This window comes from Streptomyces sp. CB01635 (assembly GCF_002803065.1).
GTDB lineage: Bacteria > Actinomycetota > Actinomycetes > Streptomycetales > Streptomycetaceae > Streptomyces.
The window spans coordinates 279654-335260 of the sequence record NZ_NNBL01000005.1; the positions used below are offsets into that span (position 1 = coordinate 279654).

Here is a 55607-nt window from a genome sequence, read left to right on the forward strand (position 1 = left end):
GATGGGCACTCCTTTAAATCAAGAAGTGAAGGAAGTGCCTCAAGTGGCCGTCGTCGGCGTTCACTTCCGGATGCTTCGCTTGCTTCTTTGTCATGCACGCGACCTCCCACACGACCCCCCACGTGAAGCGATGTGATGACCGTGCGCTCATCCTGGCGCCGCCGCGCCTCCCTGTACGCCGCCTCCCTGGCCTGCTGCGCCGCGAGCCTGGCGGCGATGCCCAGCGGCGCGTCCGCCGCCCCGGCGCCCATCGACAGTCCCGCGAAAGCCGCCGCCGCGGCCACGTTCACCGATGATTTCAACGGCGCAGCGGGCTCTGCCGTCGACGGCGGCAAGTGGCAGATCGAGACCGGCGACAACGTCAACAACCATGAGCGGCAGTACTACACCGCGGGCAACAGCAACGCCGCGCTGGACGGCCAGGGCAACCTGGTCATCACGGCCCGCAAGGAGAACCCGAACAACTACCAGTGCTGGTACGGGCGTTGCGAGTACACCTCGGCCCGGCTCAACACCTCGGGCAAGTTCACCCAGGCCTACGGTCATGTCGAGGCCCGGATGAAGGTGCCGCGCGGGCAGGGCATGTGGCCCGCGTTCTGGATGCTCGGGGACGACATCGGCAGCGTCGGCTGGCCGGCCAGCGGCGAGATCGACGTCATGGAGAACGTCGGCTTCGAACCCAGCACGGTCCACGGCACGCTGCACGGCCCCGGATACTCGGGCTCGGGCGGCATCGGCGCGGCCTACACGCTGCCCGGCGGGCAGGCCTTCGCGGACGGATTCCACACGTTCGCCGTCGACTGGGCGCCGAACTCCGTCAAGTGGTCGGTCGACGGCAACGTCTACCAGACCCGAACGCCCGCCGACGTCGGCGGCAACCAGTGGGCGTTCAACAAGCCGTTCTTCCTGATCCTCAACCTCGCGGTCGGCGGCTACTGGCCGGGCGACCCCGACGGCAGCACGAGCTTCCCCCAGCAGCTCGTCGTCGACTACGTCCACGTAACCACCCAGTAGGAGGGGACGATGTCCCGGGACGGCCGGTGTCCGACGGGCCCGCTGTCCCGGGACATCGGCGTCCGGTTCACGATGCCGCCGGACCGTACCCGGTCAGCTCGTCCGTCAGGGCCATCAGGCGCCGACGGGCCTCCTTGTCGTAGGCCTGTTCGTGGGCGCGGGTGTCCGTGAAGCGGTCGAAGTACCGGCCCGTGGTGGACCCGAGCTCCGGGTCCGTGATCAGCCGCACCGTCGGGCGTACCCCCTCGTCGATTCCCGTCACCGGGGTGAGGCCGTACGCGCGCACTCCTTCCGTGTCCATGAGATGCGCCGGATGCAGGGCGTTGACCGTGACACCCGTGCCTTCGAGTTCCGCGCCCAGCTCGAACGTCGCCATGATCAGGGCGAGTTTGCTGCGGCAGTACGCCCGCAGCCCTTCGTAGTCCCGCTCCAGCATGACGTCGTCGAAGTCGATGCGCTCCTGCCCGAGGGAGGCGACGTTGACGACGCGGGCGGGCGCGGAGGCCTCGAGCAAGGGAAGCAGGCCGCGGATCAGGGCGTACGGGGCCAAGTGGTTCACGGCGAACCGCAGTTCATGTCCCTGCGCGCTCAGCTCCCGCCGCAGCGGCTCCGCGCCGCCACCGGCGACCGCGTTGTTGACCAGCACGTCGAGACGGGGTTCGGCGTCGCGGATCCGGTCCGCCATGGCGCGTACCTGGTCGAGGTCCGAGAGGTCGGCGAGGTACGTACGGACGGTGGTGTCCGGTGCGGCCGCCCGCGCCTCCGCGGCGACCGCTTCGAGCCGGCCTGCGTCACGGCCGTGCAGGAGGAGGGTCTCGCCGCGCGCGGCGAGGTCGAGGGCGATGCCACGGCCCAGCCCCTGGGTCGCTCCGGTGATCAAGGTGATGCGTGCGTTCATGACGCCCATCCTGACGGGCGCGACGCCGCGAAAGGGAGAGCGTGCCACGCCTGGTGTTCCCACCACCACTCATCGAGGAGTACGCCTCTCCTCCCGCCGTTCGACGACGGCCGCCGCCAGCTCGCGTACGTCGGCGTCCGGGTCGGCCGCGAGACGTTCGAGGAGTGCGTCGACCCCCGGTGTCGACCAGCCGGCGACCGCGTCGGCGAGAGCCTCGCGCACCGCCGGCTCAGGGTGGTCGACAAGCCGCGACAGGCGTGCGACCGGACCCCGCCGGCGCAGCCCGAACCAGCGCAGCGCCTCGCACAGAGCGGTGGCGTCGCCCGGCTCTCCGGCCGCCTCGACCCGTCGCAGCAGGACCGGCGCCGGGGGCGGCGGGCCGTCGTCGGGGTGCGGCCTGCGCTCACGCAGCCGCCGGGACCCGTACTCGCCGCGCACCCGGCAGCCCGCGCAGGTGCATGGCACGACGCCGTGCGCGTTGGGGAAGTAGCGCCATCCGGTCACCTGACGGACGGCTCGGACGCGCTGCACCTCCCGCTTGGTGACCGCCCGGGGGAGGAAAACCTCCCACCCGCGCGGGTCGTCCATCGCGGCCAGCCGGCGCACCGCGTCGCCGGCCGTCGTCGCCAGCGGGTCTCGGTTGTACCGGCCCACCGTGACCGGCTCGTCGTCCGGCAGCCGCACCTGGACGGCGACAAGCCCGCGCGGCCCACCGTGCCGTGCCAGCTCCCGCAGCCACTGGTGCGTGAGCGTGTACGACGCGAGCACGGGGAAGCAGTACACGCCACGCCCGCCGTCGCGGTGCCGGCTGACGGCCCGGATACCCGCCCGCCTGATGCGCGCCGCGTTGGCCTGGGGGGTCAGGTGTACGAACATCGCCATGGCCGCGATCCTAGGGTCTTTCGCCTGGATCAGGCCGGGCTCACTTGCCCAGCTCGGCCGCGCGGGCCGCGCGCCGGGCGAACACGTCACCCTTCATAGCCTCCATCTCATCCAGCGCCGCCTTCCGTTCGCGCCGGGCGAGCCGGTCCAGATACGTACGGCCGTAGAGGTGGTCCGTCTCGTGTTGCAGGCAGCGCGCGAAGTATCCGCGGCCTTCGATCACCAGCAGATTGCCGTCCTTGTCACGCCCTCGGACGACTGCGTGGTCCGGCCGGGGTACGAGCTTGTAGGGGCCGGGGACGGACAGGCATCCCTCCGATTCCTCGGCCAGGACGCGTTGTGCGGCGGGCAGTTCGTCGAGGACGGGGTTGGCGATGTGTCCGACGTGGCGTACGCCCCAGTCGTCCGTGATGTCCCACACGAACAGCTGGAGGTCCACATCGATCTGGTTGGCGGCGATGGCCGCGCCGTCCGCGACCGCGTTCGTCGCGAACATGTCGTCGATGAGGTGGGCCAGTTCGGGGGTTCCGAACTCTGTCACCTCGCGGCAGCGGCGGTGCAGAACATCCTCCCCCACGACCGTGATGCGGCGCACCGTTCCGCGCGCGACCTCCGGCGGGAGCACAGGGAACGAGTCCACGGGGACACCCTGCACTCTCATCCGGAAATCGCGTGATGTTGCGTCACTGAACGGGACAGCCATGGGTGTTGACGCCTCCAGAGCAGGCCGAAGGAGGACCGGACCGGAGCGCGTCCCGGTCCGGCTCGGCGGACTTGACCGACTTGACCAACTGCTTTGCAAAGTAGCACTCTTTGCAAAATGAGTGACAAGGAACGGCCCGCACCGTCCACCGGCCACGGCCCCCGCCCCGGCTCCAGCCCCAGCCCCAGCCCCGGCCCCGGCCCCGGCCCCGGCCCCGGCCCCGGCCCGTGGATCCCGCCGCACGGAGCGACGCGCCGACCCCTGCCCGACCACCCGGTCCGGATCGCGCTCCTCGACCTGCTCGCCGAGGTCGGCACCGTGACGTCCACCGAGGCCGCCGCCCGGCTCGGCCACAGCTCCGGCCTCTGCTCGTTCCACCTGCGCCAGCTCGCGCGCTACGGCCTCATCGAGGAGGCGCCGCCCATGGACGGACGGGCGCGTCCGTGGCAGTTGCGCTGGGAGTCCGACCACCTGCCGGACCAGGCCGGCGCAGTGGAGTTCACCGCGCCGGCCCACAGCCTGGAGGACGAGAGCTACCGGCGCCGCCTCGCTCACCTGGAACAGGCACCGGCGGCGTGGCGTCACGACGAGTCGTTCAGCGCGGTGCTGCGCCTCAGCCCCGACGAGGTGACCCAACTCGCCGCGTCCGTCCGCCAGTTGATGACAGAGTTCCAGACGCGTCACGACGTGGCCGCGACGCGCCCGGCGGACACCGTGGCGGTCGCGGCCGTCGCGCGGCTGTTCCCTCTGCTCGACGAGGACGTGGCTCCCGCCTGAGGCCCTGGCCGCAGGGCGGACTCCGACGGGCCTAGCGGACCTTGAAGCTGTCCACGATCAGATAACTGCCCGTCTTCATCACACCCTTGATGGTGTGCTCGCCCGGCGTCAGGCCCGACTTGGTGAACACGGTCTGCTGATGCTGCCGCGTGGGGCTCGAGTTGTCGATCGTGCCCGCCGGCTGCCCGTCCACGTAGAGGTCGACCTGCCCCTCGTCGCTGTTGATCTGGGTGATGACGTCGATCGCCGTGCCGTTGAACGTGAGCTCGAAGGAGTCGCCCTTGTTCTGCGTGGCATGCACGTCGTCGGCCCAGCCGCCCGCACCGCCGCGAGACGCGTTCTTCCAGTCCCAGCCCGAACCGGCGTACACGACCCCGGACGTGTTGTTGATCTGCTCGCCCGACTCGGGCTTATGGACGGTCAGTTGAATGGCCGCCTGGTTGCGCCAGATCGTCAGCGGGACGTCGGTGCCCGGTGCTGAGCGGTTGTAGACGCTCCAGAAGCTGTCGCGGCCGGTGACCTTCTTGCCGCCGATCTCCCGGATGACGTCGTTCGTGCGCAGGCCCTGCCGGTACGCCTCCGACTCGGTGGGGACGGTGGGCAGATGCAGTCCGTCGTAGTCGGTCAGTCCTGTCGCCGACTTGACCGCGTCCGAATAGATGCGCGTCGCCGACGCGCCGAGCAGCGGCTCCGGGAAGGCGTCGAGCGTGTCGGTCGGGGTTTCGTCGACCCACTCGAGCGGGGGCGGCGTGGGGCTGCCGGCCTTTCCGAAGCCGTCCATCGCGAAGGGGCGGAAGCCGAGTGTGCGGGCCGGGGAGTCCGCCTGGAGCGTGTAGTCGAGCTTCTTCGGGTCGGTGAAGGGCGAGGCCCCGGTGAACTTGGGGTCGGCCGTCACCGAGTGCGTGTCGAGGCCGAGGGCGCGCCACGCGTCGGTCACGCCGGTGACCGGCCTGCCGTTGTTCCAGAACAGGTTGTTGTCGACGGTCGGCCTGCTCTTTGCCATGTCGGCCTGGATCAGGCTGTACGGGGTGCCGGTGACGAAGATGTTCCTCTCCACCGTGTCGCCGCTGTCCGCGTACCAGACGTGGAAGTGGGCGCCGCCGTTGACGAAGATGTTGTTGCGCACGGTCCGGTGGAAGCCCTCGCGGAGCTTCACCCCGCCGTTGAGGAGGAGGTTGTCCTCGATGAGGTAGTTCGAGCTGCCGTCGTCGAGGTCGATGTCCCAGTGCGAGGAGTGGCGGATCCGGTTGTGCCGGATGACGGTGGTGTCCATCGCGTCGAGCTTCGCGTACGACTTCTTCGTCGCGTCGTCGGCGGTCAGCGGCCAGAACCGGTCGCGGCCCCAGGAGTTGATCGGCCCGTGGTCGGAGGTCTCCTTGACGCAGTTGAAGATGTCGTTGTTCTCGATGACGTGCCCGCCCCAGGTGCCGTCGTTGATGTCGACGCAGGCGCGCGGCCCGTCGTGGATCGTGTTGCCGTCGACGGTGACGCGCCGGCTCATCGAGATCTGCACGCCGGAGGTCTGCTTCTCGAACTGCCCGTTGTCGTGCATGTAGTTGTCGCTGACGCGGATGTCGCGCGGGTAGTTCTCGGACTTCGGGCCGGGGGTGGTGTCCGTGATGGTCTTGCGCATGCTGTCCCAGGTGGACGGCTCGCGCACGGCGTCGCGGTTGCCCACCACGGCGACGTCGGAGGCGCCCGAGTGGCTGAACTCGTTGCCGGAGACGGTGTCTTCGCGGTTGTAGCCGTCGACGAAGAGGGCGTTGCCGCCGACCTGGTCGAAGAGCGAGTCGCGCACGGCGACGTTCTCGGTGTTCTTCAGGTGAACCGCCGCGGCGCGCGCGATCGCCCAGTCACCGAGCTGGAGCTTCTCGTACGGCTGGTCGAAGAGGGTGCGGTGGGTGCGGGCGAACGTGAAGCCCGAGAAGCTCAGATCGTGCACGACGTCGTCCGGTCCGCCGCCCTGCACCCTGATGAGTTCGTCGAGTTCGGCGGTCTCGATGTGCGCCGAGGCGGGATCGGCGCCCTTCGGAGGGTAGAAGTAGAGCTTGCCGGCCGGTTTGTCGTAGAACCACTCGCCGGGGGCGTCGAGTTCCTCGAAGACGTTCTCCACCATGCGGTACGTGGTGTGCAGGCCGCTGCCGCGGTTGTTGTCGCCCACCCAGTCGAGCTGCGGAGTGCCGTCGGCCTTCAGGCCGGTGACCCGGTAGGAGTTGCCGCCCCACTCGCCCTGGTGCAGGCCTCGTACGAGTGCGGTGGTGGGGTTCTTCCAGCGGGCGGCACGCTGGGCCGAGATGGCGTCGGCCGCGTAGCCGCCCAGGATCGCCGTCTTCGGGTCGTAGTTGGGGTAGCGGGCGAGAACCTGGCGTTCCCCGTCGAGGAAGAGGCCGTCGAAGTCGAGCCCGGCGCCTATGTCGGCCACCTTGATGGTGTCGTTGTACGAGTTCCAGTCCGGCCGCAGCGAGCGGCCGCCGCTGATGACGACGCGTTCACCGGGTGCCGCGAGGTAGCGGACCGGGGCGCGGTCCGTGCCGGAGTCTTCGGGGCCGAACGTCAGGGTGCGGTCCAGGCGGTAGGTACCGGCGTGCACCACGACGTCGACGGGTCTCGCCCGGTGCTTGCGCGCCTCCTTGCGGGCGGCTTGCTGAGCTCGCTCGACCGTGCGGAACGGCCTGGCCGCCGAGCCGTTGGCGCGATCGCTGCCGGTGGGCGCCACGTGGAGGGTGACGGCCTTGACGCCACCCGCGGCCGCCGACGCGGTGGGCGCGGTCGCGGCGCCGAAGCCCAGCGTCACACCCACCGCCGCGGCGAGCAGACCGGGAAGCGGGGATCTTCGGCTCTTGCGGAAACCAGGAACAGAACGCACGGGGACTCCTGAGGCCGGGCAGATCGGGCAGGGTGAGCAGGTTGGGCAGGTCGGGATTGACCATCGATCTACGGACCGAACATCCAACGTTTGCGAGGTAGTTGGCTCAATTGAGGAGCTTCTGGCCACGGAAGCTATAAATTCATCGGATGACTGTCAAGGGATCCCGCACGTATCGGCGCGATATCGGCGCGACTCCTCGTCGAAGGCATCCGGGCGGGCAGGCGATCAACTACCCTGCCTGCGACCGCAGTCGCAGACCGGTCACTGCGGTACCCCCGGCTCTCCCATCACTCCCCCGGCCACCAGCGGCATACCTCAAGAGATGCGGTCCGTCATGCGCGAAGACACCCTCGTCCACGCCGCCAACAGCGTTCATCTGGTCCACGGCAGTAACACGAACTGGGTGATCCTGAGCGAGGGCGACGCCGTCACTCTCATCGACTGCGGCTATCCCGGCGACCGGCAGCAGGTCCTGGACTCACTGGACGCGGCGGGCCACTCCCCCGAGGCGGTCACGGCGATCCTGCTCACCCACGCGCACAACGATCACCTCGGGTCCGCCGATTACCTCAGCCGCACCTTCGACGCACCGGTGTACGCGCACGAGGCCGAAGTCCCGCACGCCCGGCGCGAGTTCTTGCACCAGGTCTCGCTCGGCCGGATCCTGCGCAACGGCTGGCGCCCGGGTGTCCTGCCCTGGGCCGTTCACGCCCTGCGCTCCGGCGGGACGACGGACGCCCGCGTCGACCGGGCCCAGCCGTTCCCCACTGAGGGTGCCCTCGACCTGCCGGGCCGCCCCGTCCCCGTCCACACCCCCGGGCACACCGCGGGCCACTGCGCCTACCACCTCCCCGGCGCGGGCATCGTCATCTCCGGCGACGGCCTGGTCACCGGCCACCCGACCTCTCGCATGCGGGGACCTCAGCTCCTGCCCTCCATGTTCGACAGGGACCGCGATCGCACCCGCGACTCCCTGGACGTGTTCGAGAACCTTGCGGGCGACATGCTGCTGCCCGGGCACGGCCGGGTGCACCACGGGTCGGTGGGCGAGGCAGCCAGGACGGCACGCGAACGTGCGACTCCGGCGCGGCGGAGGTCGTAACCAGACTGTCTCAGTCCTGCGAACCGGAGCGGCGCCTGGCTGCGCACACGCCAGCGCCCACGGCACCGGCCACCAGGGCGGCGCCCGCCAGGAGCTGTGCGGCATCGGGCTTGGAAAGGCTTCCGCCGTCTCCGGCCTCTACGCCCCTCGGCACTGTGGGCGTCGTGGGACGAGTGCCACCGTCGGACTCGCGGGCGGGGGTGGTGGCGCCGCCATCGGACTCGCGAGCGGGGGTGGTGGCGCCACCATCGGACTCGCGAGCGGGGGTGGTGCCGCCACCATCGGACTCACCAGCGGCAGTGGTGCCGCCACCATCGGACTCACCAGCGGCAGTGGTGCCGCCACCATCGGACTCACCAGCCGCGGTCGTACCCCCACCATCAGACTCACCAGCGGCAGTCGTACCGCCACCAACAGACTCACCAGCCGCAGTCGTACCGCCACCAACAGACTCACCAGCCGCAGTCGTACCGCCACCAACAGACTCACCAGCCGCAGTCGTACCGCCACCATCAGACTCACCAGCCGCAGTCGTACCGCCACCATTAGACTCACCAGCGGCAGTGGTGCCGCCACCAGCGGAATCGTAAGTGGGGGTGGTGCCGCCACCAACAGACTCACCAGCGGCAGTCGTACCGCCACCAGCGGAATCGTAAGTGGGGGTGGTGCCGCCACCGTCGTCCGCCACGGACGCCGGTGCAGTCACGGACAGAAGCGCGGCGGCGCCGAACAGCGCTGCGGAAGCGAGACCTATGGAACGCACAGTGGACCCTCCAGACGGAAATACCCCCTGCCTGTGGGAACGCTAGGTTCGGCGCCGCAGGGCAGCGACCCGGGCGCCGCCGAACGGACCAGCCCTGCGGTGCTCCGCAGGGGATCACGTTCAGTGACCGGCGACGAGTTCCGTCACGAAGGCGTTGCTGAACTTCCCTGCCGGGTCCAGCTCTTGTCGTAGCCGCCGGAAGTCGGGGGCTCGTTCGTAGAGCGCGGCGACGGTACGGGGAGCAGCCGTCGTCAGTTTGCCCCAGTGGGGGCGCGCGCCGAGCGGCAGCAGCCGCTCCTCGATGGCGCCGATGACGGGGAGCACGTCGTCGGGTCGTCGCACCCAGGTGAAGTGCAGGGCGAGGGATGCGCGGCCGTGGCTCGGGCTGAGCCACAGGTCGTCCGCGGCGACCGTGCGGATCTCCGAGACGAGGAGTACCGGGGCGATCCGGTCTCCGAGCGCGCGCAGGGCCGCCATCGCGTCGGCCGCGGCCTCGCGTGGCAGGAGCAGTTCGGACTGGAGCTCCTCGCCGTTGCTCGGGGTGAATTCGGGGCGGAAGTGGGGCAGGCGCTCATGCCACGGTCCGGGGACGCCCAGCTGCTCGGTGCAGGACGACGGTGGCATGCCGGGGACCGGGTGGCGTGGGCCGTCCGCGAGCAGGCCGCCCATCCACCGGTCGCCCGGGGTGCCGGTCGGCAGGCGGTCGGTGCGGCGCTTCAGCCACACGGTGGCGGTCTCCGCGCGCCAGTCGGTGAACGCGCTGACGCTGTACGCGGCGCCGAACACGGTGTCGAAGTCCTCGGCGATGCGGTCCAGCCGCACGTCGTCGTACACCCACTGGGCGACGTCGAAGGCGGGTTCCACGGCGAGTGTCATACCGACGACGACACCGAGAGCGCCCAGATTGACCACGGCGCCGGGGAAGCGGTCCGGGTCGGAGGCACGGTCCAGCGTCGTCCGCGTGCCGTCGGGGCCGATCAGCTCGATCCCGGTCACTGCGGTGGCCAGACCGCGCAACGAGTCCCCTGAACCGTGCGTGCCGGTGGCGCAGGATCCCGCGACCGAGATGTGCGGCAGCGACGCCAGGTTGGCGAGAGCGAGACTCCGCTCCTGGAGCGCCGAGGCGACCTCCGCGTACCGCATGCCGGCCGAGACGCTCACGGTGGCGCGGTCCTCGGACACCCGCACCCGGCGCGCGAGCCCGTCCAGGAGTACGAGGTCGCCGTCCGTGTCCGCGATGCGGTTGAAGGAGTGTCCACTGCCGAGGACCCGTACCTTCTCGGCGGAGGCGACGGTGCGGCTCAGCTCGGCCTCCGACGTCGGACGGTGGACCCGCGCCGCGCCGAAGGTGACGTTTCCCGCCCAGTTCCGCAGGGGTGTATCGGTCGCGGGCATCCGCATGTCCGTCCTCAAGGGGTGTTCGCGTTCAACTATTTCGACGCTGAAGACGCATGTTGCGAAAATCTAGAAGGATCTTGCCGGTGCGTCAAGGCTGCTGGGGTGCGTTGATCCCCTTGCCTCGTCTCACCCCCATGAAGTTACGATCCGTACCGTGAACTCCTCAACGGTGCAGAAGAAGCAGACGTCGGCGTCCCAGGAGCCTTCCGGGGGCGGCACGGCGACGCTTGCTGAGATCGCCCGCGAGGCGGGGGTCTCCGCTCCGACTGTTTCGAAGGTCCTCAACGGCCGGGCCGATGTCGCTCCGGCCACCCGCGAGCGGGTCGAGGAACTGCTCCGCCGCCACGGCTACCAGCGCCGCAGGGCCAACTCCACGGCCATCCCCCTCCTTGAACTGGTCTTCCACGAGCTGGACAGCTCCTGGTCGATGGAGGTGATCCGCGGGGTCGAGAACGTGGCCCGCGAGGAGGGGCTCAGCCTGGTCCTGTCCGAGCACGCCGGACAGCTCAGCATCGGCCAGTCCTGGGTCGACGGCGTTCTCGCCCGCCGTCCCACCGGCGTGATCCTCGTCCTGTCCGGGCTCGACGCCGCGCAGCGGGCGCAGCTCACCAGCCGTGACATCCCGTTCGTGGTGATGGACCCGGCGGGCGACCCGGGTGACGACGTGCCCGCGATCGGCGCCACGAACTGGCAGGGCGGGCTCGCCGCCACGCGGCACCTGCTGGAGCTGGGGCATCGCCGGATCGGTGTGATCGCCGGCCCGGCGGGGATGATGTGCAGCCGTGCCCGGATCGACGGCTATCGGGCGGCCCTGGAGACGGCCGGGGTCGCCTTCGACCCGGCGCTGATCCGCGAGGGGACCTTCCACCACGAATCCGGCCACGCGGCCGGACTCGAACTGCTCGGCCTGCCGGACCGGCCGACCGCCGTGTTCGCCGGCAACGACCTCCAGGCGCTCGGCCTCTACGAGGCGGCCCGTGAAATGGGCCTGCGGATCCCCGACGACGTCAGCGTCGTGGGCTTCGACGATCTGCCCCTGGCCCGCTGGGTCGGTCCGCCGCTGACCACCGTCCGCCAGCCCCTGGTCGAGATGGCCGAGGCGGCGGCACGGCTGACCCTCGACCTGGCACGGGGCAAGAAGCCCGCCACGCTGCGCATGGACCTGGCGACCAGCCTCGTCGTGCGGAGCAGCACGGCGGCGCCCGCCGAGCGATAGCCCTCGCGCCACCTCGCCACCTCGCCACCTCGCCTATTGGCCATCACGCCCAGCGGCGATCTTCGAAACTGTCGGCGCGCATGGTCCGCGCCCTCTTCCGCGGCCCGAACCGGACCGCCGCCCCGTCGTGCCCTTTCGCCGCAAGGCCCGCCCTGCGCCAGGCGCCCGAACCGATAACGCTTCGGAAACCCGTCCGCCGAGGGTTGACCGCCCGTTCGGCGCGCCTTACCGTCACACCGCCCAGCATATTTCGCTCTCTTGACCGACACTTTCGAGAGGCTTCAAAGATGAAGACACCCGCACGGATCTCCCGCGCCGTCGCCGGAGGTGTGGCGCTCGCCCTCGGTCTGACCCTGTCGGCCTGTGGCGGCGGCTCCTCCGACTCGGCCGGAGGCGGGGACTCCGACAAGATCCACGTGCTGGTGTACGGGGACGCGGCCAACAAGGTCGAGAAGCAGCTCGTAGCCACCTTCAACAAGACGTCGAAGGTCAAGGCGGTCCTCGACACCATCCCGGGCGCCGACTACCAGCAGAAGCTGCAGACCATCATCAGCACCCCGCAGGCCCCCGACATCTTCTTCAACTGGGGCGGAGGCAGCATCAAGCCCTTCGTCGACGCCGACCTGCTGCTGCCGCTCGACGACTTCATCAAGAAGGACCCGGCCCTCAAGTCCAGCTTCCTGCCGTCGGTCTTCGACAGCGCGAAGGTCAACGGGAAGCCGTACGGCGTCCCGATGCGCGGCACGCAGCCGGTGCTGCTCTTCAACAACAAGAAGGTGCTGGCCGACGCCGGTGTCACGCCGCCGAAGACCTGGGACGACCTGCTCGGCGCGGTGAAGGCGCTGAAGGCCAAGGGCGTCACCCCGATCGCGCTCGGCGGCGGCGACCAGTGGCCGACGCTGATGTGGTTCGAGTACCTCTACGACCGTGTCGCCGGCCCTGACGTCTTCCAGAAGGCGCTCGGCGGCGACAAGAGCGCCTGGGAGAGCGCGGGCAGCAAGAAGGCCCTCGGCATGATCAGGCAGCTCGTCGACGCGGGTGCCTTCGGCACCAACTACGACTCCGTCAAGTTCACCGACCAGGGCTCGCCCACGCTGCTCGCCACCGGCAAGGCCGGCTTCGAGCTCATGGGTTCCTGGGAGTACTCGACCCAGCAGGACTCCCACCCCGCGTTCGCCAAGAAGGACCTCGGCTACACCTCGTTCCCGACGGTCGCAGGCGGCTCGGGCGACGACGCCAACCTCGTCGGCAACACCAACAACTTCTACTCCGTGATGAAGAAGACGAAGCATCCCGAGGCCGTCGCCGAGTTCCTCAAGCTCCAGTACTCCGACGAGTTCGTGAAGGCGCAGCTGGGCATCGGCAACCTGCCGACCACGACCAACACGGAGAAGTTCCTCGGCGCCTCCGCGAGCCCGGACTACTCGAAGTACCAGCTCGACCTCGTGAAGAAGGCCCCGTCGTTCCAGCTCTCGTGGGACCAGGCCTACCCCCAGTCCGCCTCGACGCCCATGCACCAGGCGGTCCAGCAGTTCGTCAACGGCGGGCTCGACACCGACGGCTTCATCAAGGCCATGCAGGCCTTGCCCACCGCGTGAGACCTGGTACCGAGATGACCACCACCGTCACCAAGGCCGCTGTCGTCGCCGAACGGCGGCCCGCGCAGCGGCGCACGGCCGGCCTGGGGCGCCCGGGTTTCACCTGGGCGCTGCCCGCCACCTTGTTCTTCGTCCTGTTCGCCGTCGTCCCGCTCGTCCTGGTCGCCGTGCTGTCCTTCACGAACTGGAACGGTCTGGGCGCGCCGCGGTTCGCCGGGCTCGACAACTGGACCAAGCTCCTCAACGACCCGGTGATGCTCAACAGCCTCTGGCTGAGCGTGCTGATCACCGTCCTGGGCGTGCTCGTCCAGACGCCGCTGAGCATCCTGCTCGGCGTCTGGGCGGCGGGCCGCCAGCGCAACCGCGCCATCCTGTCGGCGATCTACTTCGTCCCGCTGCTGCTGTCCGCCACCGCGGTCTCCGTCCTGTGGCGCACCCTGCTCGACCCCAACTTCGGTGTGCCGTCGCAGGCCAAGTGGCTGTTCGGCGACGGCAATCTGCTCGGCATGCAGAGCGGGGCCATCGGGGTGCTGGTCTTCGTGGGGGCCTGGCAGTTCACCCCGTTCCACACCCTGATCTACCAGGGCGCGGCGCGGGCCATCCCTCAAGTCCTGTACCAGGCAGCCCAGATCGACGGCGCGGGCACGGTGCGCCAGTTCTTCCACATCACGCTGCCGCAACTGCGCAACACCATGATCACGTCGATGATCCTGATGGTCGTCGGCGGCCTCACCACGTTCGACACCGTCCTGATCCTGACCCAGGGCGGCCCCGGCACGGACACCACCATCAGCGCCTACTACATGTACCAAAAGGCCTTCAAGAGCTTCGACTTCGGCGCGGGATCGGCCATCGCGCTGCTCCTCGTGGTGGTCGCGACGGTCATCTCGCTCGTCGTCGTACGGGTCTCGGGCTACGACAAGATGCGCAGCTCGGTGGAGGGCCTGTGAGCAAGCAACGCCCCAACTACCTGGCCGGCCTGGGCTCCGTGGTCTGGCTGCTCGTCGTCGGCGCACCGCTCTACGTCCTGGTCTCGGCGTCCGTGCAGTCCCGCGCGGACTACGGCGCGAGCGGTCCGCTGAGCCTGCCGCGGCACTTCACGCTGCGGAACTACATCGACGACTTCTCCACCGGCTTCGGCCGGTACTTCCTCAACACGGTGATCGTGACCGTGTGTGTGGTCGCCATCGTCCTCGTGGTGGTGCCGCCGCTGTCGTACTCCATCGTCCGCAGCCGCGGCCGCGTCACGACCGCCGTCTTCCGCCTCTTCCTGCTCGGTCTCGCCATCCCCGCGCAGGCGGTGATCGTGCCGATGTTCTACGTCATCAGCAAGGCGGGGCTCTACGACAACCTCATCGGCGTCATCCTGCCGACCGCGGCCTTCTCGCTCCCCATGTGCGCCCTGGTCCTGACCGGCGTGATGCGCGACATCACCCCGGATCTGTACGAGGCGATGGCCATCGACGGCGCCTCCTCGTGGCGGGTGTTCGGTCAGCTCGTACTCCCCCTGTCGCGGGGCGGGCTCGCCACGATCGCGGTCTTCTCCGCCCTCCAGGCGTGGAACGGCTTCCTGTTCCCCCTGGTGCTCACCCAGTCCGACTCCACCAAGGTGATCACCTTGGGGCTCTACAACTTCCGCACCCAGTACGGCATCAACGTCCCGGGGCTGCTGGCCGCCGTGGTCCTGTCCATGGTGCCCGTCCTGCTCGTCTACCTGTTCGCCCGGCGCACCCTGGTCCAGGGGCTCATGGGCGTGGGAGGAAAGTGACCCACATCGTGGCCGTAACGACAGACTCCACCACGCCCCTGTGGCGCGACACGACACTCGACCACGAGACGCGCGCCGACGCCCTCATTGCCGAGATGACCCTCCAGGAGAAGGTCGCCCAGCTGTTCGGCGTCTGGGTCGGGGCGTCCGACGAGGGCGGCGAAGTCGCCCCGTACCAGCATGAGATGGAGGAGCCGGTCGACCTCGAGGCGCTGCTGCCGCGAGGGCTCGGGCAGCTCACCAGGCCCTTCGGCACCGCCCCCGTCGACCCCGCTCTCGGCGCGCTGTCCCTGTTGCGCACCCAGCGCCGCATCGCCGCGGGCAACCGCTTCGGCATTCCGGCCGTCGCCCACGAGGAGTGCCTCGCGGGCTTCGCCGCCTGGGGTGCGACCGCCTATCCCGTCCCGCTCTCGTGGGGCGCGACGTTCGATCCGGCGCTGGTACGGCGCATGGCCCGGGCCATCGGGCAGGACATGCGTTCGGTGGGTGTGCACCAGGGCCTCGCCCCCGTGCTCGACGTCGTGCGCGACGCACGGTGGGGCCGCGTCGAGGAGACCATCGGCGAGGATCCGTACCTCGTCGGGACGCTCGGCACCGCCTATGTCCAGGGCCTTGAATCCGCGGGGATCGTCGCCACCTTGAAGCACTTCGTGGGCTACTCCGCCTCCCGCGCGGGACGCAACCTCGCGCCCGTCGGCATGGGGCCCAGGGAGCGTGCCGATGTGATGCTGCCGCCGTTCGAGATGGCGCTGCGCGAGGGCGGCGCCCGCTCGGTGATGCACGCCTACACCGACACGGACGGCGTCCCGTCGGCAGCCGACGAGCAGCTGCTCACCGGGCTGTTGCGGGACATCTGGGGCTTCACGGGGACGGTCGTGGCGGACTACTTCGGTGTCGGGTTCCTCAAGACCCTGCACGGTGTCGCCGCGACTTGGGGTGAGGCCGCCGGCGCCGCGCTGACGGCGGGCGTGGACGTGGAACTGCCCACCGTCAAGGCGTTCGGGCAGCCGCTTCTCGACGCGGTCGCGGACGGTCGGGTGTCCGAGGCCGTCGTGGACCGCGCGCTGCACCGTGTACTCGTGCAGAAGGCGCAGCTGGGCCTCCTCGACACCGGATGGGACGCGGTGCCGCAGGCGCTGGCCGGTGCGGACCTCGGGGACCCGCAGGCGCTGCGCGGAACCGTGGTCCTGGACACCACGGACCGCCGCGCCCTCGCCCGGGAGGTCGCCGAGCAGGCCGTCGTCCTGCTCCGCAACGACGGCACACTCCCCCTGACCCGGCCAGCCAGGATCGCGGTCGTCGGCCCGACCGCCGACACCGCGACGGCCGTTCTCGGCTGCTACGCGTTCCCGGTGCACGTGGGCGCCCGGCACCCCGAGATACCGGCCGGGATCGAACTGCCCACCCTGGTCGAGGCGTTGAGGGCCGAGTTCCCCGACAGCGAGGTCGTCACCGCGCCCGGGTGCGGCGTCGACGACACCGGCACCGGCGGCTTCGCCGAGGCCGTGGAGCTGGCCCGTGGCGCCGACGTCGTCGTCCTCGCGCTGGGCGACCGCGCCGGGCTCTTCGGCCGCGGCACCAGCGGCGAGGGCTGCGACGCGGACTCGCTCGCGCTGCCGGGCGTGCAGGAGCAGCTCCTGAACACGCTCCTGGGCACCGGCACACCGGTCGTGCTGACGCTCCTGGCGGGACGCCCGTACGCGCTCGGCCGTGCGGTACGGGAGTCGGCCGCCGTCGTCCAGTCGTTCTTCCCCGGCGAGGAGGGCACGCCCGCCATCGCCGGTGTGCTCAGCGGTCGGGTCGCCCCGTCCGGACGGCTGCCCGTCAGCATCCCGAACGGCCCGGGGGCCCAGCCGTCCACGTATCTGGCGGCGCGGCTCGGGCAGGTCAACGAAGTGTCGAACATCGATCCGACACCGGCGTTCGGCTTCGGGCACGGCCTGACGTACACGTCGTTCGACTGGTCCGATCTCACCGTGGAGCGCGCGACGGTCAGGACGGACGGCGAGGCCGAACTCGCCTTCACCGTAAGGAACTCGGGCGACCGTGACGGCACCGAGGTCGCGCAGCTCTATCTGCACGACCCGGTCGCCTCGGTGGTGCAGCCCGTCCAGCGGCTGGTCGGGTTCGTGCGCCTGGCACTCGCGCCCGGGCAGGCCGCGCGGATCCGGGTGACGGTGCCCGCGGACCTCGCGTCGTTCACCGGGCGGGACGGGCGGCGGATCGTCGAACCGGGCGAGCTGGAGCTGCGGCTCGGCGCGTCCAGCACCGACCTCCGGCTGACCGCGAAGGTGACGCTCACCGGACCTGTGCGGGCGGTGGACCACACCCGCAGGCTGCACGCCGATTTCGGCGTCACCACGCGATGAGACAGCCGTGGCCCGTACCTTCCAGAAAGGTACGGGCCACGCGTCATCGGCGCGCTACCAGATGCGCACACGGTCCGCCGGGTCGAGCCACAGGCCGTCGCTGTCCGACGTGTTGAACGCGTCGTGGAACTCGTCGAGGTTGCGCACGATGTTCGCGCGGAACTCCGGCGGCGAGTGCGGGTCGATGGTCAGGTACTGCTGCTCCTGCTCCTTGCGCCGCTTGGTACGCCAGCAGTAGGCCCAGTTGAGGAACAGGCGCTGGGAACCGGTGGTGGCCTCGTGCTCCGGCGACGGGGTGTCGCCGAGCGAGATGACGTACGCCTTGTGGCCGATGGTCAGGCCGCCGAGGTCGCCGATGTTCTCGCCGACGGTGAGCGCGCCGTTGACGGACTCGCCGGGCAGGTTGCGCGGCGAGAAGCCGTCGTACTGCTCGATGAGGGCCTTCGACTTGGCCTCGAAGGACGTCTTGTCGGACGCGGTCCACCAGTCGTTGAGGTTGCCCGCGCCGTCGTACTGGGCGCCCTGGTCGTCGAAGCCGTGGCCGATCTCGTGGCCGATCACGGAGCCGATACCGCCGTAGTTCTCGGCCGGGTCGGCATCGGGCGCGAAGAACGGCTTCTGCAGGATGCCCGCGGGGAAGCAGATCTCGTTGGTGCCCGGGTTGTAGTACGCGTTCACCGTCTGCGGCAGCATGAACCACTCGTCGCGGTCGACCGGCGAGCCGATCTTGGCGAGCTCGCGGTCCGTCTCGAACGCCGCGGCCGCCTGCGCGTTGGCGAGCAGGTCGTCCGCGGTGACCTGGAGCTTGGAGTAGTCGCGGAACTTGTCCGGGTAGCCGATCTTGGGGCGGAACGTGGCGAGCTTCTCGTACGCCCGCTCCTTCGTCTCGTCGGTCATCCAGTCGAGCCGGGCGATCGACTGGCGGTAGGCCTCGAGGAGGTTGGCGACGAGCTCGTCCATCATCGCCTTGGACGCCGGCGGGAAGTGCCGGGCCACGTACTCCTTGCCGACGGCCTCGCCCATCGCGCCCTCGACGAGCGCGACGGCGCGCTTCCAGCGGGCGCGCAGCTCCGGGGTGCCGTTGAGCGTGCGCCCGTAGAAGTCGAAGTTGTTCTGGACGAACGCGTCCGAGAGGTACGGCGCCGAGGCGCGCAGCACGCGCACCAGCACCCAGTCGCGCCACTGCTCGATCGGGAACTCGGTCAGGACCTGGGAGAGGTGGGCGAAGTACGACGGCTGCCGGACGCAGGTCTCGGCGACGGTCGCGTCGGTGCCGCCGATCCCGGCGGTGTAGCCGTGCCAGTCGAACTCCGGTGCCAGTGCCTTGAGTTCGTCGAGCGTGGTGAGGTTGTACGTCTTCTGCACGTCACGGGTCTCGGCCCGCTCCCAGTGGCCCGCGGCCAGCTTGGTCTCGATGGCGAGGACCGTGCGCGCGGCGGCCGTGGGGTCGGCGTGCTCGGCGAGCGTCAGAAGATCGGTGAGATAGGTGACGTACTTGTCGCGGATCTCGGCGAACTTGTCGTCGCGGTAGTACGACTCGTCCGGCAGGCCGAGGCCGCCCTGCACGACGTTGACGAGGTAGCGGTCGGAGTTGCGGTCGTCGGTGTCGACGTACGACCCGAAGAGGCCGGAGCCGCCGACGCGCTCGAAGCGGCCGAGGAACGTCGCGAGGCCCCGGAGGTCGGCGATGGCGTCGACCTCGTCGATCAGCGGGCGCGCCGGCGCGAGCCCGAGCGCCTCGACGGCCCGCTCGTCCATGAAGGAGGCGTAGAGCGCGGCGATCTTGCGCGCCTCGCCGGTGTCGGCCGAGGTCGACTCGGCCCCCGCCGCTAGTTCCTCGATGATCGCCTTGACCTGCTCCTCGGCGGTGTCGGCGAGCTGCACGAAGGGGCCCCAGCTCGAGCGGTCCTCGGGGATCGGCTCGGTGTCCAGCCAGTGGCCGTTGACGTGGCCGAACAGGTCGTCCTGCGGCCGGATCTCGGGGTTCATACCCGGGCGGGCGTCATCAAGAATGCTCATCGACGCAGCTTATGCGAGGTGCGGCCGGGACGTTTCGTAATCCCCCGGGCCGGGACTGTCACCGCATTTTACGAACATGTTCGTTAGAAACTTGTTCGCCACGAACATGTTCGTTACCTTGGTGGAGCGGCTCCCGGAACGGCGGGCGCCACTCCACCTGAAGGAGCACGGCATGACCACCACCCACCACTCCATCGCGATCGTCGGCGGAGGACTCGGCGGCCTCGTCCTCGCGCGCGTTCTGCACCTCGGCGGCGTCGAAGCGGCCGTCTACGACCTGGAGGCCTCGGCCGCCGCCCGCCCTCAGGGCGGCATGCTCGACATGCACGTGGAGTCCGGCCAGGCCGCGCTGCGCGCCGCGGGTCTCCACGAGGAGTTCGTGGCCGCCATCCATGCGGGCGGCGAGTCCATGCGGATCCTGGACCAGCACGGCACCGTACGGATGGAGGAGTCCGACAACGGCGGCACCGACGGCCGGCCGGAGGTCAACCGCCACGATCTGCGCGACATGCTGCTCGCCTCTCTGCCCGAGGGCACCATCCGCTGGGGCGCCAAGGTCACCGGCGCCCGCCCGCTGACCGGGGGCCGCCACGAGGTGACGCTCGCGTCCGGCGAGACGTTCACCACCGACCTGCTCGTCGGCGCCGACGGCGCCTGGTCCAAGGTCCGCCCGCTGCTCTCCGACGCCCGCCCCGCCTACTCCGGCATCTCGTTCGTCGAGGCGTACCTCGACGACGCGGACACCCTTCACCCGGAGAGCGCCGCTGTCGTCGGCGGTGGAGCGCTGTTCGCGCTCGGGGACGAGAAGGGCTTCCTCACCCACCGGGAGAGCGACGGCCGGATCCACGTCTACTGCGCGCTGCGGGTGCCCTCCGACTGGTTCACCACCAGCGGCATCGACTTCGCCGACACCGAGGCGGCCAAGGCCCGTATCCTCACGTCCTTCGACGGCTGGGACGAGGCCTTGCGCGGACTCATCGGCGACGCCGACGGCGCGCTCGTCCCGCGGTCCATCCACGCCCTGCCCGTCGGACACCGGTGGGACCGGGTCCCGGGGGTGACCCTGCTGGGCGACGCCGCCCACCTGATGTCGCCGTTCGCCGGCGAGGGCGCCAACCTGGCGATGCTCGACGGCGCCGAGCTGGCCGCCGCGATCCTGGCGCACCCGGGCGAGACCGAGAAGGCCCTCGCCGTCTACGAGGAAGCGCTCTTCCCCCGCAGCGAGCACGCCGCAGCCGGTTCCGCCGACAACCTGGACGTCATCTTCAGCCCCGACGCACCGCAGGGCCTGCTCGACATGTTCGCGTCGTTCCGCGAGAAGGCAGAAGCCGCGGGGGACGAGGCGGAGACCGCGGGAGAGAAGGCAGAGACGATGGGAGACGCGGCGGAGACCGTGGGAACAGGTTCGTGACGAACTTGTTCGTCACGAACCCGCCTCGTTACGGTGAGCACGTGTCCCCCCAGCCCGCAGCACCCCGCAGCCGCCGAGAACGCCCGGCCAAGCCCGCCCTGACCCGGGACGGCATCGTCGCGGCCGCGGTCATGATCATGCGCGACGAAGGCCTCAAGCGCGTCACCATGCGCCGCCTTGCGCAGGAGCTCGACACGGGCCCGGCCTCGCTCTACGTGTACGTGCGCAACACCGCCGAGCTGCACGCGGCCATCCTGGACGAGCTGCTCGGCGAGGTCGACCTCTCCCCCGCCACCGCTGCGGGCGACTGGCAGGACCGTCTGGTGCGGATCCTGTTCTCGTACACCGCCGTGCTGTTCGAGCATCCGAGCCTCGCCCGTTCGGCACTCGTGGCGATGCCCTCGGGCGAGCACTACCTCGACCTGATCGAAGCCCTTCTCGCGCTGCTCGCCGAGGGTGGTGTCCCGGACGCGCAGGCCGCGTGGGGCGTGGACGCCCTTCTGCAGTACGCCACTTCGACCGCGGCCGAGCAGTCCACCCGCGACCGGGACGAGGACGCCCAGGGCGACTGGGACGCCCTGACCACCGCGCTGCACGACGTGTCCGCCACGAGCCACCCGCGCCTCGCCGCGCTGGGCGACGAACTGCTGTCCGGGCCGGGACAGGCCCGCCTGGGCTGGGGCCTACGGGTGCTGCTCAACGGGATGCCGCACACACCCCGGCCGTCCAGCGCCGACACTCCGTGACCCCCCACCCGGTGTCGCGGCAGGTCAACGCGTCGCCCTGACGTCCAGGCGCACGGTCAGCCGGCGGCCGGTCAGGCCCTTCGCGGTGGTCACACCGAACGCGTACCGGTCGACGACGGCCGACCCCACGACCGTCAGCCTGCGGCCCTCGACGGCCACACTCTCCACGGTGACGCCGACCGGCCGGCTGACGCCCATGACAGTCAACTCCCCCGTCAGGACCGGCCCGTTGGACCCCACCTCGACACCGTCAGCGCGGTACGCGATTTCGGGGTGGGTGGCCGCATCGAGGTAGTCGGCCGACCTGACGTGTTCGTCGCGGCGCGCCACACCCGACTCGAACGTGTGCGCTCCGATCCTGACGTCCACTGTGGACTTCTCGACAGGTCCGGCCACCTCGATCCGTCCCCGCGTGATCCGGAAGCTGCCCCGCACCGGGAACAGCCCGAAGACCGTGCGCATACGGAAGTTCGCGCTCGACGCCGCCGGATCGATCTCGTACGTGCCGCTCTCCGGCACAGGGTGCTCTCCCACTCGCGATGCCACCATGACCTCCATCGGTCTCGTCGCCGCCACTTCGCCGGCTGACCTCAGCATGTCCGGCGGCGGGCGGCACGCGGCAGAGCGAGATGTCGTCACCCGACCGGTACAAATGTCACTCCTGACGTCCATCGCGCAGGTGCCATGCCCATCCGGTGCGACCAACTGCCGTCCCACGTATGGGTATTGGTGTTCCACACACCTCTCCCGACACCCCTCGAAGGGCCCCGCGCGGCCGTACATCGTGCCATCCCACCAACACTGCGCAGGGGCAATGCACCGAAGAACCGTGCACAAGTGTGTGTGGTGTGAGTACCCTTCGGCACCAACACACACAGCCCCACAGCAACAGGAAGCGGGCAGTCATGTCGGACAGCAACACGCTCAAGTCCCAGTACTCCGCCCAGGTGGAGGCCGACATCGAGCGCAACGCCAAGGAACAGGAGCGCGTCGCCGCCGAGTTGGCCGCGCTTCAGGAGCAGCTCCAGACGCTGGACCACGACCGCACCCTGCTGGTGGGGATGCGCGAGGCGCTCTCGGGCCAAGGCACTGCAGCGGTGGCCGAGGGGGCACCGGTCGCGCCGAAGGCGGCGCCTCCTGTCGAACTCCCCAAGGCACGCAAGCCGAAGGGTGAGAGCGCGGCACCCAAGCAGCGCGCGAAGAAGGCGGCCGGCAAGAAGGACGCCGCGAAGAAGGCGCCCACCGTCGCGCAGCCCCGCACACCCGGTACCCCCACCCTGCGGGAACTCGTCCTGAACCTCATCACCACGAGCACCGAGCCGCGTTCGGCCGCCGAGGTCACCACGACGCTCGCCGAGACCCACCCGGAGCGCAAGGCCGGCGGCACGGTCGTGCGCAACACCCTCGAATCCCTCGTCGCCCGCGGTCAGGCCGAGCGCACCAAGCAGAACAAGTCCGTGTTCTACACCGCCCTTCCGGCGCCCGCCACCGCCGAGGACGCCGCCGGCAAGAAGGACGCACCGGCGAACGCCTGAGACTTGGCGGACGCCGGGTGGAACAGCCACCGCTATGGTGCACCCTCATGGAACCCACCGCTGAGACGTACACGGCACTGGCGACCCGCATCCGGGCGGCGCCACCGCGGTGCGGACCGGTCAGGCTCGTCGCCGTGGACGGCCCGTCGGGGGCGGGCAAGAGCACGTTCGCCGAGCGCCTGGCCGGGGCACTCGGCAGCGCGCGGATCGTGCACACGGACGACTTCGCCTCGTGGGACGACCCGTTGGGCTGGTGGTCCCGCCTCGAGGAGCAGGTGCTCCAGCCGTTGGGGAGCGGGGTGGCCGGCCGGTTCCAGCGCTACGACTGGGTGCGGCGCGAACTCGCCGAGTGGCACGACGTTCCCGTCGGCCACGCCCTCGTCCTCGAAGGTGTGTCGACGGCGCGCCGAGCCGTCGCCGACCGTCTCGCCTGCGCCGTGTGGGTCGAGACGGGTCGGACGGTGCGTCTGCGCAGGGGCCTGGCCCGTGACGGTGAGGACGCGCTGCCGCAGTGGCGTGCGTGGATGGCCGCGGAGGACGAGCACTTCGCCCAGGACGGGACCCGGGAGCGGGCCGACGTGGTGGTCGACGGCAACCCGCGCACCGCGCCCGCCGATCCGGCACACACCTACCTGCGCCTGCGGTAACCACCCGTCCCCATAAGGGAGTTCAGGGTCGGCCGGCACGTGACGTGCGACGCGCCAGGATGTCCAGGACACGCTCGCCCCACCGGAGGTTCTCCTCCTCGAAGGAGCGGCCTCGCATCAACGTCAGGTACGGGCCGATGCGTTCGCCGTCGCGCAGGTACGTGTCCTCGTCGCGCCCGTTGAGGAGCCGCTCCCTGAGGCGTTCGTAGCGGGCCAGCTTGCCGCGCGCCCACCCCATGCGCTCCTCGACGAGCGCGCGTACGGCGTCCGGGTCCGCGCCGTCCGAGGCCTGGATCTTGACCATGAGTTCGTCGCGGATGGCGGTGGGCCTCGGCGGGGCGACAGCGAAGTCGTCCAGGGCGGCACGTCCCGCGTCGGTGAGCGTGAACATCCGCTTGTTCGGCCTGCGTTCCTGCGGCACGACCCGCGCCTCGACCAGGCCGTCCCCGGCGAGGCGCTCCAGTTCGCGGTAGAGCTGCTGCGGGGTCGCGGACCAGAAGTTGGCCACCGCCACGTCGAACACCTTGGCCAGGTCGTACCCGGACGCCTCGCCCTCCAGGAGAGCCGCGAGGACCGCGTGCTTCAGAGACATCTGGACACGCTAACACCTGCACGATTAATGTCGGCCGCACCTATTCAACAAATTGACTATGGAGCGCACATGAAGGCATTCCGCAAGGCAGTGGAAGCGAACGACCCCGACGCCGTCGAGGCGCTCCTCGCCGAGAACGTCGTGTTCACCAGCCCGGTCGCCTTCCACCCGTACCCCGGCAAGGCGATGACCGCCGCGATCCTCCGGGGCGTCATGCGGGTCTTCGAGGACTTCCGCTACGTACGGGAGATCAGCAGCGCAGACGGACGCGACCACGCCCTGGTCTTCGTCACCCGCGTCGGCGACCGGGAGGTCAACGGCTGCGACTTCATCCACCTCGACGAGGACGGGCTCATCGACGACTTCACGGTCATGGTGCGCCCGCTGTCCGGCGCCGAGGCCCTCTCCGAGGCCATGGGAGCGCAGTTCGAGCGGATCCGACAGGAGGCCGCGGGCGCGTAGCCGCGCCGCCACTGTGAGGCCGGTGAGGGCTACCAGCCCCGGCCGGCCTCCAGGAGCTGGTCGCGGACGAGGGCGATGTGCGGGTTGTCCGGCGTTCCGGGGCGCTGGACGACGTAACCGGTGTTGAAGGGCGGGTCCTCCGGGTCGTGGAGGAGGACGAGCGCACCCGCCGCGAGCAGTTCGCGGCACAGGTAGCGGGGCAGCACGCTGAACCCGGCGCCGGCCGCCACGGCGGACACGACCCCGCGCAGGTCGGGCACGGTGACGGCGGCCTTGCAGGTCAGGCGTCTGCCGAAGACGTGATGCCAGTACCGGCGGACGATCGGGAGTTCCTCCGCGTACGTGATGAGCGGGACGGTGTGCAGCATCCCGGGCCCGTCGGCGGCGATCCGGTCCGGACCGCCGATACGGTCCGCCCAGGCGGGCGCGGCGACCAGGACGAACTCCTCGTCGGCGAGAGGCACCGACGTCAAGTTGCGGCCGCGGGGCCGGGCGGTGGCGATGACGAGGTCGTGCCGGCCGGTGCGCAGCTCCTCCAGGAGCGGGTCGGTCAGCCCGGTGGTGACGCGCAGCCGCACCCCCTTCTCGACCAGTGGTGCCAGCGCCGGCAGGACGCAGTGGCACAGCATCTCGGCCGGTCCCGCGAGGTGGACGGGCTCGGCCGCGGCGTCGGTGCCGGGTCCGCCCTGCCCGGCGACGGCCGACAGGGCGTCGAGCGGGTCGACCACGCGGGACGCGAGCTCGTCGGCGAAGGGGGCGGGAGCGACGCCGCGCGGCAGCCGCTCGAACAGCTCGCGGTCCAGCTGCCGCTCCAGCGCGCGGATCTGTGTGGTGACGGTCGGCTGTGACAGACCGAGCAGCCGCGCGGCCGCGGTGAAGGAACCCGACCGGTACACCGCGAGGAAGGTGCGGAGCAGATTCAGGTCCAGCGGGCCCGTGTGCGCCGTCCGGCCTATTCCCGGAGACCCATTCGAATCCCTATTTCTCATATTGGCCACCCTATTGGATTCCTATGGGAGACCCGCCCTACGGTCGGTGCCGTCGCCACACACTGACGATCTGAGCACAAAGCGTCAGACTTTCCGCGATCCGAACCCGTACTCCGGGCCCGCAGGCCCGCACCCTCGGAGCACTCACCATGTCGAAGATCCTTTTCGTAGTCACCGGCGCCACCTACTGGACGCTGGCCGACGGCACCCTGCACCCGACCGGCTTCTGGGCGGAGGAGGCCGTCGCCCCGTACGAAGCCTTCAAGGCCGCGGGTTACGACATCGTCGTGGCCACCCCCGGTGGCGTCGTCCCGACCGTGGACAAGGGCTCCCTCGCGCCCGAGTTCAACGGCGGCCAGGAGGGCGCGGACCAGGTGGCCGCGGCCCTCGCCTCCTTCAGCGAACTCCAGCACCCGGTCAAGGTGGAGGACGTGAACCTCGACGACTACGCGGCGGTGTTCTACCCCGGCGGCCACGGCCCCATGGAGGACCTCTCCGCCGACGCCGACTCGGGCAGGCTCCTCGCCCTCGCCCTGGAGACGGGCAAGCCGCTCGGCATCGTCTGCCACGCCCCGGCCGCCATGCTCGCCGCGATCAAGGGCGACGGCTCCAACGCCTTCGCCGGGTACAAGGCGACCGCCTTCACCAACGCCGAGGAGACCCAGGCCGGCTTCGCCGACAAGGCGAAGTGGCTGCTCCAGGACCGCCTCGTCAACGCGGGCGTGGACTTCCAGGAGGGCGAGCCGTGGGCCCCGAAGACGGTCGTCGACCGCAACCTGGTCACGGGCCAGAACCCGTCCTCCGCCGCCCCGCTCGCGGCCGAGCTGCTCAAGAAGCTGGCCTGACGATGGGCGCCGACCGGCTCGACGAGGTCCTCGACGCCACCTACGACTGCCTGACCAGGTACGGCGTTCGGCGCACCACGATGGACGACATCGCTTCCACCATGGGCGTGTCCCGGTCCGCGGTCTACCAGTACGTACGGAACAAGGACGACGCCTTCCGCCGGCTCGCCGAGCGTCAGCACACGCAGGCGCTGGGGCGAGCCCGGCGGGCGGCAGCCGAGGATTCTCCCCTCGCCGAGCGCGTCCGGGGTGTCCTGGCGGCCAAGCTCGACCTGGTCCTGCGCCTCGCCGGGGACTCGCCGCACTCCGCCGAGCTCCTCGACGCGAAGGCCCGGCTGTTCGCCGACATCTGCCACACGTTCACCGCGGACCTGCGCCGGCTGCTGACCGGCCTGTTCACGGAGGCGGGCACCCCCGCCGCCGTGGAACCCGCCGAGGCCGCCGACATCTGCATCGCCCTGGTGGTCGGCCTGGAGTCGGTGTCCGACGCACGGCAGTTGTTCACCCCGGCCACGGACGCGCTGCTCGCAGGGCTCCTCGGCGGCCCCGTATCCGTATGCACCTCGCGGGTGACAACGCCCGGCGGGGCGCCCCCCGGATCGGCGACACATCCCGCCTGACCGGCCACACTGTGCCCACCCCAGGCCACTGCCGCGTTCTTCCCCCCACCCCTGACCTCCCGCTCGACACCCGCCGAGCACCCCCTCGCAGGAGACCCCTCGTGACCGACATCGATGACCTTGTCGTCCGCCTCCGCGCCACCTTCGCCAGTGGCCGCACCAAGCCGCTCGCCTGGCGCAAGGAGCAGCTCACCCGGCTGCGCGCCATGTTCACCGAGCACCGGGGCGACATCGCGGACGCCCTGTACGCCGATCTGCACAAGCCGCGCGCCGACGCCTTCGCCACCGAAATCGACTTCCCCGTACGGGAGATCGACCACACCCTGAACCATCTCGACGAGTGGCTGCGCCCCCGGCCCGTGGCGTCCGGCGCCCTCGCGGGTCTGCCCGACGGATCGGCGGCCGGAACGCAGTACGACCCGCTCGGCACCGTCCTGATCATCGCGCCCTGGAACTACCCGGTGCAGCTGCTGCTGGTGCCGCTCGTCGGCGCGCTCGCGGCCGGCAACACCGTCGTACTCAAGCCGAGCGAGGTCACCCCGGCGACCTCCGCGCTCATCGCCCGCCTGGTGCCCGAGTACCTCGACAAGGAGGCCGTCGCCGTCGTCGAGGGCGGCATCCCCGAGACCACCGAACTGCTCGCCCAGCGCTGGGACCACATCTTCTACACCGGCAACGGAATGGTGGGCCGCATCGTCATGCGCGCCGCCGCCGAGCACCTCACCCCGGTCACCCTCGAACTGGGCGGGAAGTCACCGGTGTTCGTGGACCGCGACGTCGATCTGAACCGCGTCGCCGAGCGCCTCGCGGGCGCCAAGTTCCGCAACGCCGGTCAGACATGTGTCGCCCCCGACTATGTACTGACCGACCCGGAGACCGCCTCCGAGCTCGCCGCCGCGCTCGCCAAGGCGGTCGAGGCGATGTTCGGTACCGACCCGCAGTCCTCGGACGCGTACGGGCGCATCGTCAACGAGCGGCACTTCGACCGGGTGTCCGCGCTGCTGGGCTCCGGGACGACGGCCTTCGGCGGGCAGGCCGACCGTGACGACACCTACATCGCGCCGACCGTCCTCACCGGCGTGAAGCCCGACGAGCCGGTCATGCGGGAGGAGATCTTCGGCCCCGTCCTGCCCATCGTCGAGGTCGCCGGACTCGACGAGGCGATCGAGTTCATCAACGACCGCGACAAGCCGCTCGCCCTCTACGGCTTCACGGAGAGCGAGGACACCCGGCGCCGCCTCGCCGACGAGACGTCCTCCGGCGGCATCGGATTCGGTCTGCCGATGGCCCATCTCCGCGTCCCCGAGCTGCCGTTCGGCGGAGTCGGTGAGAGCGGTCTCGGCAGCTACCACGGCCCGCACTCCATCGCGACGTTCAGCCACCGCAAGGCCCGGCTCGACGTGCCGCTGGGCTGAACCGGCCGGGCGGGGCGGGTCCCGGCGGCCCGCCCCTCTCGCAGCCGCGAGCCGTGATCCTCAACTGCCCCCGCATACGCGAGTGTGTGGCAGTCATGTGGAGCTTCCCCGCACCGTATACACCGTCCGCCTCACGCGCCCTAGGCTTCCCGGTTGATCAACTCAATCCGTGCGCCGGGAGGCACCCCATGGCAGAACAGAGCCGTTCGCCACGTGAACCCGCTCAAACCGATGGTCGTGGTGTTCCCGGACGGCGACGGGTGCTCGCCTATCTGCTCGCCGCGCCGACGCTGGCGGTCGGTGCGCGCATCGGCCTGGACGCCGTAGGCGGTGAGTCCGCAGAAGCCGCGGTGCCTTCCGTACCGCAGCCTGAGGAGCTCTTCGACCTCGGTGACATGCAGACCCTGGCGGCTGCACCCACGTCCGGTCTGATCTCCGTCCAGGTGCACTCCGACGGGACGGCGTCGTTCGCGGTTCCACGCGCCGAGGTGGGCCAGGGCATGACGACGGCGGTCGCCATGATGATCGCCGAGGAGATGGACCTCCCGCTGGCGAAGGTACGGGTGTCCCTGGCCGACGCACGCCCGGAACTCCTGATGAACCAGCTGACCGGCGGCTCCAACTCGATGCGCAGCATCTACCTCCCCGTCCGCTCCGCCGCGGCCGTCGCCAGGCAGCGGCTCGTCGCCACGGCCGCACAGCAGTGGGGCGTACCGGAGTCCGAACTGGCCACGCGGGACGGCGTGATCACGCACGGCACCGCGAAGAGCGCGACGTACGGCTCGCTCGCCGAGGCGGCCGCCACCGCGCGCACCGTCACCGCCTCCGCCCATCTCAAGTCCACGTCCGACTTCACGATCCTGGGCACGCCGCAGAACCGTATCGACGCACGCGACATCGTGACCGGCGCCAAGAAGTTCGGCATGGATCTGCACGTGCCCGACGCCAAGCCGACGATGGTGCGCAGGCCACCCACGGTCAACGGCACGGTGGTGTCCGTCGCGAACGCCGACGCCGTCAGGAACATGCCGGGCATCACCGATGTCGCGACCGTCGAGCACGGTGTCGCGGTTCGCGGCGAGACCTTCGGCCAGTGCATCGACGCGCTGCGGGCGCTCGACGTGACCTGGGGCCCCGGCACTGTGGACAAGGAGTCGGACGACACCGTCCTCGCCAAGCTCAGGGCCGCGGCGCTGCCCATGGTCGTACCGCCGCTCCTCACCAAGAAGATCGACGCCGAGTTCACCTTCGCCTTCGCCAGCAACAGCCCGCTGGAGCCGGACAACGCGATCGCCGACGTGCGGTCCGGCCGCGCCGAGATATGGGCGAGCCTCAAGGTTCCGATCGTGGCGCAGCGCGACATCGCCGACCGGCTCGGGCTGCCGCAGACGGCTGTCACGGTGCATGTGGTGGAGGGCGGCGGTTCGTTCGGGCGGCATCTCTTCCACGACGTGGCCGCCGAGGCCGCGGAGATCTCGCAGAAGATGGGCAAGCCGGTCAAGCTGTCGTGGTCACGGACCGACAACTTCCGGCAGGGCAGGACCCATCCGATGTGCGTCTCGCGCGTGCGCGCCACCTACGCGCTCGGCAACGTCGTCAGCTACGAGCAGCGCCACACCAGTTCGCAGACCGACTTCGGGCACGGGCTCGGAGAGATGATCACGTCGACGGCGGCGAAGCTGCCCGTGGCCGGCAACCTCACGTTCGCCGAGACCATCTTCCAGCTGACCCAGTCCACGCCGTACAACTTCGGTGTCACCACGCAGCTCCTCAACGAGGTGCCGCTGAAGTTCAACACCGGCAGCATGCGCAACATCTACTCGCCCAACGTGGCCTGCGCGCGTGAGCTCGTCGTCGACCAACTGGCCGCGAAAATGGGCAAGGATCCCGTCGCCTTCCGCCGCGAGTTCCTCAAGGAGAAGCGGCTGCGCGCCGTCCTCGACAAGGCGGCCGAGGCCGGGGAGTGGGGCAGGTCGCTGCCCGCAGGTGTCGCACAGGGAATCGCCCTGCACACGGAGTACCGTGGCGCGGTCGCCTCGCTCGTCGAGATCGACTGCCGGCCCGAGACGGTGAACCGCAAGGTCAGGGACGGTGTCACCGGCCCGCGCGTGACCCGCGCCCTGATGGTCGTCGACGCCGGATTCGCCATCAACCCCCGTGGTCTGGAAGCCCAGATGATGGGCGGGATGAGCGACGCGCTCGCGATGGCCCTCACCTCCAGCCTGCACATCAAGGACGGCATCCCGCTGGAGGGCAGCTGGGACCACTACTTCTACACGCGGCAGTGGAACACCCCGCCCGAACTGCGGGTCATCGTCATGCCGTCCACCGGTGACAAGCCCTCAGGGGCGGGCGAGCTGGGTGTCGCGCCCGCGTTCGCCGCCATCGCCTGCGCCTACGCGCGCGCCACGGGCACCCTGCCGACGAGCTTCCCGATCAACCACGCCACCCTCTCCTTCGACCCGCTGCCCCTCGAACCGTCCACACCCCAGTCCCCCACCGACGGTCTCGACCGCGCCTTCTGAGGAGCCCCGCCATGCCCAGTCACACCTTCAAGCTCAACGGCGAGCAGATCACGGTCGAGGCCGAGGACGACGTACGGCTGCTGTGGGTCCTGCGCGACCTGCTCGGCGTCACGGGACCCAAGTACGGCTGCGGCCTCGGCGTGTGCCAGGCCTGCACGTCGCACATCAACGGCAAGGCGTTCAACCCGTGTTCGGTACCGGTGTCGAAGATCGGCCCCGAGGACGAGGTCACCACCATCGAGGGTCTGCCCGCCACGGTGGGCAAGGACCTCCACCCGATGCAGGAGGCCTGGCTCGACCTCGATGTCGCGCAGTGCGGGTACTGCCAGCCGGGCCAGATCATGACGGCCGTCGCCAAGGTCCGGCGCGCGGCGGAGGCCGGCCGCGACATCACCGACGCGGACCTCGACGAGATCCGCAACATCTGCCGCTGCGGCACGTACACGCGTATCCGCGAGGCCATCAGGACGGGCGCGAAGAACATGTGAACGCCCGTCGTGCACCGCCCCGGCGACAGGCCCTAGATCAGCAGCCGGGGCGGCGCGGGCCCTCTGCCGACGTCGCGTACGAGGTCCAGGCCGAGTACCCGGTCCACGTAGGCGAAGGTCTCGAAGAGCGCTCCGGCCGGGGCGTCCCCGGAGTGCTCCAGGCGGTGCAGCGTGCGCAGCACCCCGGGCAGGTCGAGGTCGTCCTCGAGGCAGTCGCGCATGCTGTCGCGGGCGGGTCCCGGCATGGGCCGGGACGGGCTGTCCGCCCAGGTGGCCACCGCGTGCCGCCACCGCAGAAGCGTGTGATGGGCGGCGGACACCGACGCGGGTGCGAGGCGCAAGGGCTCCGTGCGGGGCTCGGTCAGGAGCGCGAGGCGCAGGGCCAACGGGTCGTCGGCTCGGTCCGCGACGCCGTCGGCGGCGTGGGCGTCGCCGACGGCGAGCCGGATGACGTCCCCGTTCGCCTCGTCCGGCGCGTCCTCATTCGGTCCCACACGAACGGCGAACGGACCGCCCAGCTCGCCCTCCACACCCCGCTCGTCCCCGTGCGCGGCGGCCGGGTGAATGCCGAGGTCGGCGGCCCGCGCCTGGAGCGCCGCGCGCCGCTCGTCGGCCCCGTCCGGGCAGATCAGCCCTGTGTACGCGATGGTTCCGGACAGCTCCAGTACGCGGGTCAGGACGTCGGCGACGAGCATCGCGCGTACGTCGGAAAGCGCCTCGCCGCCCTCGGGGAGGGTCACGGGCACGCCGATGCGCACCACGCTCCGGTGCATCACCGGAGCGACAGGAAGGCCCGAGCAGGCATCGACGAGGCGCAGCATGGCGCGAAGCCTATGCGCAACTCCCTCCGCCCGCCGAGACGTGCGGCCGAATCCGGACCTCGCGCGTCGCGGATCGGGGGTCCGCCACCGGCGTTCAACCCCAACTGGCCGACAGTGTCGATGTGTTGGCGAGGCGGTCACGCGCGGCGGAGCCTGCCGCCGGTGATGGCCGGCAGGAGGGGCGCTCACAGGGCGCTCCACGACATCTCCATCCAACGCGGCCACACCCACGACCGCGGCGAAGACGCCGTCGCCCTGCGGCGCGGCGCGACGAGATCGGCCACGACTGCTCGCCGGGTGGCCTCCTGCACACCGGTCGCCGCACCCCACACCGGAGCGCCGAGCACGACCGGGGCGAGGGAGTCGGTGAACTCGAGCGCGGGCACCGCCGCCGAGAGGACCGGCAGGGCGATCAGCACCCCTCCCGTCACGGCGCCGACGACGGCCGCGGATGCGCCGAGCGAGGCGAGGAGGGGCCGGTGACCGAACGGGCGCCCTCGTAGACGGGGTCGGCGACGAAGCTGACCGTGCCGGACCGGACCACGAACCGCCACAGCCTCATCGCTGCCGCCTCTTGGGTCATCCGGCCTCCTCCCCGCCGCCTTTCGGGTAAGCCGGCGGCGCCCCCGCCGATGAATACGCGCCGCGTGGGGAGTCTCCCCTTCGACCCCACACTCGAGAAGGTGGATCGATGACCAGCTTGCAGGACATTTTCGCGCCGCACGTCCGCGACGGTTCGCTGCCGGGGGCGGTGGCGCTGGTGGCCCGTGGTGACCGTGTCGAGGTGGAGACCGCCGGTTCGGCCGCCCTCGGAGGCAGTACTCCGATGGCCCGGGACTCGATCTTCCGCATCGCCTCGATCACCAAGCCCATGGTCGCCGCGGCCGTGATGATGCTGGTCGACGAGGGGCGGATCGCGCTGAACGACCCGGTCGACCAGTGGCTTCCCGAGATCGCGAAACCGGTCGTGGTCTCTGCGCCGGACGCTCCGGTCGACGACGTGGTCCCCGCGGCCCGGCCGATCACAGTGGCCGATCTCCTGACGTTCCGCGCGGGCTGGGGCTTCCCGTCCGACTTCTCGCTGCCGGCGGTCCAGTCGCTGCTCGGGTTGCAGAAGAACGGCCTCTCCCCTCAGCTCGTCCCGCCGCCCGACGAGTGGATGGCGCACCTCGCCCGCATCCCGCTGCTGAACCAGCCGGGTGAGGCGTGGCTGTACAACACGTGCTCCGACATCCAGGGAGTGCTGATCTCCCGGGTGACGGGGAGCGCGCTGCCGGACTTCCTGGCCGAGCGCGTCTTCGAGCCGCTCGGGATGACCGACACCGGATTCGAGGTGCCGGCCGGCAAGCTCGACCGGTTCACCACGTCCTACCGCCCACGCCCGGAGGGCGGCCTCGAACTGGCGGACGCTCCCGACGGGCAGTGGAGCAGCCTGCCCGAGTTCCCGTCCGGCGCCGGCGGGCTCGTCTCGACCGTCGACGACTGGCACGCCTTCGCCAGGATGCTGCTCGCGGAAGGGGTCGCGGGCGGCCGGCGTCTCCTGTCGGCCGACGCGGTACGGCAGATGACGACGAATCATCTGACGGTTGCTCAGCGCGAGGCCAGCGGCCTGTTCACGGAGGGGCAGGGCTGGGGCTTCGGCGGCTCGGTCGACGTGGCGCCCAACAATCCGTGGAACGTCATGGGCCGCTACGGCTGGGTCGGCGGCACCGGAACGGCGGCGTATCTCGTCCCGTCCACGGGCGCGGTCAGCATCCTGCTCACACAGGTGGAAATGACCGGCCCCACCCATCCCGCGCTGATGCGCGACTTCTGGCGGTACGTGGCCGCCGAGACCGCCTGACCGTCAGGCGAGGCCGAACGCGTCGGCCAGCATGTCGATCTGGGCCGCGAGCAGCGTGCCGCCGCCGTGGCCCATCCCCGCGAACTGACCGGACACCTCAAGGCTGATCGCTCCATGAAGGTGGGACCAGGCGAGCACCGCCCCGGCGAGGGCGGTGCCCGCCTCCTCGCCGTGCGCGGACTCGCCGGCATGCTGCTGCACCCACTCGGCGACCGAGGTGTCCCGGCCGGCCCATGCCGTCATCTCCTCGACGAGCGACTGAGCCACCTCCGAGGGGCGCGCCCCCTCGAACGCGGTGAGGAACGGGCCGAGTACGGCGCGGGCGCTGTCGAGCGTGTCGGCCGGGGCCGTGTACCCGGGCACGGGCGTGCCCTGGATCAGCAGGTAGCGGTGCGGCTGCTCGGTCGCCCAGGAGCGGCAGGCGTCCGCGAGCCCGTGCAGCCGGGCGCGGGCTGTGGGCGCCTTCGCGGGCCAGGTCCCGGCGACCGCGGTGACAGCGGCGGCGAGGTCGGCGTACGCGTCGCGGATCAGCTCGGTCAGGAGCGCGTCCCGGCTGTCGAAGTAGCGGTACAGGGCCGGGCCCGACAGGCCGACCTGCTTGGCGATCCGGGTCAGGGCCACGGCCGCCGTGCCACCCTCGGCGAGCTGCGCGAGGGCGATGTCCTTGATCTCCGCGCGCGTCTGCTCGCGGTAGCGGGCCCTGGGGGTCCGGGCGGTCTCGGCCACGGCGGCTGCTCCTCTGAACGGATGACGGCTGACCGCTGGACGAATCAACTGCGTGACTCAGCCTAACGACAGTTCCGGAGCGTAACGACGGCAGGCCACCCAGGACCTTGCCACACATCATCACTTCAGTTACGGTCTCTAACTAAAGCGATACACAATCAACCGCTGAGAGGAAAGCATGATGACTGCCACCGCACACGGATCCCACACCGTTCTCGGCTCGGGCCCCGCAGGGACCGCGCTCGCCCAGGAGCTGGCCGGCCGCGGCCACGCCGTGCGGCTCGTCGACCGCAAGGGTGACGGCCCCGCCGTCGACGGGGTGGAGCGGTTCGCGGCCGACGTGAGCACCCTCGAAGGCGCGCGGGTCGCTGTCACGGGAGCCGACGTCGTCCACCACTGCGTCAACGTCGGCTATCACCTCCAGGTCGAGGTGATGCCCCGCATCACGGAGGCGATCCTGGGCGCCGTACAGGAGACGGGCGCGCGGCTCGTCGTCCTCGACACGCTCTACCCGTACGGGGAGACCAAGGGCGAGGTGATGACCGAGAGCACGCCGTGGAACGCGACGTCACGCAAGGGCAGGATGCGGGCCGAGCTCGACGGGGAGTACCTCGCGGCCCATCAGGAGGGCCGGGTCAGGGTGGCGCTCGCCCGCTCGGCGGACTTCGTCGGCCCGGGCGTCATCAACTCCTCGCTCGGCGCCACCGTCTTCCCGGGCGCGCTGACCAGCGGCGAGGTTCTCGGCCTCGGCGACATCGACCTGCCGCACAGCTACACGTACATCGGCGATGTCGCCTCGGGGCTCGCGACGCTCGGCGAGCGGCCCGACGGCGACGGGCGCGTATGGCACCTGCCGACCGCGCCGGCGGTCAGCACCCGCGAGATCCACCGCCTGATCGAGGCGCGCGTCGGGCGCCCGCTCAGCGCGACGATCCTCGACGAGGCCCGCCCCTTCGGCCCCTTCGACGAGGTCTTCATGGCCGAGTACGCCGAGATGTTCTACCAGCACACCGAGCCGCAGATCGTCGACTCCGCCGCCTTCGAAGCGGCCTTCGGTGTGCGCCCCACACCGCTCGGCGAGGCCCTGGACCACACCCTCGCGTGGTACGGCGAGTGGCTCGCCGCGCAGTGACGGGCCTGCCGTTCAGTGCGAGATCGAGTCGATCAGCTCACGCGCTCCCTGCCGCATCAGGGCCACGGCGACCGAGGTGCCGAGGGTCGCGGGGTCGAGAGGGCCGGCCCACTCGTGAGCGTTGAGCACGGTCTTCCCGTCCGGGGTGAACACGCAGGCCCGCAGCGACAGATCACCGCTGCGCTCCGCCCTGGCGAACCCGGCGATCGGGCTGTTGCAGTGCCCCTGGAGGACGTGGAGGAACATGCGCTCCGCGCTCGCCTCGCGGTGGGCGTCGGGGTCACCGAGCCCGGAGATCGTGTCGATCAGGTCGGTGTCGCCCTCACGGCACTGAAGAGCCAGGATCCCTGCGCCGATCGGCGGGCACATGACCTCGGGCGACAGGACCTCTGTGATCACGTCCGTACGCCCGATGCGTTCGAGGCCGGCGGCGGCCAGGAGGAGCGCGTCGGCGTCGCCCGCCGCGAGCTTCTCCAGGCGCCGGTTCGCGTTTCCTCGCATCGGCACGCAGTCGAGGTGCGGGTACGCGGCGGAGACCTGGGCGATGCGGCGCACGGACGAGGTGCCGATCCGCGTGCCGGACGGGAGTTGGTCGAGCGTCAGGCCGTCCGGATGGATGAGGGCGTCCCGGATGTCGTCCCGCTTGAGGAACGCGGCGAACACCGTTCCCGCGGGCAGGGGCCGGTCGGCGGGCACGTCCTTGACGCAGTGCACCGCGAGGTCGGCCTCACCGGCGAGCAGCGCGGCGTCGACCTCCTTGGTGAACGCCCCCTTCCCCTCGACCACGGACAGGTCGCCCATCCACTTGTCGCCGGTCGTCTTGACGGGGACGACCGAGGTGCGGATTCCCGGGTGCAGGGCGGCCAGCTCGGCGCGCACGCGCTCCACCTGGGCCAGTGCCATGGGCGAGTCGCGGGAGACGATGCGGATCAGTTCAGGGGCGGACATGGCCTCCACGATAGAGGGTCACACCCGCCCGTCCGACGCGTGTTCAGCGACCGGCCGTGAACTGGTCGCCCGTCACGGTGACCTTCCGGCCGACCGGTGTGTCGGACGACGTGCTGCTCAGGCAGCTGCCGGACGCGGGATCGGTGACGGTGGGGAGGCTTCCGGTGTACTTGTTCCCGCCCTCCGTCCCGACGGGTCTGCCATAGGTGACGGTCACCTGCTGCGAGCAGCCCGCCGTCAGATACGGCTCGATGAACCCCTGGTCGGCGGACTTGAACCGGCCGGACGCGACGGGGAGCCTGAAACTGCCGATGTGCGCCACGTCGGCACCGGTCTCGGTGTTGACGACCTCACCGTTCATCAGCTGCGTCGTACCGTCGTCGCTCACCCGCGAGAGCTTGACGGCATACATCGTGCCCTTCGTGTACGGGAATTGGACGGCGCAGCTGACGCCCGCGCCGCCGTCGGCGCCGTACTTGCAGTGGCTGTCCGTGGTGGTGGCGTTGGCGTTGAAGGAGCTGAAGATGGCCTGGAGGGTGGGCTTTCCGTCGACGGCCGGCTTCGGCTGGAAGCCCGCGTACGGCCGGGTCCCGCTCTCCAGGGTCGTGTAGTACGCGAAGTAGATGCCGGAGGCGTCGGGGGCCGACTCGAACGACATCGGCAGGGTCAGCTCGGTGACGGGCGTCGGTGCGCCCGTCGTCCAGCGGACGGTGGGCGTCGAGGCCCAACTCTCGCCCGCCGCACCCAACGTGAGCAGTACGGCGGCTCCGGCGGCTGTGGCCAGACGTAGCGGATTCATCGTCTCTCCTCGTACTCGGCGGCGTGCGGGCTGCGCGACAGCATGTAAGCGTTTGCTATTCACTCGCAAGAGGGCTCGGAATGTTTCTGTCTTTTACTATGGCGGCGGCGATTTGACGGGTAGTAACCGCTCACATCGGGAAGGCGGGCCCGCACGCCCCGTACCGGCACACGAAAGGCGAGAAGTCCGTGGACACGAGCCAGGCCCGGCACACCGACGGCGACCTCACGGTCCGTAAGGGAGGAGCCGAGTTCATTGACCGCCTCGCTCCCCTCTGGCTCGCGCTGCACGCCCATCACCAGTCCGTGCAGCCCGGGTTCCCCTACTTCCCCGACGAGGACTCCTGGGAGCTGCGCCGCGGCTGCTACCGGCGCTGGATCCTCGACGAGGGCTCGTTCGTGCTGCTCGCCGAACGGGACGGGCAGCCCGTCGGGTACGCCTTCGTACAGATCGAGGAAGGCCCGGACGACACCTGGGTGACCGGCACCCGCATCGCCGAGCTCCAGACGCTGTCCGTCCTGCCGGCCGAGCGCGGCCACGGCATCGGCACCCTCCTGCTCGACCTGGTCGACGCCGAGCTGGACCGCATAGGCGTCACCGACCTGCTCATCGGCACGCTGGCCGCGAACACGGGGGCGCAGCGCCTCTACGAACGCCGGGGCCTGCGGCCGGTGTTGGTGTACTACGCCCGGTTCGCCGCGGACGACGCGAAGCCGGCGTAGGAGCTCATCCCTCGCTGGGCCGTGCCCGCACGTGGAGCCGTTCGCCCTGGGGGCCGAACAGGGAGAGGAACTCGACCGGGTACGTACCGGCGTTGGCGAAGCCGTGCGGGGTGCGTGTGTCGAATTCGGCGGCCTCACCGGCCGTGAGGATGAGGTCGTACTCACCAAGGGCCAGGTGCAGGCGGCCGGTGAGCACGTAGAGCCACTCGTAGCCCTCGTGCGTGTTCTGCTCGGGCCGCACCCCCTCGCCGAGTTCACGCACCGGCATGATCTGTTTGTAGGCGTGCAGGCCGCCCAGGTGCCGGGTCAGCGGGATGTAGGTGTGGCCGTTACGGGTGATGGGGCGGGGGTGGATCCGCGGGTCGCCCGTGTCGGGTGCGCCGACCAGCTCGTCGAGCGCCACATGGTGGGCCTTGGCCAGCGGCAGCAGGAGTTCCAGCGTGGGCTTGCGCTGCCCGGACTCCAGGCGCGAGAGGGTGCTCAGCGAGATGCCGGTCTGCTCGCTCAGCCGGGCCAGGGTCGTCCCGCGCTCGTTCCGCAGGGCCCGCAGCCGAGGCCCCACGCCGGCCAGGACCGGGGTGAACTCGTCGTCGCTCATGCCTCGATTTTGCTCTTATGGCAAAGAACTTTGTCAACCGGGACAGGACCGGCGCAGGCTCGGTAACGAACGGAGGCGATCCCATGAGCAATCAGCTGGGCAAGCAGATGGAGCCGATGATGAGCGTTCACCCTTCGCGTGACGAGCGGCGCTACGACGTCGTGGTGATCGGCGGTGGCGCCGCCGGGCTGAGCGGGGCCCTGACTCTGGGGCGGGCGCGCCGCTCGGTCCTCGTGATCGACGCGGGCGAGCCGCGCAACGCCCCGGCCGACGGCGTGCACAACTACCTGGGCCGCGAGGGCACACCTCCCGGCGAGCTCGTGTCCACCGGCCGCGACGAGGTGCGCCGGTACGGCGGGGAGATCGTGGCGGGCCGCGTCGTCACGGCCGAGCGGGACGGCGACGGGTTCCGGGTCGTGCTCGACGACGGCGGCGCCGTGTGCGCCGCCCGGATCCTGGTCACGACGGGCCTGGCGGACGAGCTGCCGCAGGTGCCGGGCCTTGCCGGACTGTGGGGTTCGGATGTCCTGCACTGCCCTTACTGCCACGGCTGGGAGGTCCGCGACCAGGCGGTCGGCGTCCTCGGTACGGGACCGGCCGCGGTGCACCAGGCCCTGATGTGGCGGCAGTGGAGCAAGAGCGTCACCCTCTTCCTGCACACCGCGCCCGAGCCCACCGACGAGGAGTACGAACAGCTCGCCGCCCGCGGGATCAGCGTGGTCGACGGCACGGTGGCCGCGCTGGAGAACGAGAACGGCCGGCTGGCCGGAGCCCGCCTGGAGCGCGGCACGCTCGTGCCCGTCCAGGCCCTGGTGGTCGCGCCCCGGTTCACCGCGCGCGCCGGCTTCCTCGGCTCCTTGGGGCTCGAACCGTCCGAGCAGGAGATGAACGGCATGGTCATCGGCACGCGCATCCCCGCCGGTCCCACCGGTCAGACGGCGGTTCCCGGGGTGTGGGCGGCGGGCAACGTCACCGAGCTGACCGAGCAGGTCATCGGCTCGGCCGCCGCGGGACTGCGCGCGGCCGCGGCCATCAATGCCGATCTGATGGCGGAGGAGACCCGTGCCGCCGTCGAGGCGCGGCGCGCCGACTTCTCCGGGTTCTCACCGGAGGCCGAACGCCAGGTGTGCGAGCGGGTTCTCGGCAGCCGGCGTCACGGCCTGTGACGCGGAGGCCCCTCCCCGAGCCGTGACGCCTTGAGCCGTACGCCGGCGCGGTGCGGCCCACGTCCCGTCGTCCTGGTCAGAGTGCGAGCATGCGCTCGGTCAGATGGGCGGCCACGTCGGTGTCCGCGGCGAGGACGACGCGGCAGCGGGCGCCGGGCTGGTCCGGGAAGCCCTGGTGGGCGCCGCGCAGGTCGCAGATGGTCTGGCCGCGGCCGGGTCCGTCGGTGTCGTCCACGGTCACGTGCACGCGGGGGGCGAGGCTCGCCACGACGCCGCCGGTGGCGACGGCGGCGGCCAGCGGGTCGTGCGCGGCGCAGCAGGGGCGGCCGAACGTCTGGACGTAGAAGGCGAAGTAGACGTCGAGCATCTCGCCGAGTGCGCGTGCCATGGGTCGTTCCGACTCCAGGAGCTGCGTGCGGTGCGACTCCTCGAGGGTGTGCGAGAGGGTCACGTCGAGGGGGACGAGGGTGATGTCCCACGGCGCATCGAGGACCGCGTTGGCCGCTTCGGGGTCGTTGTAGATGTTCGCCTCCGCGACGGGCGTGACGTTCCCGGAGACGAGTCCGGCGCCGCCCATGATGGTGATGTCCTGTACCAGCGACGGGAGTTCGGGGTCGAGCTTGAGGGCGGCCGCGATGTTCGTGAGGGGGCCGGTGGTCAGGAGCCGCAGGCGGCCCTCGTGGGCGCGGGCCAGGCGGACGATCATCTCGGGGCCGCTCTCGGCCTCGGGGGCGGACTGGGCGTCGGCCACTTCGATGTCACCGATGCCGTTCACGCCGTGGATGTGGGGGACGCCGCCGGGGAAGGTACCGGCGAGCGGGTCGTGCTCGCCGACGGCGACGGGTATCTCGGGCCGTCCGGCCAGTTCGAGGAGCGCGAGGGTGTTGCGGGCGGCCTGCGTCGAGTCGACGTTGCCGCTGACCGTGCCGATGCCGACGAGGGAGATCTCGGGCGAGGCCAGGAGGTAGGCCAGAGCCATCGAGTCGTCGATGCCGGTGTCGCAGTCGAAGTAGAGCGGCTGCGGTGCGTTGTTCATGGGGTTCTCGACTTCCTTGTGCACGTGCGGGTTCGGGTTCGGGGAGGCCAGGGTGTCAGGAGTGGCCGGCGCGGAGTTCGGGGAGGTCGGGGTGTCACTCGTGGTCGGTGCGGGGCGCCGCGATGCAGAGGCTGGTCCCGAGGGCGAGGACGGTGATGGCGACCGAGATCCACAGGGCGGTGGCATAGCCGCCTGCCGTGGCGCGGGCGGCGTACGGGGCGACGATGCCGATACCGAGGCCCGCGCCGATGCCGAACGCGGCGCCGTTCAGACCCGGGAGCGCAGCGGGCGCGTCCTTCGGCGAGAGGAGGACACCCAGCCCGTTGAGCGTCGTGAGGACCAGGCCGTTGTACGTGATGCCCAGGAACGCGACCGCCGCGAGGACGAGCCACTTGTCGAGCGGGAAGGCCGCGACTGCGCAGAGGGCCACGATGCTCAGGACGAGGCCGGCGCGCAGCGTGGTGAGCCAGCCCCGCTTGCCCGCGAGCCACCCGGCCAGCGGCGCGGCCCCGAGGCCGATGAGCGCGGCCGGGGTGAGGAACAGCAGCGCAGAGTCGGTCGCGGAGAGGCCGAAGCCGGTGTCGGGGTTCTGGCTGATGACGACGACGGTGAAGTTGACGACGGCGAAGACGCCGGACAGGACGAGCACGGTCGTCGTGACGAGGGGCCACATACGGCGCGACCTGAGGTGGGTCAGGGAGACCAGCGGGGTGGCCCGGCCGCGCTCGACGAGGCCGAACACGAGGGCGGAGACGAGGGTCCCCGCGAGGTAGCCGAGGGTGCTCGGGCTCGTCCATCCGTCGGACGACCCGTGCGAGACGAAGTACGTGACGCAGTACAGCGCGACGGACAGCGTGCCCGCGCCCCACCAGTCCATGCGGCCCGCGATGACCGACGGCCGGTCCCTGGGGATGAACAGCGCGACGCACACGGCCGCGAGGACCCCGACGACCAGGATGACGGCGAAGATGGCGCGGAACCCGTAGCGGTCGGAGAGCGCGCCGCCGAGGAATCCGTCGACTCCGCCGACGCCGCCGTTGATGGCGGTGACGACGCCGAGCGCGGTGCCGAAGACCTTCGCGCTCAGGCGTTCGTCGAGGATCACGTAGGCGATCTGGAAGACGGCGCTCGACGCGCCCTGGAGGACCCGGCCGATGAGCAGGACCGGCAGGTTGGGGGCCAGGAAGCAGATCAGGGTGCCGACGGCCGTCACGGTGAGCACCGCGACGAGGACCTTGCGCCGTCCCACGAAGTCGCTGATCCGGCTGAGGATGACACCGCCGATGGCGCCGGCCAGGAAGAACAGCGAGGACACCTGGGCTATGTCGTCCACGCTGCCGCCGAGCCGCCCGGCCATGTCGGGCAGTGCGGGCGTGACCATGCTCGCGTTGAGCTGGAACGAGATCACGGCGAGCAGCAGGGTGGCGACCAGGCCCGCGACCTGCGCGCCGCGCAGGGGCGGTACGTCGGGCGCGGCCACGGGGCCGACGCCCTCTCTGTTCTGCACACCGTGACTAACCATGTTGGACACCTTGGTCTCGTAGCGTCGCCGCGCGATTGATGTGTGATGTTATACCTCTCGGTCCGACATGCGTCCAGAGCCGAACTTCCGGGGCTACGCTGGTCCCCCAATCCAGCAGCACGGCCTAGTGAGGTGCAGTGGTCGCGACCGTCGACAACTTCGGCGACTTCTTCGATCAGCCCCTGACGGTTCCCCTGGGGCAGCCGCGACGTGTGGCGGTGTACTCACGCCTCGCCGCCGGCATCCGCTCGCAGGTCTTCCCGCTCGGCTCCCTCCTGCCGAAGGAGAGCGACCTCGGCGCCCGCCTCGGCGTCAGCCGTACGGTCGTCAGGGAAGCCCTGATGCTCCTGGAGGAGGACGGGCTCATCCACACGCGGCGCGGCGTCGGCCGTTTCGTGGCACCCGAGTTGCCCCGCGCGGGCCTCGAACGGCTGCGGCCCTTCGAAGAGGTGCTCGCCTCCCAGGGCAAGGCCGTCGGCGTGGAGAACCTCCAGGCGACCATCCAGCACGCGACGGACTTCGTCGCGGGCGGCCTCAAGCTGGACCCCGACGCGAACACATGGTTCTGGGAGACCCGGCTCACGCGCGACGGCGAGCCGGTGGCACTCGTCCAGGAACACATCCCAGCCGGGCGCGACCTGCGCGACATCAGCCCGCTGCTCGCCGAGCGCCTGCGGGACCCGCAGGATCCGGGCCGCACCCTCTTCGCCGTGATGACGGACCTGCTGGGCCCCGTCTTCGGCCCGGGTGAGTGCGCGATGACGGCGGGCGTCGCGGGCGCCACGCGCGGACGCCTGCTGTCCCTGCCCCCCTCCGCCCCGCTGCTCATCCTCACCCAGACCGCGCAGCACGGCGGCCGGCCGGCGTATCTCGCGAAGTACATCGTCCGCGCCGGGGAACGGCTCTCGATCAACCAGCCGCCGCAGTCGTAGGACGCTCGCCGGGGAGCGCGTCCGGGTCAGGGCCGTCAGCCACCGCCCATCCCGCCCTGCGCCGCCACCATCGTCATGCCGAGACCGCCGACCGCCTTGCCCAGGCCGGGAGCCACGGCGTCGAGCCGTGCCGTCAATTCCGCGATGCGGTCCTTGCGGGCGTGGGCATCCGATCGGGAGACGACCGACCGGATGCCGCCGGCGGCGGCCAGGGCCACCAGCGCGGCGTCGGCGGGCGCGATCCGCGCGGCCGGCTCGACGCCGTGCAGAAGTCCGGCCGCCGTGGCCTGGAGGGAGGTGACCGCGGAGGCGTCCCGCACCGTCACCTCACGGCGGGACCGGCCGAAGGACTTCTTCTCCTCGACCGCGAGGACTCCCTCGGCGACGAGCCGGTCCTCGACCGCGTGCAGCGTCTCCTTGCGGTCGTGCCTGATCCAGGACTTCCAGCCGCGCCGGTCGCGCGCGACATGGCTGAGCGTCAGGTCGAGGACCGGGTCCCCGGTCGGTCCCGGCGTCGCGACCGACACATCGCCCCCGGAGCCGACGAGGTTCCCCCGGATCGCCAGCTCGGCCAGGACGGCGGCCCGGATCAGGAACCCGGTCCTCGTGCGGTCGTAGAGGCCGTGGGCGGAGGTGTCGTAGGCCGTGAGATAGATCCGGCCGTACAGAGTCTGCGTCATGGCATCGACGCTACGGCGAGCATGACCGTGAGTGATCCGCCCAGCGGGTGGAGCGGCGCTGCGCCCAACGGATGAGCCGGCCGGGCGCTCATCCGGAAGGGCGCGTCACGCCACCGGGGTCCCGGCGGACGTCAGGCGCTCTCCTTGACGTAGGCCTCAAGGCAGTCGGCGAGCTCCATCGGGTGACTCAGTGCCGCCAGATGGCCGCCCGGCACTTCGTCGGGCGTGATGCCCAGTCGGTCCTCCGCCACCCGGCGCTGGAAGTCGGCGGGGAAGAAACGGTCGTCGCGGCCGGTCACCACCCGCGTCTCCACCGCCGGCCACACGTCGAGGGTGAACGGCGTCGCGAAGGCCGCCGCGGACTCGTCCTGGTTGTGCTCCGCCGACGCGTCGATCAGCGTCTGCGGCAGGTCGTGCAGGAAGTACGTCTCCAGGTCGGTCTCCGCGTCGGGGTCGCGGCCCTCACGCACGTCGTTCGCGCGGCGGGCCTCTTCCTGGCCGGTGTGGGCCCACCACTCCCCCGGTGTCTCGCCGGGCCGCGGGATCATCCCGTTGACGAGTACGAGGAGCGACACGGGCAGGCGCGGGCACACCAGCGGCGCGGTGAACCCGCCGAGGGACTGCCCCACGACCACCAGGTCGGTCCGGTCACCGACAGCGTCGACAACCCTGTCCACGTACTCCGGAAGACCCGCCCGGGTGTCGTCTCCGGGAAGGTCCACGGAGACGACGTCCCGCCCCCTGCGCATCAGCTCGTCACCGACCCCGTGCCAGTACCAGGCCGAGCCGCCGGCTCCAGGGATCAACACGTACGTGGTCATGGTGCACCCTCCACGATGGGACCGTCCGTCTTCTGTGTGACCGCCGTGCGCACGACGGTCCTCTCTCTGACTCTCGGTCCCCGCGGAACTCACCGCATGTCGGCGGGCCGCTCCTTGGACTCGAACGGGAAGCGGCGGCGGAAGTCGTCGGCCGCGTCCTCCAGGGTGCAGAAGGAGACTCCCTCGTGGGCGGAGACGTAGGCGATGAAGCGCTCCAGCATCAGCAGCACCTGGGGGCGACCCGAGACATCCGGGTGCAGCGTCACCGGGATGACCGCGTAGTCGAGCTCGCGGTGGACCCAGTCGAACTGGTCCTTCCAGTCCTGTTCGAGCGCGCGCGGCGACACATAGCCGTGGCTGTTGTGGGAGTGCTTGTTGAACATCATGGGCGGGAGGTCGTCCACGTACCAGTTGCCGCAGAACTCGACGAGGTCGACCTCGTGGCCGTGCATGAGGGGCTTCATCCAGTCCTTCGCCTCGCCGGAGTAGTCGATCTTCGTCCAGGAGTCGCCGACGCGGGCGTAGAAGGGGGTGAAGTCGCGGTAGTTCTGCGAGTGGTCGTAGGAGAAGCCGTACTTGTGGAGCAGCGCGGCGGTCGACTCGGACATCTCCCACCAGGGGGCGACGTAGCCCCTGGGCCTGCGACCGGTGAACTGCTCGATCAGTTCGACGGACTTCGCGAGGACGTCCTCCTCCTGCTGGGGGGACATCGCGATGGGGTTCTCGTGGCTGTAGCCGTGCGCGCCGATCTCGTGGCCCGCCTCGACGATCATGCGGGTCTGCTCGGGGAACGTCTCGATCGAGTGACCGGGGATGAACCACGACGTGCGGATGCCGTGGCGTTCGAACAGCTTGAGCAGGCGCGGGGTGCCGATCTCTCCGGCGAAGACGCCGCGCTGGATGTCGTTCGGGGAGTCCTCGCCGCCGTAACTGCCGAGCCAGCCGGCGACGGCGTCGACGTCGACTCCGAGGGCGATCTTGATGTCCTTCATGGGGGCAGCTCCTAGGTCACAGGGCGGTGCGGATACGGGTGACGGCGTCGTCGAGGGCGGCGGTGTCGGTGGGCGTCCAGTCGCGTTCGGCCAGGCTGTGGACGGAGATCCAGCCGGTCATGGCTCCCCCGGTCTCCACAGGGGCGAGCATCTGGGCCTGCACCCCGTAGACGTCGATGAGGGCCTTCGGCGGGTGTGGGTCCTCGTGGAAGTGGGGCTGGATCAGCGGCTTCCGGTGCTGTTCGAGCCACACGACGGTGTTCAGGTTGCGCTGGTCGAGCGACGCGTCGCGGCGGATCGGGCGGACGCCGGGGCGCAGCGCCTCGCCGGCGGTGAGGTCGACGTGGAGGCCGAGCTCGGGCAGGTCGACGCGGAACGTGGTGCGGTCGGCGCCGGTCTCGGCGAGGAGGCGGTTCAAGGTGTCCTGGATCAGGGCCCGCAGGCTGCCCGAGCGCAGCAGGTCGCCGTGGCCGGTGAGGCGGGGGGCGGCGCCCGCGAGGTCGAGGGCCTTCCAGAGGGTGACGGTGACCGAGTCCAACACCGGTATGCGCAGGGCCCCTTCGAGCCGTTCGGCCTCTCCGGCGCCGCGCACGTTCGTGCAGAGGACGGCCACGGCGTGCGTGTCTTCCTCGGCGGCCTGCTCGATCTGCCGGGCGATGTCGGTGGCGGGGATACGGGCGAAGGCCTCGTTGTGGTCCTCGCCGAACGGCTCCGCGAAGGAGCAGGTGATCCCCTCCTTCGCGTACGTGTCGACGATCCGCTCGCACACGTCCCGGGTGTAGGGCAGCGCGAGTCCGAGCCGGGTGACGCCGTACGCGGCGCAGGCGTCGAGGAGGGCGAGCGTGGAGGTGGTGGCGGGGATGCCGGTCTCGGCGGTGATCGCGGCGGCGAGTGCGCGGTCGCGCTCGACACCGAGCCAGGAGCCCGACGTGCCGTTCCACGCGATGACATCGACCTTGGCGTCGGCGAGCTGTCGGGCCGCGGCCAGCATCGGGCCGGGGTCGAACTGGGCGTCGCTGTCCCCGTCCAGGGCTATCCGGGTGACCGGGACGCGCGCGAAGTGGGCGGTCGCGGCGTCCGTACCGTGCAGGAGGGCGTAGGTCTCCGGCTCCAGGGCGGTGTTGGACGACGGGGTCAGCATCCCGAGGCGGGGTGGCGTGTGACTGGTCATCGGGTGGCGAGCCTCCTTGAGTAGTCGATGACGAGGGACGAGACGGTGAACAGGACGCCGGCGGCGACGAAGTAGAGCAGGGCCCAGGTGTAGGAGCCGGTGCCGCCGACGATGAATCCGACGGCGATGGGCGTGACGATTCCGGCGATGTTGCCGGAGAGGTTCATGGCGGCGCCGACGACGCCCGCGTTGGCCCGGCCGCCGAGGATCGAGGGCAGGGACCAGTAGAGGCCGGCCCAGCGCAGGAAGAAGAGCACGCCGGAGAGCAGCGCGACCGCGGTGAGGGCGTCGGGCACGAGGACGACGCCGAGGAGCCCGGCGACGACCGCGGCGCCTGCGATGCCCATCAGCGTGCGCATCACACGGTTGGCTCCGGCGCCGGTGGCCTGCCAGCGGTCGGAGATCCAGCCGCCGGTCAGCTCGCCCACGAAACCCGCGCCGAAGATGGCGAGGGTGGACCAGCCGATGGTCTTGATGTCGAAGCCCTTGGTCTCCGAGAGGTAGAGCGGGCCCCAGGTGAGGATGCCGTAGAAGACGCCGTTGAAGCCCATCCAGCCCAGGCACATGCCCCAGAACGAGCGGTACTTGAGATAGGCGCGGAGGCGGGCGCGCCGGTCGGTGCCGGCCGCGGCGTCCTCGGCGGCGTGGGCGCGGTCGATGTAGTCGGCCTCCGCCGCGTTGACGCCGCGGTGGGCGCGCGGGGTGTCGCGCAGGAACCACAGGGCGAAGAAGCCGATGGCCGCGGTGAGGACACCGGCGACGACGAAGCTGATGCGCCAGCTGCCGGTCCAGGCGATGAGTCCGGAGATGGCGATGCCGCCGAGCGCGGAGCCGAGCGGTGCGCCGCCGTCCATGAGGACGGCGCCTCGGCCGCGTTCCTTCGCGGGCAGCCAGTTGGCGTTGAGTTTGCCGCCGGCGGGCATGACCGGTGCCTCTACGGCGCCGAGGAGCAGGCGGAACCCGAGGAGGGAGCCGACGCCGGTGGCCGCGCCGGTGAGTCCGGTCGCGACGCCCCATCCGACGCAGGCGCCACCGGCCATGTAGCGGGGCCCGAAGCGGTCGATGAGCCAGCCGCTGGGGATCTGCATGAGCGCGTACGTCCAGAAGAACGCGCTGAGGACGAAGCCGGTGACCTCCTTGGAGAGGTGGAGGTCCTCGGTGATGAGGGGCAGCGCCACGGAGACGGATCCGCGGTCGATGTAGTTGAGCGCCACGACGGCCAGGAGAAGGACGAACACTTTCCAGCGGGTGCGGGTGGGCCGGGCGGCGGGGGCGGGCCCCGCGTCGGCCCCGGTTCTTTCATCTGTGCTGTGTACGGGGTTGACCTGCGACATGGCGGACCCTCGATTCGGCAGACTTCGGGTACGTGCTGACGTGCAACTTCCGCGCTATGGCATACCAAACAATGAAGGGAACTCCAGGGCCTCGTCAAGCGTTTGGTATACCGTAAGAGCAACTTTTCGGGGAGGACACATGACACAGGGCCAGACCCGGGACACCACGTCCCCGACCGGGACGGTGTGGCTGCGCGACCAGGTCTGCGAGGGGATCCGCGACCAGATCATCGACGGCAGACTCAAGCCGGGCGACCGCCTCGTCGAGCGGGACGTGGCCGAGGAGTTCGGCGTCTCCCGCATCCCGGTGCGCGAGGCCATCCGCATCCTGATGAGCGAGGGGTTCCTCCAGGCCCTGTCCCCGCGGCGCATCGTCGTCAAGGAGCTGTCGCGCCAGGACGTGGCCAACCTCTTCGACCTGCGCGAGGCACTTGAGGTCCTCGCTGCGCGCCGCGCGGCAGAGAACGCGGACGAGGTTCAGCTCCGGCAAATGCAGCGCCTGTTGGAGAGCGCCCGCAAGGCCACGCTCGCCGGGCGCCCCGAGCGCGTGTCGCGCGCCAACACCGCGTTCCACCACCACATCGTCGAGACGGCGGGCAACGAACTCCTCGCCGCGACCCTCGAACCCCTGGAAGGCCGCCTGCGCTGGCTGTTCCATCAGATCGACGACCCCACGTCGGTATGGGAGGAACACCGCCGCCTGTACGAGACGATCGCCGCGGCAGACCCCGAGGCGGCGGCCGCGTGCGCGCTCCGGCATGTGCGCCACTACAGGGAGGTGGCGCTGCGCCTCCTGTTCGACGCGCCCGACACCTACTGAGCCCCGAGCCCCGTCGGCCACCGGTGGACTCACGGCGCCACGCGCTCGAACGCGGAGGCGGCGCACAGGACTTGGGCGTCGCCGAGGTGGCAGCCGACGATGTGCAGCCCGACGCGCAGACCGTCCCGCGCGGGCTCGCGGTCAGTGCCCCGCGAGCAGCTTCACCCCCACCACGCCGGCCCCGATCACCGCGTCGGCCGCGGCCGCCAGGCTGGAGGTGAGCAGCCCGCCGCCCATCCGGCGGCCGCCCTCGAAACCCCAGGCGGCGATGCCCGCGATGCCCGCGCCGGCCGCGATCCACAGGGCGGTGTCGAGGTCGAGGGCGCCTGCCGCGGACAGAGCGTCCATCGCAAGCGGGCCGGCCGCGGACGAGAGCAGAGGGCTGCTGACGTACAGCATGTGCCGCGCCTCGGCGCGCCCCGGGAACCGCTTGTGCACGACGCGGTGCGCCTGCACGTCCGCGACCAGCGTGGCCAGCCACAGGCCGACCGCGGTGCCCGTCACATAGGCGGCAGCGGTCCAGTGCTCCGCGTGCGGGCTCTGCGCGAGGCCCACGACCACCGCGAGCATCGTGATCGCGGCGTAGATGCGCTCCTTGAGGCGCTCACGCTGGGTGTCGAGCAACTCCCCTTTTTTCTCCACATTTGCTGCCATGCGCGAACAATAAATGCAGCGCCCGCCGGGAGATCACTCCCGCCGGACGCTGCACCGGTGTCCGTCTCGATCCGTCCTACGGCTTGCGCGCCACCGCGCCGTAGATTCCGCCGTTCTCCGCGCGCGGGGCGTCCGTGTCCCGGAACCACTCCGTCGCCGTCACGAGGCCGGGCTCCACGAGTTCGAGCCCCTCGAAGAAGCGGGCGACCTCGTCCCGCGAACGGAACCCGAGCTCGATCCCGCCCTTCGCGTACTCGGCCGTCACCTGCGCGGACAGCTCCGGGAAGATGTCGGACGACGCATGCGACAGCACGAGGTAACTGCCGGAGGGCAGCGCTTCCACCAGGGTGGAGACGATGTCGTACGGCTCCTGGTCCCCGGGCAGGAAGTGCATGAGCGCGATGAGCGAGAGCGCGACCGGCCGGTCGAAGTCGAGCAGCTTGCGGGCGTGGTCGAGGATATCGCGGGGCGCATGCACATCGCCCTGGACGTAGTCGGTCATGCCCTCGGGGCTGCTGACCAGCAGGGCCTCGGCGTGCCGCAGCACGATGGGGTCGTTGTCCGTGTAGACGACGCGCGACTCGGGGCGGATCCGCTGGACGATCTGGTGCAGGTTCGGCGCGGTCGGGATCCCGGTACCGATGTCGAGGAACTGGCCGACACCATTGCCCGCCAGCCACGCGACGGCGCGGTGCATGAACTCACGGTTCTGGCGCGCCCCGTCCCTTGCCTCGGGCGGCAGTTGCTCCCCCACCGCCTCGTCGACGGGGTAGTTGTCCTTGCCGCCGAGAAGATAGTCGTAGACACGGGCGGGGTGGGGCTTGCTGGTGTCTATCCGGGGGCTGGGTGATGTCTCTGCCGTCATGGCCACGCAGTCTGCCACAGCAACTCGCTTGTCAGTACGGATGGTTGGCGGTTGACCTGCGGCCGGTCAGCTCACGCTGACCGACGTGTCGTCGACGACGAACGACGTCTGGAGGGTGGACCCTTCCGTGCCGGTCAGCTTCACGGTCACCGACTGCCCCGCGTAGGCGCCCAGGTTGAAGGTCTTGAGCGCGTAGCCCGGGGCCTCGTTGAGGTTGGAGTAGGTGCCGAGCGTCGAAAGGACGGTGCCGCCGCTGTTGAGAACCTGAACCTTGAGCGTGTCGTACGCCGTAGTGGTAGTGGTCTCGGCCGTGTCGATGTGGAGGTAGAGACTGAGGGTGGCGGTGCAGCCGGTCGGGATGTTCACCGCCTGCGACAAGGTGTCCGTGTGGGCGGAGCCGTAGCCGCCGAGCCATGCCTTGTAGGTGCCGGTGCGCGCGGGTTCGCCGGTGTCGTTGGTGATGACACCGCTGGAGGCGGTCCAGGTGGTGCTGCCCGACTCGAAGCCAGGGTTGCCGAGGAGCTGGGCGGCGGTGCAGGTGCCCCCGCCGCCGCTGCCGCCGGTGGCTCCGGAGAGCCACTCGGTGGCGTTCAGGGCGAGCGGCGCGTTCGTGCCGGCGGGGTCGTTCCAGCCGTCGTAGAGCGTGTTGCCGGACTGGCCCGTGCCGTCGTCGATCGGGGAGCTGTCACCCCAGAACGCGACGCGACCGCTGCCGAACGTGCTGGTGGCGAAGAAAGCGCCCGTGTTGCCTGAATATCCGGTGCGGTAGACGAGGCCCTTGACCGCGGAGTTGTCGCCCGGCTTGAGCGTGGCCGTGGTGCCGCTGCGGATGATGCTGCCGCCGACCTTGCCGAACGACCCGTTGATGACGGGGTCGGTGGTGGAGGTGATGGCCTTGGGGTTGTCGGTGCTGATGCTCAGCGTGTCGACGGAGAAGCCGAACGGGTCCGTGGAGTCGACGGAGTTGTTGGTCATGAGGTCGTTGATGACCTCGACCGCATCGTTGCCGTCGTTGTTGCGGTCCGCGCCGGTGTGGTCGGAGATGAGGAAGAGTCCGCCGCCGTTCTGGACGAACTTCATGACGGCGGTCTTCTCCGCCGCGCCGAGCAGCACGTTCGGCTCTGGCAGCACGAACGTCTCGAAGTTCTTGAGGTCCAGGGCCGACGAGGTCCCGTACGTGATGGTGTTGCCGGACGGCAGCGTCTTGAGCGCGTAGTCGCCGGACTTCTGGAGGCCCACGCCCCATGCGGAGAGCGCGCCCGTCCAGTCGTTCTCGGCGGAGGGGGTCGCGTCCTGGCCGAGCGGGTCGGGCTGGCTGGTGCCGATGATCCAGTCGGCGTTGCCGGCCGTCTCGGCCTTGGTGTTGTCGAAGAGCACGCGGTGGGGCGTCACGGCGACGGCCGGGGTGGCGGCGGTGGCCGCCTGGCCTGCCGTCACACCGGCGAGAAGCATCCCGAGGACAGCGGCTGCGCAGGCGACGCGGCGGCGGGGACTTCTGGATCCGAGCATCCGTCATACCTCCGTGAGGGGTGGGGAGAAGGCGGTGCGGGCGTCGAGTCTGCGCGCGTAGAACACCGGCCGTAAGGAGGGAGAGCCACGCGCGATTGAACAGTACATGGCAATCCGATGCCTCGACAGGGCACTGCGAGTCGACGCTCCGCGTCACCGCAAGCCGATGCCCCAGGTCACTGCAGACCGATACGCCGCGCGATCTCCTCGGTGTGCCGCAGGCGCGCCGGCGCGTCGTCGCCGAGCGCCGCGACGACTCCGGCGACGACGGTCTCGATCACGGCGAGGGTGGGCACGAAGCTGTCGTACGGCGACGGTGTCGTGACCAGGCTGGGCAGTACGACCTCGGCGTGCGCGGAGACCGGGGACAGCCATTTGTCGGTGAACAGGACGACCTTCGCGCCCTGTTCGAGGGCGAGTTGGGCCATGGTGACCTTGTCCTGCTCGTAGCGGCGGTAGTCGAAGACGACCAGGACGTCACGGCGTGTGAGCGCGCCGAGCGCCGCGGTCCGCTCGACGTCGCCCGCGGGCAGGAGGCGGATGTCACCGCGCAACTGCATGAGGTGCAGCCCGAGGTACTGGGCGAGGAGATGGGTGAAGCGGCCGCCTGCCAGGGTGATGCGCCGCTTGCCGTCGGCCAGGAGCGAGACGGCGTGTTCCAGGTCGTGCGGCGGGAGTTCGGTGAGGGTCTGGGCAACGGCGGCGCTGAACAGCCGGCTGCCCTGCCCGAGAAGGGACGCGTCGCCGTCCGCCGCCTCGTCGGCACGGGCGCGGTCGGCGGATTCGTACAGGGACAGGGGCGAGGCGTTGCGTTCGTCGAGTTCCTCGCGCAGGGCGCTCTGGAAGTCGGGGAAGCCACGGTAGCCGAGCCTGCCGACGAAGCGGATGACGGTCGGGGCGCTGACACCCGCCCGCTCGGCGAGGACGGCGACGGTCTCGAAGCCGGCAGAGGGGTAGTTGACCAGGAGGACGCGGGCGACCTTGCGCTCGGCCGGGCTGAGGTCGCCCAGCTTGCGCCGGATCACGTCGGCGAGTGCGCCGGAGGCCATCGCGGGTTCCTTTCTCGGTCGTCGGCGGGCGTGGGCCCGCGTGCCGAGCCTAATGCCGATCATCGGAGCCACGGTCCCGGCCGTCGCCGCATCCGGGGCCACGACAGGTGCTCCCGCACCGGGCAACGGCGCGATCGAACCGGTGCGGGAGCGTCTGGGGCAGCGTCAGTCGCTGCGGCTGTCGCCGAGCTCGGCGATGAGAGAGGCGAGCAGGGCGACCCGGGCCGGGACCGAACTGACGTCGAGCCACTCCTCGGGGGTGTGGTCGGCGCCGCCGACCGGTCCCAGGCCATCCAGTGTCGGGACCCCTGTGCCGGCGATGGTGTTGGCGTCCCCCACGCCGCCCGTCGCCGTGGCCCCGAAGTGCAGGCCCAGACGTACGCCGATGTCCCTGGCCCGGTGGAGCATCCGGCGGGAGGCATCGGTGTCCTCCATCGGCGGGCAGGATTCGAGTTCCTCGACGGTGGCGCGGGTGCCGGGGACGACGGGCCGCGCGGCGGCCTCCTGGATGGCGGCGGTGGCCTCGCGCAAGCCGCTGTCCGTGGCCGAGCGGATCTCGACGAGGAGTTCCGCGTCGGGGCAGACGATGTTGAAGCGGCTGCCCGCGCGGACGACACCGACGTTGAGGGTGACGCCCTCCCACCTGCCGTTCAGCGCCTGGATCGCGATGACGAGGTGGGCGGCGGCCAGAGCGGCGTTCGCTCCGCGTTCGGGTTCGATGCCCGCGTGTGCGGCGCGGCCGGTGACGGTGAGCCTGAAGTCGGCCACGCCCTTCCGGGCGATGACCAGGTCGCCGTTCTCGCGGGCGCATTCGAGGGCGAGGGCGTAGTGCGCCCCCTCGGCGGCCCGCCGGGTGACCGGTCTGCTGGCCGGTGAGCCGATCTCCTCGTCCGGCGTGGCGAGGAAGACGAGTTCCGCGAAGTCCTCGACGCCGGCCCGGGCGAGGATCTCGAGGGCGGCAAGTCCTGCGACCAGGCCTCCCTTGTCGTCGCTGACGCCGGGTCCGTGGGCGAGGGATCCGCTGAGGGAGAAGGGGCGTTCGGCAGCGGCCCCGTCGTCGAAGACGGTGTCCATGTGCGCTGCGAGCAGGAGTCTGCGGCCTCCGTCGGCGACGGCGAGGCGACCTTGTCTGCGCCCGATGAGCACATCTCCGGTACGGCGTCCGTGGGCCGGCGGCAGCGGGACGCGTTCCACTGAGAAGCCCAGACGCTCGAGGCGGGCCCGGACCAGGTCGGCCACCCGGTTGACGCCGTCGGGGCTGTACGAGCCGGAGTCGATCGCGACGAGTTCGGCCAGGTCTTCGAAGTACCGCGCCTGGTGTGCGTGGGACAGGGCCAACAGCGCCTCGTCGAGGGGCTGCTGCCGGGGCGGGGCGCTCACAGGACCTTCGAGAGGAAGGCGCGGGTGCGCTCCTGCTCCGGTGCGGCCAGGACCCGTCGGGGATCACCGGATTCGACGACGACGCCTTCGTCCATGAAGACGGCCAGGTCCCCGACTTCGCGGGCGAAGCCGATCTCGTGCGTGACGACGACCATGGTCATGCCGTCGGCCGCGAGTCGGCGCATGACGTCGAGGACGTCGCCGACGAGTTCGGGGTCGAGCGCCGACGTCGGTTCGTCGAACAGCATCAGTTTCGGTTTCATGGCGAGGGCGCGGGCTATGGCCACGCGCTGCTGCTGGCCACCCGAGAGCTCGGCCGGGTAGTGGCCCTCCCGGTCGGCGAGCCCCACCTGGTCCAGCAGGGTCCTCGCCTCGTCGCGGGCCTGGTCCTTGGCCGCGCCGGCGACCTTGACCGGGGCCTCCATGACGTTCTCCA

At 70.6% G+C, this 55607-nt stretch carries 53 protein-coding genes (1 of these 53 only partly in view); 24 read left to right on the forward strand and 29 right to left on the reverse strand.

Annotated features, from left to right (window positions below):
* Positions 1–135 precede the first annotated feature (135 nt).
* Positions 136–1014 (forward strand): glycoside hydrolase family 16 protein, encoded by an 879-nt coding sequence (locus CG723_RS18685; protein ID WP_100594566.1) that lies wholly within the window; start codon positions 136–138, stop codon positions 1012–1014.
* A gap of 67 nt (positions 1015–1081) precedes the next feature.
* On the opposite strand, the gene CG723_RS18690 is transcribed toward CG723_RS18685, so the two are convergent.
* From CG723_RS18690 to def, 3 genes are all read right to left on the reverse strand, one after another.
* Entirely contained in the window at positions 1082–1912 is an 831-nt protein-coding gene (locus CG723_RS18690; protein ID WP_100594567.1) for an SDR family NAD(P)-dependent oxidoreductase, read from the reverse strand.
* A gap of 69 nt (positions 1913–1981) precedes the next feature.
* A complete protein-coding gene (locus tag CG723_RS18695; RefSeq protein ID WP_199841809.1) occupies positions 1982–2794 on the reverse strand; it encodes a HEAT repeat domain-containing protein in 813 nt (270 codons plus the stop codon).
* 40 nt (positions 2795–2834) lie between these two features.
* A complete protein-coding gene (gene def, locus CG723_RS18700; protein WP_442802569.1) occupies positions 2835–3497 on the reverse strand; it encodes a peptide deformylase in 663 nt (220 codons plus the stop codon).
* Between the two features lie 117 nt (positions 3498–3614).
* Between def and CG723_RS18705 the strand changes: the two genes are divergently transcribed.
* The gene (locus CG723_RS18705; RefSeq protein ID WP_100594569.1) at positions 3615–4274 is read left to right on the forward strand and encodes an ArsR/SmtB family transcription factor; all 660 of its coding nucleotides are present in this window, start codon (positions 3615–3617) and stop codon (positions 4272–4274) included.
* Between the two features lie 31 nt (positions 4275–4305).
* Here CG723_RS18705 and CG723_RS18710 read toward each other — a convergent pair whose 3' ends face one another.
* Positions 4306–7140, reverse strand: coding sequence for a right-handed parallel beta-helix repeat-containing protein (locus CG723_RS18710; protein ID WP_234374380.1), 2835 nt, complete (start codon positions 7138–7140; stop codon positions 4306–4308).
* A gap of 337 nt (positions 7141–7477) precedes the next feature.
* On the opposite strand from CG723_RS18710, the gene CG723_RS18715 reads away from it, so the two are divergent.
* Positions 7478–8245 carry an MBL fold metallo-hydrolase gene (locus CG723_RS18715; RefSeq protein ID WP_100594687.1) on the forward strand — a complete coding sequence of 256 codons (768 nt, stop codon included), beginning with the start codon at positions 7478–7480 and terminating at the stop codon, positions 8243–8245.
* Positions 8246–9128: 883 nt separating this feature from the next.
* Here CG723_RS18715 and CG723_RS18720 read toward each other — a convergent pair.
* A complete protein-coding gene (locus CG723_RS18720; protein WP_100594688.1) occupies positions 9129–10403 on the reverse strand; it encodes a D-arabinono-1,4-lactone oxidase in 1275 nt (424 codons plus the stop codon).
* Positions 10404–10575: 172 nt separating this feature from the next.
* Between CG723_RS18720 and CG723_RS18725 the strand changes: the two genes are divergently transcribed.
* The 5 genes from CG723_RS18725 to CG723_RS18745 all read left to right on the forward strand — a co-directional run bounded on the left by CG723_RS18725 (position 10576) and on the right by CG723_RS18745 (position 17357).
* The gene (locus CG723_RS18725; protein WP_234374393.1) at positions 10576–11622 is read left to right on the forward strand and encodes a LacI family DNA-binding transcriptional regulator; all 1047 of its coding nucleotides are present in this window, start codon (positions 10576–10578) and stop codon (positions 11620–11622) included.
* Positions 11623–11909: 287 nt separating this feature from the next.
* Positions 11910–13220: an ABC transporter substrate-binding protein gene (locus CG723_RS18730; RefSeq protein ID WP_100594572.1), complete on the forward strand. Its 1311-nt coding sequence runs from the start codon at positions 11910–11912 to the stop codon at positions 13218–13220.
* A gap of 14 nt (positions 13221–13234) precedes the next feature.
* The gene (locus tag CG723_RS18735; protein ID WP_100594573.1) at positions 13235–14170 is read left to right on the forward strand and encodes a carbohydrate ABC transporter permease; all 936 of its coding nucleotides are present in this window, start codon (positions 13235–13237) and stop codon (positions 14168–14170) included.
* Complete coding sequence (locus CG723_RS18740; RefSeq protein WP_100594574.1) at positions 14167–14988, forward strand: carbohydrate ABC transporter permease; 822 nt, start codon at positions 14167–14169, stop codon at positions 14986–14988. Before CG723_RS18735 ends, CG723_RS18740 begins: the two co-directional genes overlap by 4 nt.
* A complete protein-coding gene (locus CG723_RS18745) occupies positions 14985–17357 on the forward strand; it encodes a beta-glucosidase (RefSeq protein WP_442802570.1) in 2373 nt (790 codons plus the stop codon). Before CG723_RS18740 ends, CG723_RS18745 begins: the two co-directional genes overlap by 4 nt.
* Before the next feature lie 54 nt (positions 17358–17411).
* On the opposite strand, the gene CG723_RS18750 is transcribed toward CG723_RS18745, so the two are convergent.
* Positions 17412–19376: a M13 family metallopeptidase gene (locus tag CG723_RS18750; RefSeq protein WP_100594575.1), complete on the reverse strand. Its 1965-nt coding sequence runs from the start codon at positions 19374–19376 to the stop codon at positions 17412–17414.
* Between the two features lie 172 nt (positions 19377–19548).
* On the opposite strand from CG723_RS18750, the gene CG723_RS18755 reads away from it, so the two are divergent.
* Together CG723_RS18755 and CG723_RS18760 are read left to right on the forward strand one after the other, a co-directional pair.
* On the forward strand, positions 19549–20787 hold the full coding sequence (locus CG723_RS18755) for an FAD-dependent oxidoreductase (RefSeq protein ID WP_100594576.1): 1239 nt from the start codon (positions 19549–19551) through the stop codon (positions 20785–20787).
* Positions 20788–20828: 41 nt separating this feature from the next.
* Positions 20829–21533, forward strand: coding sequence for a TetR/AcrR family transcriptional regulator (locus CG723_RS18760; RefSeq protein WP_100594690.1), 705 nt, complete (start codon positions 20829–20831; stop codon positions 21531–21533).
* A 24-nt stretch (positions 21534–21557) separates the two neighbouring features.
* Here CG723_RS18760 and CG723_RS18765 read toward each other — a convergent pair whose 3' ends face one another.
* Positions 21558–22082 carry a YceI family protein gene (locus tag CG723_RS18765; protein WP_100594691.1) on the reverse strand — a complete coding sequence of 175 codons (525 nt, stop codon included), beginning with the start codon at positions 22080–22082 and terminating at the stop codon, positions 21558–21560.
* A 356-nt stretch (positions 22083–22438) separates the two neighbouring features.
* Between CG723_RS18765 and CG723_RS18770 the strand changes: the two genes are divergently transcribed.
* Together CG723_RS18770 and CG723_RS18775 are read left to right on the forward strand one after the other, a co-directional pair.
* Positions 22439–23068 (forward strand): hypothetical protein, encoded by a 630-nt coding sequence (locus CG723_RS18770; RefSeq protein WP_100594577.1) that lies wholly within the window; start codon positions 22439–22441, stop codon positions 23066–23068.
* A 47-nt stretch (positions 23069–23115) separates the two neighbouring features.
* On the forward strand, positions 23116–23715 hold the full coding sequence (locus CG723_RS18775) for a uridine kinase family protein (RefSeq protein ID WP_100594578.1): 600 nt from the start codon (positions 23116–23118) through the stop codon (positions 23713–23715).
* A gap of 22 nt (positions 23716–23737) precedes the next feature.
* Here CG723_RS18775 and CG723_RS18780 read toward each other — a convergent pair whose 3' ends face one another.
* Positions 23738–24307, reverse strand: coding sequence for a PadR family transcriptional regulator (locus tag CG723_RS18780; protein WP_100594579.1), 570 nt, complete (start codon positions 24305–24307; stop codon positions 23738–23740).
* Positions 24308–24376: 69 nt separating this feature from the next.
* On the opposite strand from CG723_RS18780, the gene CG723_RS18785 reads away from it, so the two are divergent.
* On the forward strand, positions 24377–24769 hold the full coding sequence (locus CG723_RS18785) for a nuclear transport factor 2 family protein (protein ID WP_100594580.1): 393 nt from the start codon (positions 24377–24379) through the stop codon (positions 24767–24769).
* Positions 24770–24798: 29 nt separating this feature from the next.
* On the opposite strand, the gene CG723_RS18790 is transcribed toward CG723_RS18785, so the two are convergent.
* Entirely contained in the window at positions 24799–25758 is a 960-nt protein-coding gene (locus CG723_RS18790; RefSeq protein WP_100594581.1) for a LysR family transcriptional regulator, read from the reverse strand.
* Positions 25759–25907: 149 nt separating this feature from the next.
* Here CG723_RS18790 and CG723_RS18795 point away from each other — a divergent pair, with 149 nt between their 5' ends.
* From CG723_RS18795 to CG723_RS18815, 5 genes are all read left to right on the forward strand, one after another.
* Positions 25908–26603, forward strand: a complete 696-nt coding sequence (locus CG723_RS18795; RefSeq protein ID WP_100594582.1) for a type 1 glutamine amidotransferase domain-containing protein — start codon at positions 25908–25910, stop codon at positions 26601–26603.
* A gap of 2 nt (positions 26604–26605) precedes the next feature.
* Positions 26606–27223 carry a TetR/AcrR family transcriptional regulator gene (locus CG723_RS18800; RefSeq protein WP_100594583.1) on the forward strand — a complete coding sequence of 206 codons (618 nt, stop codon included), beginning with the start codon at positions 26606–26608 and terminating at the stop codon, positions 27221–27223.
* Between the two features lie 101 nt (positions 27224–27324).
* Entirely contained in the window at positions 27325–28638 is a 1314-nt protein-coding gene (locus tag CG723_RS18805; protein WP_234374381.1) for an aldehyde dehydrogenase family protein, read from the forward strand.
* Positions 28639–28826: 188 nt separating this feature from the next.
* Positions 28827–31163 (forward strand): molybdopterin cofactor-binding domain-containing protein, encoded by a 2337-nt coding sequence (locus tag CG723_RS18810; RefSeq protein WP_100594585.1) that lies wholly within the window; start codon positions 28827–28829, stop codon positions 31161–31163.
* 11 nt (positions 31164–31174) lie between these two features.
* Positions 31175–31651 (forward strand): (2Fe-2S)-binding protein, encoded by a 477-nt coding sequence (locus CG723_RS18815; protein ID WP_100594586.1) that lies wholly within the window; start codon positions 31175–31177, stop codon positions 31649–31651.
* Positions 31652–31683: 32 nt separating this feature from the next.
* On the opposite strand, the gene CG723_RS18820 is transcribed toward CG723_RS18815, so the two are convergent.
* From CG723_RS18820 to CG723_RS46255, 3 genes are all read right to left on the reverse strand, one after another.
* Positions 31684–32472 carry a hypothetical protein gene (locus CG723_RS18820; protein ID WP_100594587.1) on the reverse strand — a complete coding sequence of 263 codons (789 nt, stop codon included), beginning with the start codon at positions 32470–32472 and terminating at the stop codon, positions 31684–31686.
* A 185-nt stretch (positions 32473–32657) separates the two neighbouring features.
* The gene (locus CG723_RS18825) at positions 32658–32903 is read right to left on the reverse strand and encodes a hypothetical protein (RefSeq protein WP_159032483.1); all 246 of its coding nucleotides are present in this window, start codon (positions 32901–32903) and stop codon (positions 32658–32660) included.
* Positions 32900–33055 (reverse strand): hypothetical protein, encoded by a 156-nt coding sequence (locus CG723_RS46255; protein ID WP_159032484.1) that lies wholly within the window; start codon positions 33053–33055, stop codon positions 32900–32902. The genes CG723_RS18825 and CG723_RS46255 overlap by 4 nt, the downstream gene beginning before the upstream one ends.
* A gap of 108 nt (positions 33056–33163) precedes the next feature.
* Here CG723_RS46255 and CG723_RS18830 point away from each other — a divergent pair, with 108 nt between their 5' ends.
* Positions 33164–34315, forward strand: coding sequence for a serine hydrolase domain-containing protein (locus CG723_RS18830; protein WP_100594589.1), 1152 nt, complete (start codon positions 33164–33166; stop codon positions 34313–34315).
* A 3-nt stretch (positions 34316–34318) separates the two neighbouring features.
* On the opposite strand, the gene CG723_RS18835 is transcribed toward CG723_RS18830, so the two are convergent.
* Positions 34319–35041: a TetR/AcrR family transcriptional regulator gene (locus CG723_RS18835; protein ID WP_100594590.1), complete on the reverse strand. Its 723-nt coding sequence runs from the start codon at positions 35039–35041 to the stop codon at positions 34319–34321.
* A 181-nt stretch (positions 35042–35222) separates the two neighbouring features.
* On the opposite strand from CG723_RS18835, the gene CG723_RS18840 reads away from it, so the two are divergent.
* On the forward strand, positions 35223–36173 hold the full coding sequence (locus CG723_RS18840) for an NAD-dependent epimerase/dehydratase family protein (protein ID WP_100594591.1): 951 nt from the start codon (positions 35223–35225) through the stop codon (positions 36171–36173).
* Between the two features lie 12 nt (positions 36174–36185).
* On the opposite strand, the gene hemC is transcribed toward CG723_RS18840, so the two are convergent.
* Together hemC and CG723_RS18850 are read right to left on the reverse strand one after the other, a co-directional pair.
* Positions 36186–37121, reverse strand: coding sequence for a hydroxymethylbilane synthase (hemC, locus tag CG723_RS18845; protein WP_100594592.1), 936 nt, complete (start codon positions 37119–37121; stop codon positions 36186–36188).
* Positions 37122–37164: 43 nt separating this feature from the next.
* Complete coding sequence (locus CG723_RS18850) at positions 37165–37920, reverse strand: hypothetical protein (protein ID WP_100594593.1); 756 nt, start codon at positions 37918–37920, stop codon at positions 37165–37167.
* Between the two features lie 188 nt (positions 37921–38108).
* Between CG723_RS18850 and CG723_RS18855 the strand changes: the two genes are divergently transcribed.
* The gene (locus CG723_RS18855; RefSeq protein WP_159032485.1) at positions 38109–38642 is read left to right on the forward strand and encodes a GNAT family N-acetyltransferase; all 534 of its coding nucleotides are present in this window, start codon (positions 38109–38111) and stop codon (positions 38640–38642) included.
* 4 nt (positions 38643–38646) lie between these two features.
* Here CG723_RS18855 and CG723_RS18860 read toward each other — a convergent pair whose 3' ends face one another.
* Positions 38647–39240 (reverse strand): helix-turn-helix domain-containing protein, encoded by a 594-nt coding sequence (locus tag CG723_RS18860; protein WP_100594595.1) that lies wholly within the window; start codon positions 39238–39240, stop codon positions 38647–38649.
* Between the two features lie 119 nt (positions 39241–39359).
* Here CG723_RS18860 and CG723_RS18865 point away from each other — a divergent pair, with 119 nt between their 5' ends.
* On the forward strand, positions 39360–40406 hold the full coding sequence (locus CG723_RS18865) for an NAD(P)/FAD-dependent oxidoreductase (RefSeq protein ID WP_442802573.1): 1047 nt from the start codon (positions 39360–39362) through the stop codon (positions 40404–40406).
* 76 nt (positions 40407–40482) lie between these two features.
* Here the strand turns inward: CG723_RS18865 and CG723_RS18870 are convergent, their stop codons facing one another.
* The gene (locus CG723_RS18870; protein WP_100594596.1) at positions 40483–41442 is read right to left on the reverse strand and encodes a nucleoside hydrolase; all 960 of its coding nucleotides are present in this window, start codon (positions 41440–41442) and stop codon (positions 40483–40485) included.
* Between the two features lie 94 nt (positions 41443–41536).
* Complete coding sequence (locus tag CG723_RS18875; RefSeq protein WP_100594597.1) at positions 41537–42964, reverse strand: MFS transporter; 1428 nt, start codon at positions 42962–42964, stop codon at positions 41537–41539.
* A gap of 137 nt (positions 42965–43101) precedes the next feature.
* Here CG723_RS18875 and CG723_RS18880 point away from each other — a divergent pair, with 137 nt between their 5' ends.
* Positions 43102–43896, forward strand: coding sequence for a GntR family transcriptional regulator (locus CG723_RS18880; protein ID WP_199841810.1), 795 nt, complete (start codon positions 43102–43104; stop codon positions 43894–43896).
* A 35-nt stretch (positions 43897–43931) separates the two neighbouring features.
* Here the strand turns inward: CG723_RS18880 and CG723_RS18885 are convergent, their stop codons facing one another.
* The 5 genes from CG723_RS18885 to CG723_RS18905 form a co-directional block, all read right to left on the reverse strand.
* A complete protein-coding gene (locus CG723_RS18885) occupies positions 43932–44576 on the reverse strand; it encodes a GOLPH3/VPS74 family protein (protein WP_100594598.1) in 645 nt (214 codons plus the stop codon).
* Positions 44577–44707: 131 nt separating this feature from the next.
* Positions 44708–45397, reverse strand: coding sequence for an alpha/beta fold hydrolase (locus CG723_RS18890; protein ID WP_100594599.1), 690 nt, complete (start codon positions 45395–45397; stop codon positions 44708–44710).
* Positions 45398–45486: 89 nt separating this feature from the next.
* Entirely contained in the window at positions 45487–46389 is a 903-nt protein-coding gene (locus CG723_RS18895) for a polysaccharide deacetylase family protein (protein WP_100594600.1), read from the reverse strand.
* Positions 46390–46405: 16 nt separating this feature from the next.
* A complete protein-coding gene (locus tag CG723_RS18900) occupies positions 46406–47560 on the reverse strand; it encodes a maleate cis-trans isomerase family protein (protein WP_100594601.1) in 1155 nt (384 codons plus the stop codon).
* The gene (locus tag CG723_RS18905; RefSeq protein ID WP_100594602.1) at positions 47557–48894 is read right to left on the reverse strand and encodes an MFS transporter; all 1338 of its coding nucleotides are present in this window, start codon (positions 48892–48894) and stop codon (positions 47557–47559) included. The genes CG723_RS18900 and CG723_RS18905 overlap by 4 nt, the downstream gene beginning before the upstream one ends.
* Positions 48895–49033: 139 nt before the next feature.
* Here CG723_RS18905 and CG723_RS18910 point away from each other — a divergent pair, with 139 nt between their 5' ends.
* Entirely contained in the window at positions 49034–49714 is a 681-nt protein-coding gene (locus CG723_RS18910; RefSeq protein WP_100594603.1) for a GntR family transcriptional regulator, read from the forward strand.
* 141 nt (positions 49715–49855) lie between these two features.
* On the opposite strand, the gene CG723_RS18915 is transcribed toward CG723_RS18910, so the two are convergent.
* From CG723_RS18915 to CG723_RS18940, 6 genes are all read right to left on the reverse strand, one after another.
* Positions 49856–50368: a hypothetical protein gene (locus CG723_RS18915; protein WP_100594604.1), complete on the reverse strand. Its 513-nt coding sequence runs from the start codon at positions 50366–50368 to the stop codon at positions 49856–49858.
* 76 nt (positions 50369–50444) lie between these two features.
* Positions 50445–51233, reverse strand: coding sequence for an SAM-dependent methyltransferase (locus CG723_RS18920; RefSeq protein WP_100594605.1), 789 nt, complete (start codon positions 51231–51233; stop codon positions 50445–50447).
* A gap of 66 nt (positions 51234–51299) precedes the next feature.
* The gene (locus CG723_RS18925; protein WP_100594606.1) at positions 51300–52742 is read right to left on the reverse strand and encodes a hydrolase; all 1443 of its coding nucleotides are present in this window, start codon (positions 52740–52742) and stop codon (positions 51300–51302) included.
* Between the two features lie 176 nt (positions 52743–52918).
* Entirely contained in the window at positions 52919–53791 is an 873-nt protein-coding gene (locus CG723_RS18930) for a MurR/RpiR family transcriptional regulator (protein WP_100594607.1), read from the reverse strand.
* Between the two features lie 165 nt (positions 53792–53956).
* Positions 53957–55171, reverse strand: a complete 1215-nt coding sequence (locus tag CG723_RS18935; protein ID WP_100594608.1) for a M20 family metallopeptidase — start codon at positions 55169–55171, stop codon at positions 53957–53959.
* Positions 55168–55607 carry the 3' portion of an amino acid ABC transporter ATP-binding protein gene (locus CG723_RS18940; protein WP_100594609.1) on the reverse strand. The gene runs 313 nt beyond the window's last position, so only the last 440 of its 753 coding nucleotides appear in the window; its start codon lies beyond the right edge, outside the window; its stop codon occupies positions 55168–55170. Before CG723_RS18940 ends, CG723_RS18935 begins: the two co-directional genes overlap by 4 nt.

Coding starts and splice junctions, on each gene's coding strand:
- CG723_RS18685 (WP_100594566.1), top strand. CDS start 136: ATGACCGTGCGCTCATCCTGGCGCCGCCGCGCCTCCCTGTACGCCGCC.
- CG723_RS18690 (WP_100594567.1), bottom strand. CDS start 1,912: ATGAACGCACGCATCACCTTGATCACCGGAGCGACCCAGGGGCTGGGC.
- CG723_RS18695 (WP_199841809.1), bottom strand. CDS start 2,794: ATGGCGATGTTCGTACACCTGACCCCCCAGGCCAACGCGGCGCGCATC.
- def (WP_442802569.1), bottom strand. CDS start 3,497: ATGGCTGTCCCGTTCAGTGACGCAACATCACGCGATTTCCGGATGAGA.
- CG723_RS18705 (WP_100594569.1), top strand. CDS start 3,615: ATGAGTGACAAGGAACGGCCCGCACCGTCCACCGGCCACGGCCCCCGC.
- CG723_RS18715 (WP_100594687.1), top strand. CDS start 7,478: ATGCGCGAAGACACCCTCGTCCACGCCGCCAACAGCGTTCATCTGGTC.
- CG723_RS18720 (WP_100594688.1), bottom strand. CDS start 10,403: ATGCCCGCGACCGATACACCCCTGCGGAACTGGGCGGGAAACGTCACC.
- CG723_RS18730 (WP_100594572.1), top strand. CDS start 11,910: ATGAAGACACCCGCACGGATCTCCCGCGCCGTCGCCGGAGGTGTGGCG.
- CG723_RS18735 (WP_100594573.1), top strand. CDS start 13,235: ATGACCACCACCGTCACCAAGGCCGCTGTCGTCGCCGAACGGCGGCCC.
- CG723_RS18750 (WP_100594575.1), bottom strand. CDS start 19,376: ATGAGCATTCTTGATGACGCCCGCCCGGGTATGAACCCCGAGATCCGG.
- CG723_RS18755 (WP_100594576.1), top strand. CDS start 19,549: ATGACCACCACCCACCACTCCATCGCGATCGTCGGCGGAGGACTCGGC.
- CG723_RS18765 (WP_100594691.1), bottom strand. CDS start 22,082: ATGGTGGCATCGCGAGTGGGAGAGCACCCTGTGCCGGAGAGCGGCACG.
- CG723_RS18770 (WP_100594577.1), top strand. CDS start 22,439: ATGTCGGACAGCAACACGCTCAAGTCCCAGTACTCCGCCCAGGTGGAG.
- CG723_RS18775 (WP_100594578.1), top strand. CDS start 23,116: ATGGAACCCACCGCTGAGACGTACACGGCACTGGCGACCCGCATCCGG.
- CG723_RS18780 (WP_100594579.1), bottom strand. CDS start 24,307: ATGTCTCTGAAGCACGCGGTCCTCGCGGCTCTCCTGGAGGGCGAGGCG.
- CG723_RS18785 (WP_100594580.1), top strand. CDS start 24,377: ATGAAGGCATTCCGCAAGGCAGTGGAAGCGAACGACCCCGACGCCGTC.
- CG723_RS18790 (WP_100594581.1), bottom strand. CDS start 25,758: ATGAGAAATAGGGATTCGAATGGGTCTCCGGGAATAGGCCGGACGGCG.
- CG723_RS18795 (WP_100594582.1), top strand. CDS start 25,908: ATGTCGAAGATCCTTTTCGTAGTCACCGGCGCCACCTACTGGACGCTG.
- CG723_RS18800 (WP_100594583.1), top strand. CDS start 26,606: ATGGGCGCCGACCGGCTCGACGAGGTCCTCGACGCCACCTACGACTGC.
- CG723_RS18810 (WP_100594585.1), top strand. CDS start 28,827: ATGGCAGAACAGAGCCGTTCGCCACGTGAACCCGCTCAAACCGATGGT.
- CG723_RS18815 (WP_100594586.1), top strand. CDS start 31,175: ATGCCCAGTCACACCTTCAAGCTCAACGGCGAGCAGATCACGGTCGAG.
- CG723_RS18820 (WP_100594587.1), bottom strand. CDS start 32,472: ATGCTGCGCCTCGTCGATGCCTGCTCGGGCCTTCCTGTCGCTCCGGTG.
- CG723_RS46255 (WP_159032484.1), bottom strand. CDS start 33,055: ATGACCCAAGAGGCGGCAGCGATGAGGCTGTGGCGGTTCGTGGTCCGG.
- CG723_RS18830 (WP_100594589.1), top strand. CDS start 33,164: ATGACCAGCTTGCAGGACATTTTCGCGCCGCACGTCCGCGACGGTTCG.
- CG723_RS18840 (WP_100594591.1), top strand. CDS start 35,223: ATGACTGCCACCGCACACGGATCCCACACCGTTCTCGGCTCGGGCCCC.
- hemC (WP_100594592.1), bottom strand. CDS start 37,121: ATGTCCGCCCCTGAACTGATCCGCATCGTCTCCCGCGACTCGCCCATG.
- CG723_RS18850 (WP_100594593.1), bottom strand. CDS start 37,920: ATGAATCCGCTACGTCTGGCCACAGCCGCCGGAGCCGCCGTACTGCTC.
- CG723_RS18860 (WP_100594595.1), bottom strand. CDS start 39,240: ATGAGCGACGACGAGTTCACCCCGGTCCTGGCCGGCGTGGGGCCTCGG.
- CG723_RS18865 (WP_442802573.1), top strand. CDS start 39,360: ATGAGCGTTCACCCTTCGCGTGACGAGCGGCGCTACGACGTCGTGGTG.
- CG723_RS18870 (WP_100594596.1), bottom strand. CDS start 41,442: ATGAACAACGCACCGCAGCCGCTCTACTTCGACTGCGACACCGGCATC.
- CG723_RS18875 (WP_100594597.1), bottom strand. CDS start 42,964: ATGGTTAGTCACGGTGTGCAGAACAGAGAGGGCGTCGGCCCCGTGGCC.
- CG723_RS18885 (WP_100594598.1), bottom strand. CDS start 44,576: ATGACGCAGACTCTGTACGGCCGGATCTATCTCACGGCCTACGACACC.
- CG723_RS18890 (WP_100594599.1), bottom strand. CDS start 45,397: ATGACCACGTACGTGTTGATCCCTGGAGCCGGCGGCTCGGCCTGGTAC.
- CG723_RS18895 (WP_100594600.1), bottom strand. CDS start 46,389: ATGAAGGACATCAAGATCGCCCTCGGAGTCGACGTCGACGCCGTCGCC.
- CG723_RS18900 (WP_100594601.1), bottom strand. CDS start 47,560: ATGACCAGTCACACGCCACCCCGCCTCGGGATGCTGACCCCGTCGTCC.
- CG723_RS18905 (WP_100594602.1), bottom strand. CDS start 48,894: ATGTCGCAGGTCAACCCCGTACACAGCACAGATGAAAGAACCGGGGCC.
- CG723_RS18910 (WP_100594603.1), top strand. CDS start 49,034: ATGACACAGGGCCAGACCCGGGACACCACGTCCCCGACCGGGACGGTG.
- CG723_RS18915 (WP_100594604.1), bottom strand. CDS start 50,368: ATGGCAGCAAATGTGGAGAAAAAAGGGGAGTTGCTCGACACCCAGCGT.
- CG723_RS18920 (WP_100594605.1), bottom strand. CDS start 51,233: ATGACGGCAGAGACATCACCCAGCCCCCGGATAGACACCAGCAAGCCC.
- CG723_RS18925 (WP_100594606.1), bottom strand. CDS start 52,742: ATGCTCGGATCCAGAAGTCCCCGCCGCCGCGTCGCCTGCGCAGCCGCT.
- CG723_RS18930 (WP_100594607.1), bottom strand. CDS start 53,791: ATGGCCTCCGGCGCACTCGCCGACGTGATCCGGCGCAAGCTGGGCGAC.